This window comes from Neobacillus sp. PVCKKU3 (assembly GCF_058323225.1).
In genome coordinates this window covers 1-57671 of sequence record NZ_JBLVQN010000030.1, presented here as the reverse complement: position 1 = coordinate 57671, position 57671 = coordinate 1, and the positions used below count along the sequence as shown (strand labels likewise).

Annotated in this window: 52 protein-coding genes and 1 riboswitch (1 of these 53 running past the window's edge); of the genes, 9 read left to right on the top strand and 43 right to left on the bottom strand. The window is 42.1% G+C overall.

Annotated features, from left to right (window positions below):
- The 4 genes from ACNQGS_RS19285 to ACNQGS_RS19270 all read right to left on the bottom strand — a co-directional run.
- Positions 1 to 705: the 5' portion of an acyl-CoA dehydrogenase family protein gene (locus ACNQGS_RS19285; RefSeq protein WP_491488764.1), read on the bottom strand. 444 nt of this gene lie to the left of the window's left edge; 705 of the gene's 1149 nt are visible here — the first part of the coding sequence; its start codon is at positions 703 to 705; its stop codon lies off the left edge, out of view.
- A 12-nt stretch (positions 706 to 717) separates the two neighbouring features.
- Positions 718 to 1062: an AtuA-related protein gene (locus ACNQGS_RS19280; protein ID WP_491488763.1), complete on the bottom strand. Its 345-nt coding sequence runs from the start codon at positions 1060 to 1062 to the stop codon at positions 718 to 720.
- Between the two features lie 3 nt (positions 1063 to 1065).
- A complete protein-coding gene (locus ACNQGS_RS19275) occupies positions 1066 to 2430 on the bottom strand; it encodes an acyclic terpene utilization AtuA family protein (RefSeq protein ID WP_491488762.1) in 1365 nt (454 codons plus the stop codon).
- A gap of 350 nt (positions 2431 to 2780) precedes the next feature.
- Positions 2781 to 3566: an enoyl-CoA hydratase/isomerase family protein gene (locus tag ACNQGS_RS19270; RefSeq protein WP_491488761.1), complete on the bottom strand. Its 786-nt coding sequence runs from the start codon at positions 3564 to 3566 to the stop codon at positions 2781 to 2783.
- 234 nt (positions 3567 to 3800) lie between these two features.
- On the opposite strand from ACNQGS_RS19270, the gene ACNQGS_RS19265 reads away from it, so the two are divergent.
- Entirely contained in the window at positions 3801 to 5939 is a 2139-nt protein-coding gene (locus ACNQGS_RS19265; RefSeq protein WP_491488760.1) for a sigma 54-interacting transcriptional regulator, read from the top strand.
- A gap of 211 nt (positions 5940 to 6150) precedes the next feature.
- On the opposite strand, the gene ACNQGS_RS19260 is transcribed toward ACNQGS_RS19265, so the two are convergent.
- From ACNQGS_RS19260 to ACNQGS_RS19235, 6 genes are all read right to left on the bottom strand, one after another.
- Positions 6151 to 7719 (bottom strand): class I adenylate-forming enzyme family protein, encoded by a 1569-nt coding sequence (locus ACNQGS_RS19260; RefSeq protein WP_491488759.1) that lies wholly within the window; start codon positions 7717 to 7719, stop codon positions 6151 to 6153.
- A gap of 14 nt (positions 7720 to 7733) precedes the next feature.
- On the bottom strand, positions 7734 to 9293 hold the full coding sequence (locus ACNQGS_RS19255) for an AMP-binding protein (RefSeq protein ID WP_491488758.1): 1560 nt from the start codon (positions 9291 to 9293) through the stop codon (positions 7734 to 7736).
- Positions 9294 to 9644: 351 nt separating this feature from the next.
- Complete coding sequence (queE, locus tag ACNQGS_RS19250; RefSeq protein WP_491488757.1) at positions 9645 to 10373, bottom strand: 7-carboxy-7-deazaguanine synthase QueE; 729 nt, start codon at positions 10371 to 10373, stop codon at positions 9645 to 9647.
- Positions 10366 to 10848, bottom strand: a complete 483-nt coding sequence (gene queD / locus ACNQGS_RS19245; protein ID WP_491488756.1) for a 6-carboxytetrahydropterin synthase QueD — start codon at positions 10846 to 10848, stop codon at positions 10366 to 10368. The genes queE and queD overlap by 8 nt, the downstream gene beginning before the upstream one ends.
- A gap of 4 nt (positions 10849 to 10852) precedes the next feature.
- Positions 10853 to 11512 (bottom strand): 7-cyano-7-deazaguanine synthase QueC, encoded by a 660-nt coding sequence (gene queC / locus ACNQGS_RS19240; protein WP_491488755.1) that lies wholly within the window; start codon positions 11510 to 11512, stop codon positions 10853 to 10855.
- 52 nt (positions 11513 to 11564) lie between these two features.
- Positions 11565 to 11607: riboswitch (PreQ1 riboswitch) on the bottom strand.
- Positions 11608 to 11723: 116 nt separating this feature from the next.
- A complete protein-coding gene (locus ACNQGS_RS19235; protein WP_213119001.1) occupies positions 11724 to 12026 on the bottom strand; it encodes an MTH1187 family thiamine-binding protein in 303 nt (100 codons plus the stop codon).
- Positions 12027 to 12274: 248 nt separating this feature from the next.
- Between ACNQGS_RS19235 and ACNQGS_RS19230 the strand changes: the two genes are divergently transcribed.
- A complete protein-coding gene (locus tag ACNQGS_RS19230) occupies positions 12275 to 12589 on the top strand; it encodes a DUF3870 domain-containing protein (RefSeq protein WP_213119000.1) in 315 nt (104 codons plus the stop codon).
- A 51-nt stretch (positions 12590 to 12640) separates the two neighbouring features.
- Here the strand turns inward: ACNQGS_RS19230 and ACNQGS_RS19225 are convergent, their stop codons facing one another.
- The 4 genes from ACNQGS_RS19225 to ACNQGS_RS19210 form a co-directional block, all read right to left on the bottom strand.
- Positions 12641 to 13849: an acyl-CoA dehydrogenase family protein gene (locus ACNQGS_RS19225; RefSeq protein ID WP_491488784.1), complete on the bottom strand. Its 1209-nt coding sequence runs from the start codon at positions 13847 to 13849 to the stop codon at positions 12641 to 12643.
- A 54-nt stretch (positions 13850 to 13903) separates the two neighbouring features.
- Positions 13904 to 15091, bottom strand: coding sequence for a CaiB/BaiF CoA transferase family protein (locus tag ACNQGS_RS19220; RefSeq protein ID WP_491488754.1), 1188 nt, complete (start codon positions 15089 to 15091; stop codon positions 13904 to 13906).
- 230 nt (positions 15092 to 15321) lie between these two features.
- Positions 15322 to 15885 (bottom strand): DUF2062 domain-containing protein, encoded by a 564-nt coding sequence (locus tag ACNQGS_RS19215; RefSeq protein WP_213118997.1) that lies wholly within the window; start codon positions 15883 to 15885, stop codon positions 15322 to 15324.
- A gap of 266 nt (positions 15886 to 16151) precedes the next feature.
- On the bottom strand, positions 16152 to 17426 hold the full coding sequence (locus ACNQGS_RS19210) for an L-cysteine desulfidase family protein (protein ID WP_491488753.1): 1275 nt from the start codon (positions 17424 to 17426) through the stop codon (positions 16152 to 16154).
- Positions 17427 to 17621: 195 nt separating this feature from the next.
- Here ACNQGS_RS19210 and ACNQGS_RS19205 point away from each other — a divergent pair, with 195 nt between their 5' ends.
- Together ACNQGS_RS19205 and ACNQGS_RS19200 are read left to right on the top strand one after the other, a co-directional pair.
- Complete coding sequence (locus ACNQGS_RS19205) at positions 17622 to 17813, top strand: hypothetical protein (RefSeq protein ID WP_284035854.1); 192 nt, start codon at positions 17622 to 17624, stop codon at positions 17811 to 17813.
- Positions 17813 to 18007 (top strand): YwbE family protein, encoded by a 195-nt coding sequence (locus tag ACNQGS_RS19200; protein WP_491488752.1) that lies wholly within the window; start codon positions 17813 to 17815, stop codon positions 18005 to 18007. The genes ACNQGS_RS19205 and ACNQGS_RS19200 overlap by 1 nt, the downstream gene beginning before the upstream one ends.
- Positions 18008 to 18105: 98 nt before the next feature.
- On the opposite strand, the gene ACNQGS_RS19195 is transcribed toward ACNQGS_RS19200, so the two are convergent.
- On the bottom strand, positions 18106 to 18627 hold the full coding sequence (locus tag ACNQGS_RS19195; protein ID WP_491488751.1) for a methylated-DNA--[protein]-cysteine S-methyltransferase: 522 nt from the start codon (positions 18625 to 18627) through the stop codon (positions 18106 to 18108).
- A gap of 99 nt (positions 18628 to 18726) precedes the next feature.
- Between ACNQGS_RS19195 and ACNQGS_RS19190 the strand changes: the two genes are divergently transcribed.
- Positions 18727 to 19671 carry a DNA-3-methyladenine glycosylase family protein gene (locus ACNQGS_RS19190; RefSeq protein ID WP_491488750.1) on the top strand — a complete coding sequence of 315 codons (945 nt, stop codon included), beginning with the start codon at positions 18727 to 18729 and terminating at the stop codon, positions 19669 to 19671.
- Between the two features lie 233 nt (positions 19672 to 19904).
- Here the strand turns inward: ACNQGS_RS19190 and ACNQGS_RS19185 are convergent, their stop codons facing one another.
- The 10 genes from ACNQGS_RS19185 to ACNQGS_RS19140 form a co-directional block, all read right to left on the bottom strand.
- The gene (locus tag ACNQGS_RS19185; RefSeq protein ID WP_491488749.1) at positions 19905 to 20213 is read right to left on the bottom strand and encodes a YdhR family protein; all 309 of its coding nucleotides are present in this window, start codon (positions 20211 to 20213) and stop codon (positions 19905 to 19907) included.
- Between the two features lie 327 nt (positions 20214 to 20540).
- Complete coding sequence (locus tag ACNQGS_RS19180) at positions 20541 to 21380, bottom strand: acetoacetate decarboxylase family protein (RefSeq protein WP_491488748.1); 840 nt, start codon at positions 21378 to 21380, stop codon at positions 20541 to 20543.
- Between the two features lie 263 nt (positions 21381 to 21643).
- On the bottom strand, positions 21644 to 22999 hold the full coding sequence (locus ACNQGS_RS19175; RefSeq protein ID WP_491488747.1) for an MmgE/PrpD family protein: 1356 nt from the start codon (positions 22997 to 22999) through the stop codon (positions 21644 to 21646).
- A gap of 101 nt (positions 23000 to 23100) precedes the next feature.
- On the bottom strand, positions 23101 to 23406 hold the full coding sequence (locus ACNQGS_RS19170; protein ID WP_491488746.1) for a YdhR family protein: 306 nt from the start codon (positions 23404 to 23406) through the stop codon (positions 23101 to 23103).
- 18 nt (positions 23407 to 23424) lie between these two features.
- Positions 23425 to 24708: an amidohydrolase gene (locus ACNQGS_RS19165; protein ID WP_491488745.1), complete on the bottom strand. Its 1284-nt coding sequence runs from the start codon at positions 24706 to 24708 to the stop codon at positions 23425 to 23427.
- A gap of 24 nt (positions 24709 to 24732) precedes the next feature.
- Positions 24733 to 26754, bottom strand: coding sequence for a dipeptide ABC transporter ATP-binding protein (locus ACNQGS_RS19160; protein ID WP_491488744.1), 2022 nt, complete (start codon positions 26752 to 26754; stop codon positions 24733 to 24735).
- 12 nt (positions 26755 to 26766) lie between these two features.
- Positions 26767 to 27648 (bottom strand): ABC transporter permease, encoded by an 882-nt coding sequence (locus ACNQGS_RS19155; RefSeq protein WP_491488783.1) that lies wholly within the window; start codon positions 27646 to 27648, stop codon positions 26767 to 26769.
- A 42-nt stretch (positions 27649 to 27690) separates the two neighbouring features.
- On the bottom strand, positions 27691 to 28617 hold the full coding sequence (locus ACNQGS_RS19150; RefSeq protein ID WP_491488743.1) for an ABC transporter permease: 927 nt from the start codon (positions 28615 to 28617) through the stop codon (positions 27691 to 27693).
- Between the two features lie 23 nt (positions 28618 to 28640).
- Positions 28641 to 30275 (bottom strand): ABC transporter substrate-binding protein, encoded by a 1635-nt coding sequence (locus ACNQGS_RS19145; RefSeq protein WP_491488742.1) that lies wholly within the window; start codon positions 30273 to 30275, stop codon positions 28641 to 28643.
- A 59-nt stretch (positions 30276 to 30334) separates the two neighbouring features.
- Complete coding sequence (locus ACNQGS_RS19140; protein ID WP_491488741.1) at positions 30335 to 31558, bottom strand: MalY/PatB family protein; 1224 nt, start codon at positions 31556 to 31558, stop codon at positions 30335 to 30337.
- 172 nt (positions 31559 to 31730) lie between these two features.
- Between ACNQGS_RS19140 and ACNQGS_RS19135 the strand changes: the two genes are divergently transcribed.
- A complete protein-coding gene (locus ACNQGS_RS19135) occupies positions 31731 to 32636 on the top strand; it encodes a LysR family transcriptional regulator (protein WP_491488740.1) in 906 nt (301 codons plus the stop codon).
- A 54-nt stretch (positions 32637 to 32690) separates the two neighbouring features.
- Here ACNQGS_RS19135 and ACNQGS_RS19130 read toward each other — a convergent pair whose 3' ends face one another.
- Positions 32691 to 33473: a DUF169 domain-containing protein gene (locus tag ACNQGS_RS19130; RefSeq protein WP_491488739.1), complete on the bottom strand. Its 783-nt coding sequence runs from the start codon at positions 33471 to 33473 to the stop codon at positions 32691 to 32693.
- Positions 33474 to 33592: 119 nt separating this feature from the next.
- Positions 33593 to 34777 (bottom strand): MalY/PatB family protein, encoded by a 1185-nt coding sequence (locus tag ACNQGS_RS19125; RefSeq protein WP_491488738.1) that lies wholly within the window; start codon positions 34775 to 34777, stop codon positions 33593 to 33595.
- A 384-nt stretch (positions 34778 to 35161) separates the two neighbouring features.
- Between ACNQGS_RS19125 and guaC the strand changes: the two genes are divergently transcribed.
- Positions 35162 to 36145, top strand: a complete 984-nt coding sequence (gene guaC / locus ACNQGS_RS19120; protein WP_491488737.1) for a GMP reductase — start codon at positions 35162 to 35164, stop codon at positions 36143 to 36145.
- Between the two features lie 49 nt (positions 36146 to 36194).
- Here the strand turns inward: guaC and ACNQGS_RS19115 are convergent, their stop codons facing one another.
- The 3 genes from ACNQGS_RS19115 to ACNQGS_RS19105 are packed head-to-tail and all read right to left on the bottom strand — an operon-like array spanning position 36195 to position 39110.
- A complete protein-coding gene (locus tag ACNQGS_RS19115) occupies positions 36195 to 38000 on the bottom strand; it encodes a DHA2 family efflux MFS transporter permease subunit (protein WP_491488736.1) in 1806 nt (601 codons plus the stop codon).
- A gap of 8 nt (positions 38001 to 38008) precedes the next feature.
- A complete protein-coding gene (locus tag ACNQGS_RS19110; RefSeq protein WP_491488735.1) occupies positions 38009 to 38656 on the bottom strand; it encodes an HlyD family secretion protein in 648 nt (215 codons plus the stop codon).
- 19 nt (positions 38657 to 38675) lie between these two features.
- The gene (locus ACNQGS_RS19105) at positions 38676 to 39110 is read right to left on the bottom strand and encodes a MarR family winged helix-turn-helix transcriptional regulator (RefSeq protein ID WP_491488734.1); all 435 of its coding nucleotides are present in this window, start codon (positions 39108 to 39110) and stop codon (positions 38676 to 38678) included.
- Between the two features lie 234 nt (positions 39111 to 39344).
- Here ACNQGS_RS19105 and ACNQGS_RS19100 point away from each other — a divergent pair, with 234 nt between their 5' ends.
- Entirely contained in the window at positions 39345 to 40271 is a 927-nt protein-coding gene (locus tag ACNQGS_RS19100) for a LysR family transcriptional regulator (protein ID WP_491488733.1), read from the top strand.
- Positions 40272 to 40319: 48 nt separating this feature from the next.
- Here ACNQGS_RS19100 and ACNQGS_RS19095 read toward each other — a convergent pair whose 3' ends face one another.
- Entirely contained in the window at positions 40320 to 41771 is a 1452-nt protein-coding gene (locus ACNQGS_RS19095; protein ID WP_491488732.1) for an APC family permease, read from the bottom strand.
- 44 nt (positions 41772 to 41815) lie between these two features.
- Positions 41816 to 43186 (bottom strand): phenylacetate--CoA ligase family protein, encoded by a 1371-nt coding sequence (locus tag ACNQGS_RS19090; RefSeq protein ID WP_491488731.1) that lies wholly within the window; start codon positions 43184 to 43186, stop codon positions 41816 to 41818.
- 237 nt (positions 43187 to 43423) lie between these two features.
- On the opposite strand from ACNQGS_RS19090, the gene ACNQGS_RS19085 reads away from it, so the two are divergent.
- Positions 43424 to 44338: a LysR family transcriptional regulator gene (locus ACNQGS_RS19085; protein ID WP_491488730.1), complete on the top strand. Its 915-nt coding sequence runs from the start codon at positions 43424 to 43426 to the stop codon at positions 44336 to 44338.
- Between the two features lie 86 nt (positions 44339 to 44424).
- Here the strand turns inward: ACNQGS_RS19085 and ACNQGS_RS19080 are convergent, their stop codons facing one another.
- Genes ACNQGS_RS19080 through ACNQGS_RS19030 form a run of 11 tightly spaced genes read right to left on the bottom strand, consistent with a single transcriptional unit; the run spans position 44425 to position 57065 of the window.
- A complete protein-coding gene (locus tag ACNQGS_RS19080) occupies positions 44425 to 45318 on the bottom strand; it encodes an ABC transporter permease (RefSeq protein ID WP_491488729.1) in 894 nt (297 codons plus the stop codon).
- A 12-nt stretch (positions 45319 to 45330) separates the two neighbouring features.
- Positions 45331 to 46335, bottom strand: a complete 1005-nt coding sequence (locus ACNQGS_RS19075; RefSeq protein ID WP_491488728.1) for an ABC transporter permease — start codon at positions 46333 to 46335, stop codon at positions 45331 to 45333.
- Positions 46336 to 46358: 23 nt separating this feature from the next.
- Complete coding sequence (locus tag ACNQGS_RS19070) at positions 46359 to 47327, bottom strand: ABC transporter ATP-binding protein (protein ID WP_491488727.1); 969 nt, start codon at positions 47325 to 47327, stop codon at positions 46359 to 46361.
- A complete protein-coding gene (locus ACNQGS_RS19065; protein WP_217036087.1) occupies positions 47308 to 48300 on the bottom strand; it encodes an ABC transporter ATP-binding protein in 993 nt (330 codons plus the stop codon). The genes ACNQGS_RS19070 and ACNQGS_RS19065 overlap by 20 nt, the downstream gene beginning before the upstream one ends.
- Before the next feature lie 35 nt (positions 48301 to 48335).
- Positions 48336 to 49919, bottom strand: coding sequence for an ABC transporter substrate-binding protein (locus ACNQGS_RS19060; protein WP_491488782.1), 1584 nt, complete (start codon positions 49917 to 49919; stop codon positions 48336 to 48338).
- A 13-nt stretch (positions 49920 to 49932) separates the two neighbouring features.
- A complete protein-coding gene (locus ACNQGS_RS19055; RefSeq protein WP_491488726.1) occupies positions 49933 to 51393 on the bottom strand; it encodes an amidase in 1461 nt (486 codons plus the stop codon).
- A 21-nt stretch (positions 51394 to 51414) separates the two neighbouring features.
- The gene (locus ACNQGS_RS19050; RefSeq protein WP_491488725.1) at positions 51415 to 52656 is read right to left on the bottom strand and encodes a CaiB/BaiF CoA transferase family protein; all 1242 of its coding nucleotides are present in this window, start codon (positions 52654 to 52656) and stop codon (positions 51415 to 51417) included.
- Positions 52657 to 52677: 21 nt separating this feature from the next.
- A complete protein-coding gene (locus ACNQGS_RS19045; RefSeq protein WP_491488724.1) occupies positions 52678 to 54309 on the bottom strand; it encodes an ABC transporter substrate-binding protein in 1632 nt (543 codons plus the stop codon).
- Between the two features lie 49 nt (positions 54310 to 54358).
- The gene (locus ACNQGS_RS19040) at positions 54359 to 54688 is read right to left on the bottom strand and encodes a thioredoxin family protein (protein ID WP_491488723.1); all 330 of its coding nucleotides are present in this window, start codon (positions 54686 to 54688) and stop codon (positions 54359 to 54361) included.
- A gap of 12 nt (positions 54689 to 54700) precedes the next feature.
- Positions 54701 to 55678: an amidohydrolase family protein gene (locus ACNQGS_RS19035; protein ID WP_491488722.1), complete on the bottom strand. Its 978-nt coding sequence runs from the start codon at positions 55676 to 55678 to the stop codon at positions 54701 to 54703.
- Between the two features lie 22 nt (positions 55679 to 55700).
- Complete coding sequence (locus ACNQGS_RS19030) at positions 55701 to 57065, bottom strand: phenylacetate--CoA ligase family protein (protein ID WP_491488721.1); 1365 nt, start codon at positions 57063 to 57065, stop codon at positions 55701 to 55703.
- Between the last annotated feature and the right edge of the window lie 606 nt (positions 57066 to 57671).

The following is a 57671-nucleotide window of genomic DNA, read 5'->3' as shown; positions in this document are numbered from 1 at the left end:
AAAGCCCTTGCCCTCTTCTCCCAGCAGGTTTTCATGAGGAACACGAACATTATCGAAAATCAGCTCCGCTGTATCAGAAGAACGCATTCCGACCTTGTCGAGCTTTTTCCCGACAGAGAAACCAGGACGATTCGTCTCCACTAAGAACAACGTTATTCCCTTCGGACCCGGATCATCAGATGTTCTCGTAACGAGAGTGATGAAATCCGCCCGCGTCCCATTGGTAATGAAGGTTTTCGCCCCATTAATGACCCATTCGTCGCCTTCTCTTCTGGCCCGCGTTTGAATCCCAATGACATCCGAGCCGTTGTTCGGTTCGGTAATCCCGATGGCCGCAATCTTTTCCCCTCTCAGAGCCGGTTTGAGGAAGCGTTCATGCTGGTCCTTCGTTCCAAACTTATAAATCGGCGGCGTGGCCATATCAGTTTGGACAGCTATTGCCATCGGAACACCGCCGCAGCCACATTTGTTCAATTCCTCCGCTAGGACAATTCCGGAAAAATAATCTCCCCCTTGCCCGCCAACTTCCTCCGGATAATGCAGACCCAACAGCCCCAGTTCTCCCATTCTTGTAAAGACGGAGCGTGGAAATTCCCCCTGTTCCTCCCAGTCATCCACATACGGTGCAATCTCATTTTCTACAAATTTACGAATCATTCTTCGAAGCTGGTCATGTTCTTCCGTAAAATATGGTTCATATGGCATCACCTGTTCACCTCATTTTCTTAGTTCTGCTAATAATGAATCATCCACTTCTAATTCGAGCCGCATCATATTCGCACCAAAGCACTTGCCGAGATTATCCAGCCTTAATGAGGCGGAACCGCCGCCCTCTAATGCCTCCTTGCAAACAAAGTTAAGCGCAAGAATGTTTGGCAGTTCGTAGCGGGCCACTTCTCCCTCCACAAGTCCTATAAAATGCTCTTTCACCCGCTCAGTAGTTAGTTTTTCTAAAAAAATTTGATAGATGGCCGGGTTCGGGGCAAACACACCGATATTCACCATGTTTCCTTTATCCCCGGAACGAGTTTGTGAGATGTCTCTCAGCTTGACGATGGCCATTTTTTACACCTCCTGCAGTTCAACTTTCACAAGATTTTCAACCTCACTCCGTGGAATCAGTGTCGACCACATCCCGAGTAACGACCGTGGAGAAGAGTTGCCCGTAAAACCGCTCATCGATGGAGGACCATTCAAAGCCAGCGGCGGGAAGAGCCTGCTAAAACGGGCCGCTTCCTGTTTCGTCTTTGCTTTGACCGCCATCCGTAAATACACCTCATTTAATTCCTGCTCAGGTTCAAAAGCGAGAGGTCCACTTAAGGAGTTGTATCCAAGGAAATCTGTGCGAACTTCCTCATAGTTCCACCGGTACCTCTCCAGCTGCGTGCGAATGATTTCATCCACCTTTTTTGCTTTTTGTAATGCATCTGGCCAGGCAAACCCGACAACCACTTGCGCGGCATACCCGTTCTCATAGCCCATGACGACCTTTAATGTATCTGTCCGCGGTTTACCTCTCACCCCTGTCACCGCCACCTGATTCAGCCCGCTATTTTCTAAATGAACGCCGGTTAGATCGACAATAACGTCAGGGGTAATATAGGCCGACGGATCGTGAATCTCGTAAAGCATCTGTTCTTTTACCGTATCAACTGTGACTAGGCCACCTTGTTCTTCAACCTTACTAATGGTAAAGTCACCATTTTCCGATACTTCGGCAATCGGGTAGCCCATTCGGTCAAAGCCTTCGATATCCTGCCAATTGCCGCTGAAATTCCCTCCTGTTGATTGCGCCGAACACTCGAGCAAATGCCCCATAAAAATACCGCTGGCAAGCTTATCCCACTCGTCTTCTTTCCAATCATATTCATAGATTAACGGCGCTAAAAACTGAGCGGTATCCGTCGTCCGTCCAGTAACAACGATATCTGCGCCGGACCGTAAAGCTTCGACAATCGGCTTGGCACCGATATAGGCGTTGGCAAACTCCAGCCTGTCTTTAACTGCCTCGATCCTTTCACCTGTTTCAAGATGATTAAGGGAATATCCCTTTTCTATAAACTCCGGGATTCGGTCGAGTACATTGTCTCCGGTCACGACCGCGACTTTTAAACCGCTCATCCCCAATTCTCTAGCTACTCTTAAAATTTCCTGTTGAGCGCCAAGCGGGTTGATGCCGCCGCCATTCGTTAACAGCTTAATACCCTTTTCCTTTACAAATGGAAGCAGCGCCTTCATTTGCAGAGGCAAATCCTTGGTGAAGCCTGCCTGTTCATTTTTTCGTTTATCTTTAACCAGGATGGCCATCGTCAGCTCGGCCAGGGCGTCGAAACAAAGATATTGCACATTCCCTTTTGCTGCGGTGGAGACGGCGGCTTCGATGCTGTCCCCATAAAAGCCCTGGGCAGCGCCGATTCGTACCTTTTTCATGACAAATTCCTCCTTTCAGTAGTCGGTGATTAGCTTTTTTGATGTAAATTACATTGCATCAGAGAATTTCGTGGTTCTATCGGCGGATTTTACGGTGCTATCGGCGAATTTCACCTATCAATCAGCGAATCTCAGCAATTTATCGGCGAATTCTACGATTCTATCGGCGAATCCCTTCGTTCTCTTCCCGAATCTCACCATTCGATGCGATTCCCATCGTTCTATTGGCGAATTTCACGATTCTATTGGCGATTCGGACGCTTCTATTGGCGAATCACACCGTTCTATTGGCGAATTTATCCGTTCTATTGGCGAATCCCCCATTTCTTTTAGCGACTCAAAAATCCCCCCTATTTCCCCGCCCAATTCGGCCGTCTTTTTTCCAGAAAAGCTGATGCCCCTTCTTTTAAATCCTCACTCATAAACGATACAAGCCTAAGCGTCGTCAAATAATCAAACGACTTCAGCAAATCCATCTGCTCGGTTGTAAAAAAAGCATCCAAACTCAATTTGACAGCAAGCGGACTAAAACTCGCGACCTGCCTTGCCAGTTTCATCGTTTCCGCCTCAAGCTCATCCGGATTTACAACTCGATGAACAAGGTTTAATTCCTTCGCCTGCTCCGCCGAAAAAATCTCCGCAGTCAGCATCAGTTCCATCATCTTCCGGTCGCCGACAGCCCGCCGGACCCATGGCATAATCACGAACGGCACCAGCCCCAATCGCAGTTCGGTTAAACCAAGTTTGGCTTCGGTTGAAGCGATGGCAAGGTGACACATTGCGACTAACCCAGTTCCGCCCCCCAACGCCGGCCCATTGACGCTGGCAATCAACGGAGTGGTGACTTCAGCACCCAGCTTGAATAATTCCGTACTTTCGCGCCCTTCAAAATAAAGTTCCGGGGCTGTTTTCTCGAAATTCTTTTTAAAATCATTCAGGTTACCGCCAGCCGAAAACGCCGTACCGGCACCGGTAAGGATAATCGCGCGGATCTCCGGATTCTGGTCCGCCTCCCTAATCGCCAAAGTAAGCTCTCTTGTCGAGTCCTGTGTTAGCGGGTTTCTCATTTCCGGTAAATTCAACGTAATTTTGGCAACGTTTTCAATTTCTTCGTAGCGGATCGTTTCATAGGACATGTCGTTCACCTCTTAAATAGGAGTATCAATATGCATGTTGCAAAAAACGTGCCAACCTTTTTAAGCCAAACATCCCCTATTTCCCCAGCAAAAATAAACACCTTGTGCACAAAAGTGAACAGTTGTTCAAAGATGTGTACACTGTAGCGATTGTTTTATTTAAAAGTAAGCGCTATAATTATAAATGTGTGAAAAGTATTAATTTTCAGATTGATATGGAGGTGTCTCTTTCGATTGAAAGTTAGCAGCTTTACAACCGTCAATTTTGTGCAGTTATCCCTTGAAAGCACGATTCGCGACGCCATTTCTGCGTTTTTATCCCATCGGGTGGACATCGGCTGTGTTACCACCGAAGACAGGAAATTGCTTGGAATTCTACATAAAAATGCGATTTATCGGGCGTTGCTTGAAAGCACACCTCTAGATTCTTCCATTCGGCCACTCATCAAACAAAACGTTGTCACGATTCTAAAAGACCTGACTTTGCTTGATGCAAGAGAAATTATGATCAAAGGCAATGTCAGTCAGGCTGTCGTCCTCGACCAGTATCAAAATGTATTTGGGATCATGTCAAAGCTGGATTTGGTGTACTCAAACATGACCGCCTTGGAGGATACACTGAACCGCATGAAATCACTGGTTGAAAACCTGCAGGATGCGGTGATTTCCGTTGACTCCAATCTAAAAATCACAACTTTTAATCACACCGTTTTAGACCTGCTGCAATTAAACGGCAAAACGCTGCTGAATGCTCCCATTGACCTGTTTCTCCCCGATTTCCGAAAAGGGTTAATTGAGACCATGAAAACAGGTCAAATTCAACAGGCAAAACGTTTCAGTTTTAAAGACCTCACAGTAATCGCTTCCTTTATTCCTATCAGAGAACTTAACCGAATTACCGGCGCCATGGTGGTTTTGCGAGATGTCACCTCCTATGAAATCATTGCCGCTGAATTGGAAACGACCAATCAGCTTAAGAAGATTCTCGACAGCGCCCTTGAGCTTGCCTACGATGGGGTGGCTGTCACAGACAAGCACGGGTTGATCACGATGGCCAATCAAGGGTTTCTGGATCTGTTTTCCCTTGACCAGCAAGACCAGCTTCTAAGTACCCCTATTTCAAAAATAGCACCCCAGCTTCCTTCTGAACTCAGCTTGAAAATGGATAAAAAAATTGAGGGAAAACTCATAGAGATCAACAAACGAAAATGCATTATCGCGCAAATGCCCATCTACCAGGATGGCCAAAAGCTAGGCGCCATTTTTAAAATCATTTTTCGGCAGCTCGAAGCATGGCGAGACCTTCTTTTTCACATGGAAAAATTAGAAAGTGAGATTTCTTTTTACCGCGGAGAATTATCCCGTATTTCCAAAGATACGGACCCATTTGCTCACGTCATCTCACAAAATTCACAAATGGAAAAATTCAAGCAGGATGCGGTGATTGCGGCAAAATCTTTATCCAATGTGTTAATTACCGGAGAAAGCGGGACCGGCAAAGAGCTGATCGCCGAAGGGATTCACCGGGTATCAGGCTGCAAAGGCGCCTTTATTAAGGTGAATTGCGGGGCCATCCCTGAGGAATTGCTGGAATCTGAATTCTTTGGCTATGCGGATGGCGCGTTTACCGGAGCGAAAAAAGGAGGAAAGCCCGGCAAGTTCGAACTTGCTAATAATGGAACATTGTTTCTCGATGAAATCGGCGAAATGCCTGTCTCTCTGCAAGTAAAGCTTTTACGAGTCTTGCAAGAGCAAGAATTTGAAAGAATCGGCGCCACCAAAACCACAAAGGTAAATGTTAGGATTATTTCAGCCACTAACAAGGACTTGGGGGAGCTTGTAGAGCAGGGGAAATTCAGAGAAGATCTCTATTACCGGATTCATGTCATCCATTTACACATCCCGCCATTAAGAGAACGACTCGATGACATTCCATTATTGTGCCGCCATTTTATCAATAAAATTAATTTCAAAACGAAAAAGAACATTATCGGCGTCTCGCCGGAAGTAGCAAGCAGCTTGCAGCACTACCACTGGCCAGGGAATATCCGGCAATTGGAAAATGTCTTGGAAAGGGCCTTCCATTACAGTAGTTCGGAATGGATTGAAATCGAACATCTTCCACAAGAATTGAAATTACTGCCTCAAGAGCCGGTACTTTCTCCAAAATCAAAAACTAGCGAGTCCCAGTTTCCTATTGACCGGAAGCAATCCATCAGCCGGACGGAAAAGGAAGTAATCCTGCAAGCGTTAAAAAAATGCCGAGGAAACCGCACAAAAGCCGCGGAATTGCTAGGAATCAGCCGAACGACACTATATCAGAAAATGAAAAGGTATCAGATTATTGAAGAATTGGAGATTCGGTTTACCTAGAGGCTATTCTTTTATTAATTTCGTTGAACAAAACCTATTTTGTTACACCCCTATCAGCGAATTTTTCGCTTCTATTGGCGAATTCCGACATTCTATTGGCGAATTTTAAGGTTCTATTGGCGAATTTACGGGTTCTATCAGCGAATCGCTTTCTTGCCTCCACAAAATAGAAAACAACCACACAGGCACAGCCCCATGTGGTTGTTTTTCCTCACTGCAGCTGTTTCAAATATTGCTCCTTCAGCGCAGATTTTTGGATTTTGCCCGCTGGTGTCTGCGGGAGCTGGCTGACAAACACAACCTGCCTCGGCACCTTGTAATCGGCTAAATGCTGCTGACCAAATGATTTGACTTCTTCTTCGGTCATGGTCGCCCCCTCTTTTGGGATAATGTAATAACGACCCACTTCGCCAAGGAATGAATCAGGCACGCCAATTCCGGCAGCAAAACCTATTTTCGGATGAGACATCAGGATATTTTCCACCTCGACAGGATAGACATTATAGCCGCCCTGAATGTACATTTCCTTTTTTCGCCCTTTTAAAATCACATACCCCTCATGATCCAGATAGCCCATATCTCCGGTATAAAGCCAGCCATCCTCAGAAAATGCCAGCCTTGTTTCTTCTTCCAGTTCAAAATACCCCTTCGCCCGGCAGTTTCCCTTTACCGCTACTTCTCCGACTTCGCCGCTTGCAAGCTCCTTTTGTTCCGCATCGACAATCTTCAAGCGAAAATCGCCAATTGGAACGCCGATACTTTGCTGCACTTTTTCAAGAGAGTCCGTTAACCTAGTCATGATGCAGGCACCGGATGTTTCACTTAGGCCATATAAATTGATGATTTTGGCGTTTGGAAATTTCGTTTCGATCATTTCACATTGGGTAGGGTCGACGTTGGATCCGCCGGCGATGCAGACCTTAACGGAACTAAGGTCATATTGATTAATATGTTTATGGTTTAATAGCATGAGGTACATCGTCGGTACTCCTCCAAAAATGGTAGGTCTCACCTCATGAATAACCTGCAAGATCTTTTCTGGTATAAACTCAGGTACCAGAACAATACTGCCATAACTTACTAATAAGGCATGAACCGCACAGGTAATGCCTCCGACATGGTTTAACGGCAAACTCCCCACTGTGCAATCCTCCGCCCCAAGCGACAAATGGTCTGCCTGGGCTTTGCCTGACGCCAGGATACTGCGGTTGGTGATCATTGTCCCCTTTGGCTTTCCGGTGGTGCCGGATGTATAGATGACAACGGCTGTATCTTCTTCCAAGACCGCTTGCTTTGCGGCCTCAAGCCTTCCCCGGTCAAGCGGCCTAGCCAACAACTCTTCAAAAGATAGGCTTCCTTCGAACCCATAGCCTATGAAAATATATTTTTCCACTGTCGGAACCTTATCTTGAAACTTCTCGAAAAATTGGACAAAATTAAAGCCTTGATGGCAGGAAATAGAAACAATCCCCTTTGCTTTTGAATTGTTCAGCATATACTCCAGCTCAGAATCTCGGTAACGGACATTCAGGGCCACCACGCCGACACCGATTTTGGCTGCCGCGAAATACGTATACAGCCACTCCAGTTGGTTTAACGCCAAAATGGCAATTTTGTCGCCTCTTTCAAAACCCTCCTGGAGGAGGGCAGACGCCAATACATCGGTGATATCATCCAGTTCCTTATAACTAATCCGTTGGTCTTCATAAATTAAAAATGGCTGATCCGGGAACCGATCAACGGCATTCGCCAATACTTTATGAACAATCCAGTCCTGCAAAAACATCCCCCCTTTTAAACTACTGGGTTATTAGAATATAAATTTTTAAACTGCTCCCGCAACACATTCTTTTGGATTTTTCCGGTCGTTGTCTGGGGAAGCTCGGTTACTATTAACACCTCTTTTGGGACTTGGAAGGTCCCAAGATGTTCCTTGCAATGTTTAAGGATTTCCTCTTTCGTCGCTACCTCCCCAGGTTTTAACACAACAAATGCCGTGACAGCCTCAATCCAGCGTTCATGCGGCAGACCGACGGCAACCGCATTTAATACTTTGGGATAGGACAATAACGCTTGTTCTACCTGAATAGATGCTACATTCTCCCCACCAGTCTTGATCATGTCCTTCTTCCTGTCCACAAAAACTAGCAGCCCATCCTCATCAAAATACCCTAAGTCCCCGGTATGATGCCAGCCGAACTGCCGTGACCGCTTCGTTTCTTCCGGATTATTGAGATAGCCGGCCATAACATTCGGACCGCGGTGAACGATTTCACCTACTTCATTTTTTCCTAGCAGGTTTCCATCGTCATCCATTATCGCGATGTCCGTAATCAAAGATGCTGTCCCCCAATACGGACCTGATTTTCGCAGTTGGTCCTCAGGTTTAAACACACAGGTAGCCGGATACATTTCGGTTTGTCCCGACCCTAATGCAAACTCACAGCCTAGTTCACTGATTCCTTTTTCTAGCGTATTGCGGTCCATAGGGGCCATGGCGTAGAGGCAATAGCGCAGGCTTGATAGATTATATTTTTTAAAAGAAGGATGGTAGAGAAATGCCCGGTACATCATCGGCAGGCCAAACATCCAGGTGATCTTTTCCTTCTCGACTGTTTTCATAAAGGACTCCGGTTCGAAGCCTTGGATTACCACAACGGTTGCGCCTAAGTGGAAAAAGGACGAGACAAGCGTGTGCTGAGCACAATGGAACACCGGCATCATCATCGTCGCAATATCGTCCTTCGCCATCCCCGCTTCAATAATATTGGCCAGACTGGCAATAAACACAGCTTGATGGTTAATAAGGACTCCTTTTGGTGAGCCAGTCGTTCCACTTGTAAACATGATTTGGGCCAGGTCACGGTCCCCAATCTCCACTTCCGGTTCTTCTGTATGGTTAAAATTTAAGGCATGCTCAAATTTTTCAGCCTCAGTGGCAACATTTCCAATAATGAGCAATTCCGGACACATGCTTGAAAATTCTTCTTTTTTGTCTTGTAAAAATCCCTCGTCACAGATAAGGACTTTTGCGCGGACCTCTGCAAGAATATATGACTTTTCGTTAAAGGATACCCCCGGATTAATCGGAACCCAAACCAAACCCGCCTTTGCGATTCCAAAAATGGCAACCAGAAACTGCCAGCTGTTTCCGCAAATTGTGGCAACCGAATCTCCTTTTTCTAACCCGAGGTCCAAAAGGTAGTTCGCAAAGCGGTTGCAATCTTCATTAAACTCTTGATAGGAAATCCTTTTATCCCCTGAAATGATGGCCGTTTTGGCTGGATTTTTGGCTGCCGTCCTGCGCACAATATCGCCGATGGCCACTCGATTTAAGATGGTGATTTCACTCATAAGCTTCCCCCCGTTTTCTCAAATTACTCCTCAACCCTTGAAATCGCTTCCATTTTTGCTTACATTAAAAAATCCTCATTCCGATTAAAAAAGGTTTATTTTTTTATCCGATTGCCTTCCAATCTTACATGTTCAGAATCCTCCTTAACTATGGGTTTTAATACCTACCTTAAGAAATGCAAGAATCATACCAGTTATGTCAAATGGGGGATATACTTGCTGACGCCTTATATAAAAAGTTTCTCCTTAAACAAATGTTATAAAAAAAACACAGTTGTATAGTTTTATAAACAGTTTGATTGTGATGTAAAAAAAAAGCGATGCCGCCATGGACATCGCCTGTTTTTTCACCTAAACTCCTCTTTTATTTCCCCACAAAAAAGTATGCAATTGCGGAAGAACCTTCACATTATTCATTTCGGAGTCCTGCATGACCTTGTCTATCAGTCTTTCATATTTATTAATAAGATGCAGAAGCAGCTCCTGATTATCCATTGTTGACAGATGATCATTACCAACCTGTACAAAGAAGGGAACATCCGAATAACGGAAATGAACTGCTCTGGCATATTCATAATCAAGATCATCAAATACCACAATCTTTAAGCTGAATTGTTGCGCTAAATTATTTTGTGTAAGTTTCCTAATGATTTCATCTAAAATTTCAAAATCCGTCTCCATTTTCGAGCTTGGAGGCTTGGGGGAAATGGTTAATTCATCAATCTCATAAAACCACTCCTGCCACCTGCTCCCTTGGGTTTCGAGACCAATTTTTATTTGATTATCTTTTAGGATCTTAATGAATTCATCGAGATTTTTCAATAACGCAGGATTCCCGCCTGAGATCGTGACAAAGGAGAAATTCATGTCGCCGATTCGCTTCATCTCTTCCCAAATTTCCTCTGCTTCCATCATGCGAATATCATTTTTACCGGTGCCATCCCAGGTAAAGGCGGAGTCGCACCAGCTGCAGGAATAATCACAGCCAGCAGTTCTTACAAACATCGTTTTCTGGCCGATGACCATCCCTTCCCCTTGGATGGTAGGTCCGAAAATTTCCATTACGGGTATTTTACTCAACTTCCATCCACTCCCGTCTAGCTTCCGCATAGCTTTTCGGTGTCTCAAACAACCGGACAAATTCCACTCTTGCGCCACTATACTGATTCTTCCGCTCTTCTTTCGTAAGTGCCTCAGCCATCTTTTCATAAATCCAGACCACCATGTTTTCAGCCGTGGTATTCATTGGCGGTAAGGTTTCATTTAAATAGCGATGATCCAGATGAATTTCAATTTCATTTTTCCAAATGTCTTTAATGTCCCCAAAATCCATCATCAAACCGCGGTCATCAACGTAGCCGCTGATTCCAAAAATGACTTTATACGTATGGCCATGAAGGTTTTTGCATTTACCTTCATAGCAATGTAAATGATGGGCGGCATCAAAGGTAAATTCCTTGCTAACAAGGACGCGTTTGTGATGGTATTTCAATTGACTGCGGTTGATATCTTCATCTATTTTTTGGAGTTTATCGACAATCCGAAAGCCATACATTGCGTTACAACTCCTCTCGTGTGCTTAAATATTGATCAAGGCCGCGTTTTCTTAGTTTACAAGCCGGGCATTCACCGCAGCCATCGGCAATGATCCCGTTATAGCAGGTTAATGTTTTTTCCCTGACAAAATCCAGCGCCTTCAGTTCATCGGCCAGCTGCCAGGTTTCGGCCTTGTTTAGCCACATTAACGGAGTATGAATGACAAAATCTTTGTCCATTGACAAATTCAATGTGACATTTAAAGACTTGATAAACACATCGCGGCAATCCGGATAACCGCTGAAATCCGTTTCGCAAACACCGGTGATAATGTGCTTTGCCCCAACCTGGCTTGCCAGCACCCCCGCAAAAGAGATGAATAAAAGGTTCCGTCCCGGTACAAAAGTGGAAGGCAATTCACCATTTTCTCCTTCCTTCACCTCAATGTCTTTACGGGTCAAGGCGTTTGGTGCCAGTTGGTTTAACAATGACATATCTAAAATATGATGCTCTATTCCAAGTTCATGCGCGATATTTTGGGCGCACTCGATTTCAAGCTTGTGCCTTTGATTATAGTTAAACGTAACCGCCACTACTTCTTCAAATCGTTCTAATGCCCAAAATAAACAGGTGGTGCTGTCCTGTCCGCCGCTAAAAACTACAACTGCTTTATCTTTCTTCATCATAAATTCTCCTTTAAATAGAAAAACAGGACTACTAAAGAAAGCAGTCCTGTTTTCCTTAGTTTTTTAAAGAGGGTAGCTAGAACCTCTACCGCAGGGTGCGGATTTTTTATATGACTATTCGATTATAAACCATTTCTATCATTTTTCAATCTATCTATCGAGATTTTTTCGGTTTTGTACCCTTTTCAAAAAAACAACCACTCTGACTTTACAATTTTGTTTGTACTGACTGCAACTTCCGCTCCATTGAATGTTCCTTGTCACGGCGATCATCAATTCGTAGATTGGTGCAGACTCTTTGCAAACCTTTCTGGAATGGGACCTCGTGAATTTCTTGAACAATTTCTAAGAGTAATTTTAAATCCCCTTCAATCAGTGTGCTCATCGGGGTTAGTTGATACTTTACTCTGTCTTCATATCGCTGAAGAACTTTATGTATTTCCGCCACATACTCGCTGACGCTTGTAGTGCCTGTCCCAACCGGAATAACTGTTATATCAATGATAGCCATCGCTACATCCTCCTAATTCTTTATATAAAAAGAATATCATATGAAATGGTAAGGACAAAAATTCGCAGACTTAGTTAGCAAATTATCTTGTCATTTGAATCTGTTTAATATGGGCCTGTTTAACGTTAGAATCCGATTTTTTACAAAAAATAGACAATTTTCATAGTCAAATTTTGAAATAAATATTACGCTTATCAATTGAAGTGTTTTGTATTATTCTTAAGTTAAACCAACTAGGAGAGATTTGTATGAATACCTATTTTATAGCCGGTCACGCCAAGCTGCCAACCGGTATGGCTGCCAGAAGCATTTATGAAACGCTGACGATTACGGCTGAGATTGATAAGCATTATGGCGTGATTGTTGACGCCTCATGTACGCTGGCTACGGAGCATGGAAGGGATTATATTTCAAGGCTATTGAAAGGGTATAGTTTACGTCACGGGATTGATAAGCCACTCGAAGACTTAAAAAATGGCTATTTAGGAAAAGCCAATCACGCCCTGATTGCGGCATTAAAGGATTTATACAAGCAATATGAAACTATGAATTCCGTCCAATAAAAAGAGAAAGAGCGGATCGACAAAAACCAATCCGCTCCCCCAATAAAAAGCCTAAACTGTAACTTTGTCGCTCTCAAACGGCCACGCGGGAAGCATGTTGCTCAGCGCCTTATCCTCACGATACCCCAGCACATATTCCGCCTGCATAACCGTATGAATTTCTCGCGTACCTTCGTAAATGACCGGCGCCTTGGAGTTCCGCAAAAAGCGCTCCACAGGGTATTCGCTTGAATAACCGTACGCCCCGTGGATTTGCACTGCATCATCTGCCGCCTTATTGGCAAAATCACAGGCCTGCCATTTCGCCAGCGACGTTTCACGAGTATTGCGCACGCCTTTATTTTTCAGCTCACCGGCACGATACACAAGCAGGCGGCTCATCTGCAGGCCGGCTTCCATATTAGCAATCATTTGCTGAACTAGTTGGTGCTTGCCGATTTCCTTGCCAAACGTTTTCCGCAATTGACAATACTTCACGCTTTCTTCCAAGCTCGCCATGATCAAACCCACAGCCCCCGCGGCCACTGTAAAGCGTCCATTATCCAGCGCGGACATGGCAATTTTGAAGCCTTCCCCTTCCTGGCCAAGCAAGTTTTCTTTCGGAACGCGCACCTGATCGAAGAACAATTCCCCGGTATTCCCTGAGCGGATTCCGAGTTTCCCTTTTATCGCCTTAGAAGAAAAACCAGGCATCGTCCGCTCCACGATAAAGGCGGAAATTCCGTGGTGCTTCTTGTCTTTATCCGTATAGGCAAACACGATAAAATGGTCGGCCACATCACACAACGAAATCCATGTTTTCTGTCCGTTTAAAATATAGTAGTCACCGTCCTCCACAGCCGTTGTCCCAAGCGATGCCACGTCCGACCCCGCGCCAGGCTCCGTTAATCCAAACGCTCCGATCTTTTCGCCTTTGGCCTGCGGGACGAGATATTTCCGCTTTTGTGCTTCTGTTCCCCACTGCAACAAAGTCATGCTATTTAACCCGATGTGAACCGATACGGCAGTACGGAAAGCGGTGTCACCTCTTTCCAGTTCTTCACAAACAATGGCCAGCGAGTTATAATCCATGCCGCTGCCGCCGTACTCTTCCGGAATGCAAACCCCCATCAAATCCAATTCTTTTAAACGCTGCCAAATGACCGGATCGAAATAACCGCGTTCGTCCCACTCCCGCATGTTCGGATTGATTTCCTTATCAACAAAGCTTCTTACCATTTTTCTTAACATTTCCTGCTCTTCCGTGAATTCAAAATTCATCACACATTCTCCCCCTGCTTTTTAAAAATTCAACTTCGGCACTTGGCCAATTTTTTAAATAATGTTATCCGCCTTCAAACGGCTAATCTCCTCAAATGTAAATCCCACTTCCTTCAATATTTCGTCGGTATGCTCACCGGCCATCGGCGGATGACGTTCAACCCTTGTCTCCGTTCTAGAAAGTTTTATAGGCGAGCCAACGAGCTTCACCAACCCTGCCACTGGATGGTCTACTTGAACGACCATATTCCGGGCCGAGACCTGCGGGTCGTCAAAAACTTGATCAATTGTGTTGATAGGACCGCATGGAATATTGTTAGCAGAAAATAGCTCCATCCAGTCGCTGACCTTCTTTAACTGGAGTTGGCTATTTAAGATTTTCGTAAGCTCCTGACGATTTTCCACTCTTGCCTCATTGGTATGGAACTTCTCATCCACCGCCAGTTCGCATAGCCCAATTACCTCACAGAGCAATGCAAACTGCCGGTTATTTCCGACGGCAATGATCAATTCACCGTCAGCGGCGGAAAATGTGGAGTAAGGCACGACATTCGGATGGTCATTTCCAAGCCTCCGTGGCACCTTACCTGAAATCAAATAATTGCTGGCGACATTGGCAAGCGAGCTTACCGCCGTATCCATCAGGGACATATCGATTTTTTGACCACGGCCCGATTTTTCCCGCTCAAACAAAGCGGCTTCAATAGAAATTGCCGAATATAAACCGGTTAAAATATCGACCATGGCCACGCCAATTTTAAGCGGGCCGCTTTCTTCATTGCCCGTAATGCTCATTAGGCCGCTCATACCTTGGATGATATAGTCGTATCCGGGCAAATGGCTATATGGCCCTGTCTCCCCGAATCCGGTAATGGAGCAAAAAACGAGCCGGGGGTTTATTTTTTCCAAAGAATCGTACCCAAGCCCCCATTTTTCCATCGAGCCCGTTTTAAAATTGTGGATTAGGACATCCGCTTCCTTAGCTAACTTACGGATAATTTCTCGGCCCTCGTCTGACTTCAGGTTGACGGTGATACTGCGCTTGTTACGATTGGCACATAAATAATAAGCGCTCACCCCGTTTTGAAACGGCGGGCCCCAGAACCTGGTTTCATCACTGCCGCCCGGGGCTTCTACCTTGATGACATCGGCACCAAGGTCGGCTAAAATCATCGTACAATTTGGTCCTGCCAGAACCCTTGTTAAATCTAATACTTTTACACCTGCTAGTGCTCCACTCAAATAACCCACCACCTGTTAAAAAATCAAAAAAGCCAGCCCAAACACACTTTAAAAGTGGTATGGACTGGCTTGCGATCCATGTTAGCAGCCGGCTAAGGCTGGTTCTGGAAACTTATCAGTCGAATGTTATGTTTTGAATACATCTTCATTACCTTCCGCTGACAGGCTGGATAGGATGAAGTTGTTTTTATTTTACATGAATTTTCAGAATTATTCAAGTAAAAGTTTACTTAAATATAGTTTTTGTTGATGCTATTTAAGCGAATTTCATGTTTTTGCCGTCTTCTCTTTTTACGATTTGTAAGTTCCTTTTCGTAAAAATAATGAATGATAAAGTAGGAAATCACACCAAGTACAATCCCGAAAATCGACATTCCGATTAATGTATGGATACTGCCGTGGAGAAACCCAACCAACACTGTGAAATCACCGTGCATTAGTTTTTGAAAAGAAAAAGGATTGTGGTGTCCGATTCTAACCTTTATTGGAAAAAATAATTTCCCCAGCTTACCGGCAAATGGAAGCAGGATTACTGGAAGTAATGTTAATTTTCCGATGACGTTTCCAATTATCGAAGCTGGAAGCGAGCCTTTTGCTATTCGGACAGCTGGAATAAACAATATATATATTAATGAAGCCGTTGATATGACCAACATTTCTAAACCGAAACCAATCGCGAATCCCAAGGCAACCTTTTTGGCTCCTCCTGGAGAACGAAGCAGTTTCATGAAGTTTAGTTTAAATGCACGTCCAAGACGTTGAAACATATTATACCTTCGTTGTTTTGTATTCATGCTTTTGACCCCCGGTTGAACGAATTCCGTCTAAAATTAGTATTTCCTGTCAATATGAATTCCATAGATAGTTAAAACATAAAGAGGTCTTATTAACGTTTACAATTATAGTATATTACAATTTCGTGTATAAAACTAGATAAAAATACTATGGTTTGCACGATTCGCGTTTTGTCGAAATTGCTCCGGAAGCTTGTTATTCCGGCATTTTCCAGCAACAAAAAAGCCGGCCAAATACCGCCGACTTTTCTGCCAATTTCTTGTAATTACTTTTCCAGCATTAATTTTAAAATAAGTTCATCTGTCTGTCTAGTTCCTTCATTTCCAAGCTTGCAAAAGCTTTCAATACTTTTTTCGACATCATCGTGGATAAAGCCGTCGGTTGATTGAATCTCTTGATGGTTCAAGGCTAAAAGTGCTGATTGGACGGCAACATTGGAACAGGTTGAGACTTTCATCGCACAGCCTGCCTTTGCCCCGTCACAAATCATTCCGGAAACATTGCCAATCGTATTTTGAATCGCAGCTTTCACTTGGTGCAGACCTCCATCCAGCAAATATACAATTGCACCACTCGCTCCCATCCCAGCGGCAGTGACACCGCATAAGGCAGAAAGACGGCCAAATTTAGATTTGATATGGATGGTGATCAAATGGCTAAGGGCAACGGCCCGAATCATTTTTTCTTCGGAAACCTGAAGCTTATCTGCCGCGGCAACAACCGGAAGGGTAACGGCAATGCCTTGATTGCCGCTTCCGGTATTGGCCATTACTGGCATTGTGGAACCTGCCATTCTCGCATCCGAGCCGGCTGCGGCCAGCGACATCGCAGCCGTGGCCAAATCATCGGATAAAATGCCTTTTTTGACATTTTGTATTATCGTCTTACCGACATTCAGCCCATAATTTCCAGAAAGCCCTTCTAATCCAATCATGCGATTTAATTCAATGCTTTTTCTGACAAGCGAAAGATCCTTAAGATCTGCCGTTAATACCCACTCATATATCTCATCAATGGTTAGCGCTTCCAGGTCGTCTTCCTCTGTCTGCAGTCCGATATTTTCACACCCGCCCATGTAAACAGCTTTTCCGTCCACTTCTATTAAGGTGATATTACTATGATTATCAGAAATAACGACCTTTGAGTTGTGCTGATCTGTTTCTATCATCACTTCAATATAGAGTCTTTTTGGTGAATCTGACTGGCCGGCTGTTACCTTGCCATCTTCTATTAATTTTAACGCAGCCTGTTCATCTTCTCCCGTGAGTCCGTCCAATACTTCCAAGTTTTTATTCGGGTCGCCGGCAGCGGCGCCAAGTGCGGCAGCGAATTCTAGCCCTTTCGCTGACATGCCTGGAATCCCAACTGATTTCGCGTTTTTAATGATATTTCCGCTCGCTTCAACACGAATGGCATGAATTTGTCCTTGCGCATGGCTCTTTGCAGTCGCAGCAGCCAAGGCAATCGCCACTGGTTCAGTACAACCAAGGGCCACAACTAACTCTTTTTCTAAAACGGCTAAAATTTTGTGCTTCTTCATGTTGTTCCTCCTGCTCAGATAAGATACTAGTATCTTATCATAATTGCTGAGTTGTTTTTTAGGATGTTTTATCCAAACAATTCACACCTTCAATTAAAAACAATTATCCGACAAGACCGATGATATGTACTTTCTTTCCAAGCAAAAATAGATTATACTCAATTAACCAACATTTTAATAAAGGAGAAAGATTCGATGTCTGAGAACCACCAACCGGAAACAGAAAAAAAGAAAGTTAGCCTGCAGGAATTGGCCAAACAGCAGCTTCAAAACAAAAAAAACCAAGCTGCGGCTAAAGGAAAAGAGAATGGCAGCTTGCAAACGCAAAAAATGAAAAGCCAGCAAACCAAGAAACCAAGCAATACCCGAAGAAAAATGGGCTCTTAATGAACGGGCAAAATCGGAAGGACATTTTGCCAGGGATTGCCGTTGATATTGTTTTAAAAAAGGACCAAAGAACCGGTAAGCTTACCAGGGGTATCGTCCAGGATATTCTCACCAAATCACCCAGCCATCCCCACGGCATTAAGGTCAGACTGACGGATGGGCAAATTGGACGAGTCCAAGAAATTCACACCTAAACTTTCTCGCAAAAAAGCACACAATAACCTGTGTGCTTTTTTCCTTGGCCCTAATTACTTACCAACAAACTTCCCTGTGTTGACCTTCATTGTTCGGATTAACAATGTCGTTCGAGATCAAGCAGCTGCATCTTCATCTCCAGTCCGCCTCGGTAGCCGGTCAACGAACCATTTTTTCCAACAACACGGTGACATGGTACGGTAATTAACACTGGATTAGCACCAATGGCGGCCCCCACTGCTCGAACAGCTGCTGGTTTATTTATTTGATTTGCGATGTCAGAATAGGATTTGGTCTGTCCGAACGGAATCTCACAAAGGGCATTCCAAACAGCGACTTGGAACTCAGTCCCATGAAAATCATTCGGGACTGTGAAATTCGTTCGCTTCCCTTCAAAATATTCTATTAGTTCGGCAGCATATGGCTTTAGCTTCTCCCTATCTTCCACCATCGGACTGCCAGGAAACCGTTTTTCTGCCCAAACAGCCAATTCTTCAAATGGCTTGTTCTGAGAGCCGACATAACAAATTCCCTTCTCTGTCGCAGCAATATAGAAATTCCAAGTAGAATGATTAAATAATGACCAATAGATGGGCGGTTTATTAATTTGTGGTGTCATTTTGTTTCCTCCGATTCATGTAATTAGCGGAAATAAGCGGGTGAATCTATTCGTGAAAAGATATTTTTATGATAATACATTATACTAGAAAACGGGGGTATGAAATTGACAGATATTCAAAAGGCAAATGACTGCTGGCATGAAGCTAATGGGAGCATCATCATGAAGCTGCCGGAAGACTTTAATCTAAAGGCGAATCTTGGCTATTTGGAGCGAAACAAGAATGAATGTATGTTTGAAGTCGAAAACGGTATCATTACGAGGGCGATTTCCATTAGAGAAACACAAGCTTTAGTACAAATTCATGTAAATGATCGGAATCAGATGATCATTCAGTTTTTAAAAGACACTAGACCTGGTAATCTAGCGGAATGCGCTGCAATAGTCTCGTACATACATGAATGGTTTGATCTGGGTCGTGATTTGAAGTCATTTTATGAAATGGCCAAAACAGACATACTGCTTAAAAACCCTGTTCAAGAATTCTACGGACTACGCGTAATCGGCGTTCCCGATTTATTTGAAGCGCTCTGCTGGGGAGTTTTAGGGCAGCAGATTAATCTAGCATTCGCCTATACATTAAAAAGACAATTTGTTGAAAAATTTGGCGATTCAATCGAGTGGAATGGCAAGAACTATTGGTTGTTTCCATCCCATGAGCAAATCGCCCAGCTAACACCTGCAGATCTGGCCGATATTAAAATGACCTTGAAAAAAAGTGAATATATTATTGGCATTGCCCGATTAATGGCGAGCGGAGAATTATCTAAGGAAAAATTATTGAAAATGGAAAATCTTAAAGAGGTTGAGAAAAGCCTAATCAAGATTCGCGGGATAGGTCCATGGACAGCGAATTACGTCATGATGCGCTGCTTACGATTTACCTCGGCGTACCCGATTGATGATGTCGGCTTGCATAACGCCATCAAGCATTTAACTGGTTCAGAAAAAAAGCCTACAAAGGAAGAACTAATAAAGCTATCTCAAAGGTGGGCAAATTGGCAAGCCTATGCGACGTTTTATTTATGGCGGGTCCTCTATTAATGCGCATTGTAGGCAACCTATCTTATTGGAATATAGTCAAACAAGAGCCAGGCACTCTCCAATTACACAGACGAAAAAAGCACGCAAGTTCCGTAAACCTGTGTGCTTTAAGACGCTCTATATAGTAATTTCATAAGTTTTGCCCAGCCAAATCTTTTGATCAATCATTATGTATCCGCCCCTTGGTCAAAATACTGAGGGGCAGCTTGTAAGCATATCTTTATTTACATAAATTATTTTTCTACTGGATATAATGTAAAGTTGCAATCTAAAATTTCATAACGAAGCGTGTCACCTGTCTCAAATCGCTCCGCAATCGTCGTATAAATTGGACCATTCAAGTACTCTTCAACGGCCTCCTGGCTTTCAAATATATAAATACCCCCGCCTTCTCCCGTTTCAGGGTTCCTTACGTATAATTTTTGAAGCAGTCCCTTTTCCTTTAAATCACGAAACTTAGGCAAGCTCGCTTCCGACATTTTGGCAAGCTCCTCGAGAGACTTTGCGCTTTTCATTGTCACTTTTAGTATTTTTAAACCCATTCTTATTCCTCCTCTTTTTTGGTATTACTATACGTTGAAAAATTTAAGCTAAGTATTCCTGGCGGAAATTGCATATTCATTTCACCCCCTTATACAGGTCTGAAAATTCGTAATATACAATTAACTTATTCCAAGAATACATGTAAACTAGTATAATGTAAAATATAGAATTTTAATGGTAACATTAAATTAAACTATATATGGTGTTTTTCATCGGGCTTTAACTATTTGCTGATAAGATGTTAGAGTCAGTGAAGAGGGAGACTTCTTTGGCTTTGTTAGGACTCTTACAGACTAAGTACATCCCGCTAATCTCTGTATTTATATTTATTCCATTATGCGATCGTAGCCATAGAATGCATAAGGTAGATATGCCTCAACATCAACTGGATACCTGTCCTCCGGCGAACGTTTTAAAGCAATGCTATCATATGTCATTATTGCGCCTAATGTATGGACAACCGGTAAAGAGTACCAGGGATCGTGTTTGGATTCCTTAAAAATCACCTCACCTGTACCAATTTCCGGTTTGATGCCACTTTCTATTTTGCTTTTCCATAAAGTATTAAGAATTGGCTGAGGTGCATCCTTGATGTCTTTCAAATGAGTCCAGGTTGAGGCTGGCCATAGATAATTGTAGATTATCGTAGCACCCGGATGCTTTTCTGGATCCGGAGGCGTCATTAACTCGCTAATCGCTTCCATTAGGGAAGGATCATTTGGCACACCATTTAATTCTGCTTTAACAGTAAAATACTGTATGTCGTGGCGTTCTGCGCTTCCTTCAAAAATGGACCCTTCTCGTCTCTTTTTAAGAATGCCGCATTTTTTCGGATATCCCCCAACTTCACGACCGAGTATTGTAGCCATATCCACATCCAAAGTCATAGCCGCCACGAAAAATCCTCGTAAACCCGTCTTTTCATGAACTGCCGAAACGTACAGAGCAGTCTCCTGATACGGTTCTCCGAAGTTGATTTTTGTAAAATTATTGTATCCAGCCATTACAATAGGTCGCTTATAAGGTAATAGTCCTGGAGGGAGAACCTCCTTTATTGCCTTTGGAGTAGTTTCGTAAAATACTGTTAATATTTCGGATGAAAGAAACTTTGACGAACCTCCATTAAGGGTTTCACATACTTCATCTCTTGATCGCTTAAAACTCATTTAAAGATCTCCTATATTTCATATATTTTTGTGTTAATATTTAATTTAATCATAAAAATAATCAAAATATTCTGTTATTTCGTGATACTTTTAAAGCTATTGCATAAAGTGTAGATAGAAAAAGGATTCGAAAACGACATCAATTATAAAAAGGCATTAAGAAATTATAGTCTCTAGAAAGAGTCTAAGTAATTTTCTGGAAATAGTGTCAAAGCCCCAATTTCTTTCCAGAATCTGTCTGGCACTCTATTTACTTTATAAATCTATCCTCGTAACATTTCTTTAATCCAGGAACTCATATGATTTTCTTGATCTAGGAATCTCACAGAACTTATTATATTCTCAATCTTGTCAGCTTTGAATCTTAAGAGTGCATTAACTCTGAACTTGTCTTCTATTTCAGACCAAGTCATCGGATTTTGAGCCTGCCCCTTAGGTACTTCAATCTCCTTCATATAGACTTGACCATTACTTATCACTTCAAGTTTTACCGTAAACGGTGCTAATCCTGCGTCTTGAGTTACAGTTACTTTTTCAGTTATGCTATGAATGTGCATTGAACCAATATAGTTATAGCAATCCCATGTGACATTGTTGAATAATAGGGCAGCAGCTACTTGATAGTAGACGCTAAATTGGCTGTCTATTAAGTTATCAGGTTGGGCTTTTTCTGGATGCCCCGCCAGTTGATAGGTTAAGGCAGAAACCGTGGCGTTGATCTTTTCAATATTATCCGGTGTAATTTCAAATTCTTTTTTCATTTGTAAAATTCCATCAATCGCTCCATGTGTATATAAGCAGGCAGGGTATGGTTTAATGGCTGTATTTATGGTCATCCATTGTTTCCCAAGCCCTGTGATTAACAACTCTTGATTTGGTTCATCACTGTACGCATTTAACAGGCCGAATTTTCCCTCTAATGGTCTTGACGCTCCCAAGACCCCTTCTTCTGCGAACACTAAGCAAAGATTAGCATGGTAAGCTGCAAGGCCTGGATGCAACCGTTTATTCCATGAGCTATTTTCTAAGGATTGTAATGTACCAGCAGCCATGCTTAAACCTAATCCGAAGGCATTTTGCAATACTTCCTTTTTTACTTTAGCTATTCGGCTAACAGCCGCTATCGCACCAAACAGACCGGCCACCGCAGTAGGATGAAACCCTTTATCAAAGGAAGATTTTCCAATGGCTGCTCCAACCCTTACCTGCGTTTCATAACCAGCAATAATGCCTGCGAGGAAATCTTCTCCCTTCGCATTTCTCTGTTCAGCCGCCGCTAGGGCAGCTGAAATAATCGGTGCCCCAGGATTGCCCCCAGCAATTGCACTCAAATCATCATACTCGGCTGTATGGGCTAAAGTACCATTCAACATCGCAGCGTACGAATGGGGCAGGCTGAAACTGCTTCCAATAACAGTCCCATCTCCTGACCCCGCTTCGCGCTTAATGGCACTGATAATAGGATTAGTGGAATCTACTTCGTATGCAACCATTGCGACACCGATGTAATCCAAGACACTCTGTTTAATCCTGTCAATAACATCTCCAGGTATTTCCTCTAATTTCAAGTTAACAATGAAATCTACTAGTGTTTCGGTGGGAGTTTCTAACGTTTTCATTCCTACCACTCCTTTAAACTTACATTTACTATTCAAAATGAAGTCTAGTCCCCTACATCGTAATAAGGTAAAGGAATAGACTTAAAATCTATCGATTTTTTTTATTCTTCAGGATACAGCTTAAAACTTACATCAAGGATTTCATATCGAAGGGAATCGCCGGCTTCAAATCGGCCTGAAACCGCAGAAAAAATCGGACCATTCAAGTACGCCTCAACTGCCTCCTGACTTTCAAACAAATAAACCCCTCCGCGTTCCCCTGTTTCCAGATTGCTCACATAATATTTTTGTAGGAGCCCGTGCTCCTTTAATGCGCGAAACTTCGGAAGGCTTGCTTCTGACATTTGGGCAAGTTCCTCTGCCGATTTTGGACTTTTGAATGTTACTTTTAAGATTTTTCGACTCATTTTTTCTACCTCCTCAGATTACCCTCTTAACATACTAAATAGCTCTTTTACGGTTTTTTGTTCAGGAATAAAGTTAATGACTTTATCACTATTGAGAAAATCTAATGCATATTGAACCGTGGCAGCAACACCTAATTTTAAAGTGTCTTCATCGATATCAAAGTGTGGGTTGTGATGCTCTGCACCAGTCCCTTTTTCCTCGTTTTGAATTCCTAGAAAAGCAAACACACCAGGAAAGTATTTTTGATATAAACCAAAGGATTCTGAGGCCATCCACGCAGGATAATAATAGAGCGACTGGCTGCCAATCGATTTAGTTACTGCCTCCGACGCGATGGCAGCGCAGTCTTCCTGGTTGTAAACAATGGTATTCATCGGTTTTGTGTTCGATAAATATTCATAAGTACATTCGTGTAATGCACAGGCATTTTCTAGGATTCTTTCAAATTCTTGTTTGGCTTTAAGTCCTTGTTCATAATGTAAATAGCGAAAACTTCCTCTAAATTCTAAAGAATCCGGGATAATATTTCCTGCATATCCAGCATTGATCATCCCAATGGCAAATGTGATTGGTTTAAATGGGTCTAATTTATTGATCCGCATCTGTTTTACTTTAGAGTAAACATCGTGAAAACAATCGATAGGTGAATTGACTTCATCCGGTCTAGAGGCGTGGCCGCCCCTCCCTTTTATAACGATTCTAAAAGGGAAAGCACTTGCCATCCTGGGACCAGGGTCAACTGATATTTTTCCAGCCGGGATATCTGATTTTAGGTGGATTCCCCAGACTCCATGCGAACCGATTTCAGTTATCCTTTGCAACAGAGGATAAATTCCCCCGCCAATTTCCTCGCCTTGTTCAAAGGCAAGAATCACACTTCCTGTTAATCTATCTTTATTTTCTGATAAAATTTTTGCCGCACCAAGCAGCATGGCCGTATGACCATCATGGCCACAGGTATGTGCTGCATTACTATTTTTCGAGATGACAGTTTTGCATTGCTTTAAATTTGTTTCTTCCTCTTTCATTGGCAGCGCATCCAAATCAGCGCGTAAAATGATGGATTTCCCCTCTTGCTCACCTCTAATAATGCCAATTACTCCACCATTTGGAACCAATTCATATCCTATACCCATTTTTTCCAATTCATTTATTACAACTTTAATGGTGCGCTCCTCTTCCATACTGATCTCAGGGTGAGAATGTAAATCTCTTCTTATTCCAATAACATAATCCTCAATACGTTTAGCAGATTTAAAGAAATCCATTGATCCTTTATTAGCAGATTCATAAGTTTTCATAAAATTACTACTCCTCGTTTTATGCTAGGCAGGGTCGTGGCACGCGACCCAATGACCTTTGTCGATTTCACGAAACAGCGGCTGTTCTTCTCTGCACCTTGCTGTTGCTGCCGGGCATCGAGTATGAAAACGACAGCCTGATGGCGGGTTTGCCGGAGATGGAATTTCCCCTTTTATCGAAATGAATTCCCGCCGTCTAGTTGGATCGACGACTGGAATGGAACTTAAAAGCCCCTTCGTATAGTGGTGAGCAGGTTTATTGAAAAGCTCTTCACTATCAGCAATTTCAACTAAATTCCCTAGATACATGACCCCGATTCGATCCGAAATATAGCGGACAATATTTAAGCCATGAGCGATAAATAGGTACGTTAATCCCAAATCCCTTTGCAATTCTTGCATTAAATTAACGATTTGAGCTTGAACGGAAACATCTAATGCAGAAACCGCCTCGTCAGCCAACACAAATTTCGGGTTAAGGGCTATGGCCCTGGCAATTGCAATCCGTTGCCGCTGCCCTCCGGAGAACTCATGTGGATAACGCTCAAAGCTATTTTTATTTAATCCGACCAATTCCAGTAATTCTTCTACTCTTCTACGCTGTTCTATCTGATTTAATGATTCATGAACTCGTAATGGCTCACTAATAATATTGCCAACCTTCCAGCGTGGATTAACCGAACCATAAGGATCTTGATAAATCATTTGCATATTCTTTCGGGAATCCTGCATTTCTTTTCCGCTTAGCTTCGAAAGATCGGTCCCTTCAAAAAGCACTTTACCGGATGTAGCCTTTTCGAGCTGCAGCAAGACACGCCCCAGCGTTGATTTTCCACTTCCGGATTCACCTACAAGGCCGAATGTCTCTCCTTTTTTTATGGAAAAAGAAACATTATCAACCGCCCGAATATATTTTTGGGATCGGTTAAATAGACTTGTACCCACTGAATAATATTTGCTCAGTCCTTGTACCTCAAATAAATTTTCAGTTCGTTCTCTCATTCCTTCCCGCAAGGAAGTCAGTTGACCGGAACCATTTGTGGAAGGTTGACCTTGCAGCCAGCTGCTTTCCTTCACCAACTCTTCGGAGTACCAACATGCCGTTCTTCTGCCGCTTACTTCTCTTAATGGCGGTGCCTCATTCCTGCATCGTTCCGTTGCAAATGCACAGCGCGGGTGAAAGATACAGCCAGTTGGCAGATTGGCTAAATGTGGTATCGATCCTTCTATTGAAAAAAGCTTTTCATTCCTGTCGTTATCCAATGCCGGTATGGATTGAAGCAATCCTCGGGTGTATGGATGGTACGGCAGTTCAAAGAGGTGTCTAACGTCTGCTTCCTCCACAATGCTTCCGGCGTACATGACGATAATCCTATCAGCTACCTCGGCAGCAATTCCCATATCATGAGTGATCAAGAGAATCGACATGCCAAATTCTTCTTTCAGCTCTTCCAAAAGCTGCAAGATTTGTGCTTGAATCGTAACATCCAAAGCCGTTGTCGGCTCATCCGCGATTAATAATTCAGGTCCGCAAGCAAGTGCCATGGCAATCATCGCCCGCTGAAGCATCCCGCCAGACATTTCATTTGGATATTGCTTCATCCTTAATTCTGGCTCGGGTATACCGACTCTGCGCAATAAATAGATTCCATGTGCCCATGCCTCACGCTTACTTGTCCGTTTATGCTCCAAAATTGTTTCAGTAATTTGGCTTCCAATTGTAAAAACAGGGTCAAATGCAGCCATCGGCTCCTGAAAAACCATAGCTATTTTTTTCCCTCGGATTGATCGCAGCTTTTTTTGAGATAACTGTGCCAGATCATCTCCACCAAACATGATGTTACCATTTGAGATTTTCCCATTTTCATAGTCAATCAATCTCATAATGGCTTTTGAGTAAACTGTTTTCCCACTGCCAGATTCTCCGACAATACAAACAGTTTCCCCAACTTTCAACTGCAATGTTACATCATGTAAAGCAGTCAGGAGCCCATTTTTAGTGGTAAAATCAACTCGTAATTGCTGTACGTCCAGCAGCTGGTTCATCGTACTCCTCCTCTACCTGCTCCTGTTTGTTTTAGGATCTAATTTATCACGTAGTTTATCGCCAATAACATTAACTGATAGTACGAAAAAAGAAATTGCAAGTCCTGGAAAAGTTGAGATCCACCAACCAACAGATAAATATCCTCTCCCCTGAGAGAGCAATGACCCCCAATCCGGGACTTCTTTAATGACACCAAGACCTAAAAAGCTTAATCCTGCACCGACTAGCATGGATGTACCAATACCAATGATGGCCATGACAAAGATCGGCGACCAGGAATTAGGAAGAATATGCCAAATGAATATTCGCCAATTAGAGGTCCCAATCGAATGAGAGGCAGAAACATATTGACGCTTCTTAATACTCATCACCTGGCCTCTCATGATTCTTGCATACCCCGGTACTGCAGAAATGGCAACGGCCAGCACAATATTCGTTAGGCTAGGTCCTAATGCTGCTGCTATAGCAATCGCTAGTAAAATACCTGGGATTGTCATTAATATATCAATGAACCGCATAAAGACCGTATCAACCACTCCGCCAATATAACCCGACACTGCCCCAATCGTTCCTCCGATACAAACACCTACAAGAACGGAAGCAAACCCTATTAGCAAGGAATCGCGGCTTCCGTAAATAACCAGACTTAAAACATCTCTACCGAAATAATCCGTGCCAAACCAATGCTTCGCATTTGGAGCACTCAAAATCTGATCTGATTGCATCAATGTTGGGGAATATGGAGCAATCCACTGTGGAAACAAAGCAAATGCAATGATAAGTATTACCACTATTCCTGATATATAGATAAATAGATTTGAAAATGATAGGAATGGTTTCCATTTACTATTCCTTAATACTGGCATTTTCATGGCTGGGCTTGTTTCGGTCATCTCCTTCATCTCCTGCCCCCTCCTTTAACAAAAGTAATAGAATTACAGCGAACGCCGAACACGTGGATCAATGACCGAATAAGAAAGATCAACCAATAGATTCACTGTCACATAAACAATTGCTGAGATGAACACTGCTCCCTGAATGACAGGAATATCCTTTGCTAAAATTGCATCTGCAATAACCCTTCCTAGCCCCTGCCGTGAAAAGACTGTTTCGATGACAACCGTCCCTGCCATAAGGTCGCCGATATATATGCCAATAATAGTGATAGCGGGAATCAGGGCATTTCGGAAAGCATGACGATACATGATTAATTTTTCTGATAATCCCTTGGCCCTCAATGTGACTATAAATTGTTCATTAATGACATCGACCATACTGCTGCGGACCATTCGGATAATTAGACCTGCCCCAATCAGCCCTAAGGAAATAGATGGCAATATGAGTGTCTTGAAACTATCTGATCCCATCGCTGGCAGCCAGCCAAGATTTAATGAAAAAATCATGATTAAGAGAATTCCGGTCCAAAAGGTTGGCATGGAAATTCCGAACAATGCGACAATTTTTGCAACGAAATCAATCCAGTGATTTTGATAAATGGCTGATAACACCCCAAGCGCTACCCCAATGACAACAGCGAAGATAGCACTTGTGATAGTTAAGAGAAGAGTCGAAGGGAGATGCTGTAAGATTTTTGGCAAAACCGGCTCATTTGAAATAAACGAGGTTCCAAAATCCCCCATCAACACTCCTGTAAAATAATGTACAAATTGCATATAGAATGGTTGATCTAACCCCAATTGCTTACGAAGGTTCTCAATCATCTCCGGTGTGGCGGTTGTCGGATCAACCATTGACATCACTGGATCCCCTGGCAGCAAGTACATAATGCAGAATACGAGAACCAATGAACCAAAAATGGAAATCAATGAGATCCAAAGCCTTCCTAGAATCTTCCCAAACACTCCTCGTCATCTCCCTCCGTACGTTATTTTGAAATGGTCACATCATTAAACATTGGGTAGGTCATAAAATCAAATTTTAATCCAGCTACTTTCGAAGAAGCTGCAACTGTATAAGGATAAACATAGACAGGAATAGATATTGTTGTATCGATGATTCTGGTTTGAATTTTCTTATACATATCCGTACGTTTTGACTGGTCATGTTCAACTGAAGCTTCTTCAATTAATTGATCAAGTTCTTTATCATCCGATTTCCCCGGGAGGAAAATCCCATTAGTATTAGCAGGGGAATGATAGTATGAATTTATTGACATTGGATCTGAAGCTACTGAGCTTATCCCATAAACATCATAATTTTTACTTCCTAATACACCATAAATATCCGTAATTACTTCGATGTTGACAGCAACTCCAATTGCTTTTAACTGATTTTGTATCATGGCGGCAATATCGTGCCTTTTTTCTCGATTAGGGGCAGAAACAACATATTGAATGGTTAACTTTTTCCCATCCTTTTCACGGATTCCGTCAGATCCCTTTTTATATCCAAGCTCATCCAATAATTTACTAGCTTTAGCGGTGTCAGGCTTCCAGCTCTCGACTAAAGATTTATCATACCCTAGCATACCTGGAGTAAGCGGTGACCATGACCTTTCATACGTTCCTAAGTAGAGAGTTTTAACAATGGCATCTAAATCAATTGCCAGTTTAATCGCTTCACGAGCCTTTTCATCCTTCCAAGGTTCCCTTAACTGATTAAAAAATAGTGTATATGGTAATCCAGGTGTTTCCATTTGTTCCACTTTTAAATTTGGCTGCTTTTTAATGGTTAACATATTTTGCGGCGGAATGCTTTCAACAGCTAGAACCTGGCCGCTTTCCACACTGCCAATCCTTGTTGCTTCTTCCGGAATAATTTTGAAAGTCAGCTTATCAATATATGCTGGACCTTTATTGTCAAAAGAATTGGGTCCCCAGTGGTATTCACTATTTTTTTCAAGTCGAATTTCTTGATTTTCTGCCCAGCTGACAAATTTAAACGGTCCGCTGCCAACCGGATTTTTGCCGAATTGGTCGCCATACTTTTCAACTGCAGCAGGGGAAACCATGCCTAAAAATGGTTGAGCTAAATTGCTTAGTAATGCAGGAAATGACTGTTTAAGATTTACTCTGACTGTATACTCATCAATTACCTCAGACGTTTCATATGGTCCAATTAATTTGGCTGCGTTAAGAGACGCAGTTTTGGGATCGATAATTCGGTCAAAATTAAATTTAACTGCTTCAGCGTTAAAAGGGGTTCCATCATGAAACTTGACATCTTTCCGCAGTTTAAATGTATAGCTTTTACCATCATCAGAAACGGTCCACTCAGTAGCAAGCCAAGGCTTTATCGATGCATCAGGTAATTGAATAACAAGACTATCAAATATACTTCTCATGATGCGAGCAGAGTTATCTTTCGGTGTAACATGGGGGTCAAATGGATCTGGTGAGGTTGCGATTGCATAAGTCATTTCCCCGCCTTTAACAGATTCAGTGTTTTTTGCCGTTTTTTCCTTATCGCCAGTACTGCTAGTGTTACTTGAACAGCCAGCCACAATAATCATTAATATTGTGATTAGTCCCAAGAATCTCGTCCACTTTACCTTTTTCAAATTCTTCAGCCCCTTTGCAATTTTCAGATTATTCACTTGAAAAAATCATGAAGCGAAATTTAATGAAGATCATCAAATTCCCTAGCGATTCTTTCAAGTGCTTCCTTTATAATCGGTTTTGGTGATGGCAGACAAATCCTTTGAAACGGTAATCCTTCAGCTCCAAACCTTATGCCATCTTCTAGCAAAACATTGGCTTTATTATAAATTCGGTCATGTACTTCTTGAGGTGATAAACCATAGCCGCTGAAATCCAGCCACATCATATATGTCCCTTCAGGTATTCTTGTTTTCACTTTCGGCATCCGTTCTAAAAGGAATTCTATCACATAAATCATTGTTTCATCTATATACGCTATCAACTGCTCCAGCCAATCCTCGCCATCATTGTAAACTGAAATCAGTGCTGAAATGGTAAATGGAGAAGGTAATTGTATCCCCATCTTTTCTTTAAATAAATTTCTCACTTCTGCATTAGGTATTACAACGTTGGTACAATGCAGCCCAGCTACATTAAATGTTTTGTTGATCGCTGTACACGTGATAATATGCTGTGTATTATCAACAGCTTTTACAATTGGAGTGAAGGTTTGATTCCTTCTTATTAAATCTCCATGGATTTCATCTGCAACAATTAATACATTATGTTTTTCACAAATATCCGCTAGTTTTTCAAGTTCTTCTTTACTAAAAATTCTGCCAACAGGATTATGAGGACTGCATAAAATGAACATTTTTGTCTTTTCCTCTTTTGCTTTTTCCTCAAAATCATCAAAATCGATTGTATAGTATCCATTACCGTCATTTTTAAGAGCATTATTCCTAACAATTCTTCCATTACTTTCTACGACTTTTGTAAAAGGCGGATATACCGGCCTTTGAATAATGATTCCATCACCAGGACTTGTAAACGCATTCACTGCTGTATGTAAAGCATGAATCGTACCTGGACTATAGACGATTTCTTCTTTGGCAATATTCCAGTCATATTTCTTTTTAAACCATTGCTGTATGGCTTGGTAGTACTCTTTCGGGAAAGTTGAATAGCCAAATATTTTATGATCTACTGTTTTATGCAAAGCGTCAATAACTGGTTGCGGAACAGGAAAATCCATGTCTGCAGTGAATAATGGGAGCGTATGTTGGTCATATCTTTCAGTTAGACCCTTTAGTTTAATTGCCTCACCACCGTCCCATTTCGCAGAATAAGTTCCTCTCCGATTAACTATTTCGTCAAAATTATAGTGTAATTTTTTGCTTGTCTGGATGTTAATTTGATTCAAATTGTTCAACCTCCAATCGGGTTCAATAGATTTATTCGATAATGTAATTTTTAAAAAAGTTTGAACTTTCATAATTTACTATCGATTATTTTCATACTAAATGTTATTTGTTATAATGTAAAATATAGATTATTAATGTTAATATTAATTATAACTATGTGTGGTGATTCTAATGCGAATAGAACAATTTGAGTATATTAACGATTTGTCGAAAACTAGCTCTATTACCATTTCAGCAGAACGATTTAACATATCCCAGCCAAGCATGAGTTTGGCCGTTGCTGCTCTAGAAAATGAATTAGGGATAAAAATCTTCAAACGCTCAAGAACTGGAACCCATCCAACCGAGGCAGGAAAGGAAATTATTGTAAAAGTTCAGGAAATCCTAAGAAATATTGAAGAATTAAAAGAAATGGGGAGTATTCAACAGGCGCTGGTTACTGGGCGTTTATCAATCAGTGCCACTCCAGCTATTTGGATGGCCTTATTACCTAAAACATTAACCTCATTTGCCCAAAAATATCCAGGGGTAGAATTCTCTGTTTCCGAGGAACCTACTTCCGTTATTAGGGAAAAAGTAATTGACAGAAAGTTGGATTTAGGAATTATTGTTCATTTCACAGATTATGTAGAGCAAAATAAATCTTTGTCCTTAAAGACCCTATTACACAGCAAAATGATGGCATGCGTTGGTCAGCATTCACCTCTTGCCAATAAGAATCGTGTATCATTCAAGGAATTATTTAAATATCCGCTTGTCAGCGATTCTCCTCCCTTCAGAGAATGGTTAACACAATTCGGAAACCCAAATTTTTTATTTAAATCCGGTAGTATGGAGGTTGCAAAAAATATTATTGCGGAAGGTTTTGCCGTCGGTTTTTTCCCTCATATCAATTTAAAAGGAGATTTATTTGTCCAATCCGGTAAACTCGTCCCTCTTGAAATAATAGATTCAGAAATGGAGGATTTAGCATTTAGCTTAATTCAGTTAAAAAATCATAAATCAATAGCAAGTCAAGAGTTTATCAAAGAGCTCAAAAACCAGCTTACTCTTTTTCAACATATATGGCTTACATAATAAACAAAGCAGTACTATCAATGGTGATAGCACTGCTTTGTTTATTTCTTCAAGTTATTTCCTCTTCCCATACGTCACTTCAAGTCCCGCTTGCACATCCATTTGAATCCCATACTGTGGAATCGGATAGCGCATTCCGTTTTTGCTTAAAGCCTCTAATCCATCTAAAGCCTTTAACAAATCTTCTGGTGGTAAAGCCATTAACAATTCATCGTCCAACACCCCGCCAAACCTGCGTTCGGCAAAACAAGGAATGGACAGGCTTGGTTTTCTTGTTGCAAGGGCTCGACCCCATGAATCTGCACAGGAAGATTCCCCAACAACACTCCATTCAAATTTTTCAAAGTTTCTCCACTGCAGTCCGTTAATAAAAAGAATCATTTGCCCAGGGGTGCCATAAATGAGACAGATGTCGGGGTCAGGCAGCCGATTGGAAACAAGCGGAGCAACGGCCATCGCCTCATATTTCCCATGAGGTACAACCGTCATTTCCCGCTGGTGTTTCGCTGAATCCTGCTGGTTTTCAAACCAAACGCCCGCCATTTGCTCTCCTGATAGCCACTCTTCATTTCGCGGATGTAATCCCAAGACCACCTGGCATTGTGCACCGACTAGATCTTCGGCAGTGATACCTACCGTCCAGCCCAATCTTGATGCTTGGGCAACAATTTGGTCGGTTGTGTGGATGCTTTTTGGCCGTCGTATCTTTGGAATGGCTTCCATATCCTCTTTCTTTTCAAACATTTTCATGCCAATTGGAATGGTTTTAATTTTGAGGTATTGATTTAGCCTATCAACAATAGCTTGCCAATCGTACGCCTTCTTAACATTCTCCATCTTAAAACCCCATTTCTCTTTTATATGAATCCATCTATTTATCATTCTATGCAATTTTCCGAATAAAAAAGACATTCTAGTGTTATTCATCTCAGAAACCAATTACAACATTTAAAGTTTTACCGCATCCCCCTTCCATCTTTTACTGCCTTTTCCAGTCTTTTAAGCCCCTCTTCTAAAATGGATCTCGGACAGCCGATATTCATTCGAATAAATCCTTCCCCTCCGGGTCCATAGGTGTAGCCTTGATTAAAAGCAACATTTGCGTGCTTTAACATGAATTGTTGAAGACCATCTTTATCTAAACCAAGTTCCTGACAGTCAAGCCATACAAGATAGCTTGCCTCAGGTTTAATCACTTTAATTTCCTTGATATTGTTTTCCATGTATTCGCTCAGGAAATTGAGGTTTTTTTCAATATATTCAACCACTTGTTCCAGCCATTCACCGCCAAAACGATAAGCGCTTTCAGTCGCGACAATCCCAAATGTATTCGTATGTCTTAGCGACAGCCGATTCATCGTCGCATTAAATTCATCTCTCAGCTTTTCATTGGGGATAATGATATTTGATGTCTGCAAGCCTGCCAAATTAAAGGTTTTGCTGGGGGCAGTACAGACAATGGTATGCTCAGCAAATTCTTCAGAAATGGAGGCAAAGACTGTATGTGCTTTTCCTTTAAAAACCAAGTCGCAATGGATTTCATCGGAAACTATGAGAATATTGTTCTCGATACAAATCTTCCCTAGTTCAGTAAGTTCTTCTTTTGTCCAAACACGTCCTGATGGGTTGTGAGGATTACAAAGAATCAGCATTTTGACGTTTTCATCGATTCTATTTCGCAGGTCTTCAAGGTCCATCGAGTAGTCACCGTTTTCATATTTTAGCTGATTATACACAACTTGACGGTTATTATTTACAACGGCATTGGTAAACGGATAATAAACCGGAGGCTGGATCACAATTTTGTCTCCAGGATTCGTAAAGGTTTGGACAAGATAATTTAATGCCGGTACCACACCTGGACTGTAGCATATCCATTCTTTTTGTACACTCCAGCTGTACCTTTCCTGCATCCAATCAATAATCGCACGATAATAGTTGTCTGGACGTGTGGTGTAGCCAAAGATCCCATGCTCAGCCTTTTTGATGATGGCTTCAATCACTGGTGCAGGTGATTGAAAATCCATGTCCGCCACCCACATGGGCAGCAAATTCTTTTCCCCAAATAAATTTTCTGTTTCATCCCATTTTGCAGAAGCGGTATTATGCCTATTAATTTCGATGTCAAAATTGTACTTCAACTTTGATTTCCTCCCTGATCAGTTTTGCAAACTCAAAACCTTAGTCATAAGAAAAACTATTAGCCTTGATATGTTTTCTGAATTAATTGAATGTTTTGTTTTATTTAACCATATAAATTGTTCCTATGTAAAATATTAATTCTTATAGAAGTTTTCAATTTGTCTATAGTTACACATTTAATACTAGAGTCTGGCCCAAACCTCCTTTTAAAAATTGTCTGGATTACTGCCTCAGAATGAAACTTGGCCCATTGTGTTACATTAATTTGGACAAAATAATAATGAAAATGTTTTGACATTTGAATGAAAATGCTGTAAATTATCAAATGTACGAACAATAAAAACATAACCTCAATGGAATATTCGTGTTTAGGAGTGTAATTCATGGATACAGTATTTGATTACGAAGATATTCAATTAATTCCCGCAAAATCAATCGTAAAAAGCCGTTCTGAGTGTGACACAAGCATCGAATTTGGCGGTCATAAATTTAAATTACCAGTAGTACCAGCAAACATGCAGACAATCATCGATGAAAAAATTGCTATTTTCTTAGCCGAAAACGGTTACTTCTATATCATGCACCGTTTCCAGCCGGAAACACGCATTGATTTTGTGAAAGACATGCAAGCACGCGGTCTGATTGCATCCATCAGCGTGGGCGTGAAAGAAGGAGAATATGAATTTGTCCAGCAGCTTGCCGATAAAAACTTGACACCTGAGTTTATTACCATCGATATCGCACATGGGCATTCCAATGCTGTAATTGATATGATTAAGCATATTAAAAAACTAATTCCTGGCAGTTTTGTCATCGCCGGTAACGTTGGGACACCAGAAGCGGTAAGAGAATTGGAGCATGCAGGTGCAGATGCAACAAAGGTCGGGATTGGACCTGGTAAAGTATGCATTACAAAAATTAAGACCGGATTTGGTACAGGCGGCTGGCAGTTAGCTGCATTAAGATGGTGTGCGAAAGCCGCTAGTAAGCCGATTATCGCAGACGGCGGCATCCGCACTCACGGTGATATCGCTAAATCTGTCCGTTTCGGAGCATCCATGGTGATGATTGGTTCGTTATTTGCGGGTCACGAAGAATCTCCTGGTGAAACATTCGAGAAAGATGGAAAGTGCTATAAGGAATATTTCGGTTCTGCTTCTGAATTTCAAAAAGGCGAACGAAAAAATGTTGAAGGCAAAAAAATGTACGTAGAACATAAAGGGAAATTAATCGATACATTAGTTGAGATGGAGCAAGACCTGCAATCCTCGATCTCTTATGCGGGCGGAAATAAGCTGAAGGATATCCGTACTGTTGACTATGTTGTCGTGAAGAATTCTATTTTTAATGGAGATAAAGTTTATTAAAGTTCAAATGCCTGCCAATCCGGCAGGCATTTTTTGTTTGCTATAAATACTATTTTTCAACTTCAGGTCTTGCCCTTTTTATAAAGAATGCCAATAATAAAGCAACTGCAGCAATTCCAGTAGCAACGACAAAAGCGTCGTTAATGCCGCTGATCGTGGCTTCCTTCATGGCTTCACCATAGATAGAATAGGTTGCCAGCATTTTCCCTTGTTGAACAGGGATTCCAGCCGCCGCCGCAAGTCCCTGACCAAGACCAGATAATTTAGCAGCTAGATATGGATTTGCACTCGTTATCACATTGGCGAAATTCGCAGAATGAAATTCACTTCTCGTCGTCATCACAGTAACAAGAAAGGCAGTACCAAGACTACCGGCAACGGTTCTCGCCGTATTTGAAGCGGATGTTCCATGACCCGCCAGCTTTAATGGCAATTGATTCATCCCCTCTGTTTGAACCGTCATCGCTAAGAAAGACATTCCAAACATTCGCATGACATAAAGCAGCATAATATAGCCATACGATGTAGACATCGTTAATTTCGTAAACTGCCATGTTGTGACGACCGTAATAATCAGACCGAAAACGGCCAGCCAACGGGCACCCATTTTATCAAATAGCCTGCCGGAAATCGGCATCATCACCGCCATGACAATGGCTCCAGGCAGCATTAACAAACCTGAATCCAGAGCGGTAAAGCCGCGAATATTTTGCAGATAGATTGGCAGTAAGATCATCGCGGCAAACATCGCCATGTTAATGATCATCCCGATGATTGTGGTTAAAGCAAAGATATCATATTTGAAGACGCGCAATTCCAGCATTGGCTGGTCGGTTGTTAATTCCCGCCAGATAAAGGCGATTAAACCAATCACGCCAATTGTTAAGGAAACCACCACCTGCGCACTGTCCCAGCCATTATTCCCTGCTTCACTGCAGCCGTATAGCAAGAACCCTAAACCAAGCGTCGATAGAATAAATCCGGGAGTATCAAATTTTGGTTTTGTTATTTCGATAACATCCACCATCCAAACAGACGCCAGGATTATGGACAAAATGCCAAACGGAATGACAATATCAAATAATACACGCCAATCATAATGACCTATCAGCCATCCTGACAAGGTCGGACCGATTGCTGGGGCAAAAAGCATAGCGACACCCATAAGCCCCATCGCCGCACCACGCTGATTTGGAGGGTATATGGTCAGAAATACAGTCATCAAGAGCGGCATAATGATACCGGCACCTGCAGCCTGGACAATCCTTCCCAACATTAAAAGCGAGAAGGTTGGTGAGATCGAGCAGATAACGGATCCCAGGGTAAAGGATATGACGGCAAAAATAAATAATTTCCTTGTTCCCAGCCTTGCTGTTAAAAAAGCGGTGATGGGAATAATGATCCCGTTCGTTAACATATACCCTGTAGAAAGCCATTGAACTGTGCTTGCAGAAATGGCTAAATCATTCATAATATGTGGAATCGCCACATTCAATAAGGTTTGATTCAGAATCGCCATAAATGCACCGAGCATCATGGCTGCAACCACTTTGCCACGTTTCCCTTCAAATTGCTCCGCCTTTGAGGAAGTGGCTGCTGGCTTTCTTGCTGGTTGTTCTTTTTCTTTCGTCTTTTCAATCGCTTCAGTTAGATACTTTTGTTCAGATTGTTCTTCTTCTTTTGACTGCTTTTCAACTTCCTTCATTGAAGCAGTGTGATCTTCTTGTTCAGGCTGGTCAGCCCTTGCAGCCTGCAATTCCTGTTTTTTAGATTTATTTTGTTTTTTCAACATTACATTAACAAATATTAAAAGAAGGACCGATATAAGAATATAACCTGCGATATATATGGTCATGTCATCACCTACTTATGAATTCGCACTGTCACATTCATACCAGGAACTATTCTTTCTCCGTAATGATCAAGCGAAATTTTTACAGGTACAACTTGTGTTTCTTTTGTGTAATTTCCTGAAGCATTATTTTTTGGTAAAAGCGAGAAAGTTCCAGCGGTCGCTAAGCCGATTTCTTGAACCTTTCCGCTCAAGGTGATATTTGGAAATGCATCCACATAAATATCGACATTCTGGCCAACTTTCACATCATTCAAATTGGTTTCTTTGACATTGGCTGTTACCCATAGATGGTCAAGATCATAGCTAACGGCAAGCGGTGTTCCTGCTGCAACCATTGTATTTTCCACAGCATTTGTTTGGACAATGGTGCCATTAGCAGGTGCTTTAATGTCCACATCGACTGCCCCTTTGTCACTTACCATTTGAACTGTGCCAATCGTGTCATCCTTCGCGAATGAATCGCCTGTCTTCCCTTCCCACTTAGTCAATTTTCCGGTCGCCGGAGCAGCAACACTTACCTGCTGGCCGGCAATTTGGGCGTTGTCGGTGGATAAATAATTGACAGATTGATTAAAGTAGTAATAACCTGCAAAACCCCCGCCTACTAAAATAATCAGTAAGATGACATTTAATAAAATCATGCGTTTCGCGTTCATAAATGATAAGTCCTCCTCATTATTCGCTTAAGATATCTTGGATTTGCTTGTGGATGCGTAATAAATGCTGGATATCCTCTTCCGGCAATTGTTTAATCTTGTTCAGCTTTTGGACAAGTTCAGATTCATTTAAAATCGCCTGCTCCAATTTATCTTCGCCTTTTTCCGTCAGATGAATCGTAATGGCGCGGCGGTCATGAGGCGGATTACGGCGTTCGATATAACCGCTTTGCACGAGCCGGTCCACTACCCCGCTGACGGTACTATTCGTTAATTTTAGGATTTCTGCTAGTTCCACTAATCCCAGATTTGGACGCTGGGAAATTTTATACAAAGCCTTCAGCTGAACAACGGTTAATCCGTTCTTATCAGCATCTTTTTTCGAAACTTTAAAAAGAAGCTTGCTTATATCTGAAAATGAATTCAGAATCTCACTGTTATAGGCAGTCTTCATGTCCCCTCCTCCTTTTTAGGTATTATTTACTATACAAATATTTCGTATACGAAATAATTTGTGTTACCTATAATCGCACATATTCCTTTTTCCTGTCAATTGGTTTATCTATCCATTAATAAAAATTTAATATTTATAAACTAGCTCCAGTTACAATATTTAAAGGAATCTTCCTTTCGACGTTGAATTTCTTATTAACACATTCTAAGAACTAACACATAAGGGGGAACAAGATTGCAAATTGAACAATTAGAATTTATCGTTTCAGTTGCAAAATACCAATCCTTTTCGAAGACGGCTGAGAAACTTCATATCTCCCAATCGGCCATCAGCCAATCCGTCAAGAAGCTGGAAGACGAGATCGGCATCGAATTATTCCACCGGGTCCGGACAGGTGTCATTCCTACTGAAAAAGGGAAACAAATCATTGAATATGCCCAAGTTGTATTGGATAAATTCAGCCTGTTAAAAGATAAAATTTCCGACTTAAGATTCACGGAAAAAAGAGAACTAAAAATCGGCATTGTTACAGGGTTGTATCTCCCTTTCCTGCCAACCCTCCTGTCAGAACTAAAAAGTGAATTTCCAGAACTGATCATCAGTTTCACAGAAAAAAGCTCAATGGAAATTGCTGAATCGATCATCAACAAAGAGTTGGATATTGGGGTTATTCCCATCTATGAAAACACCTTAAAAAAGGAAGAAAAAATAGATTTTGAAGTTTTAATGGAAATCAAAATGCTGGTATATATGAGTAACGACTCACCGTTAGCCCAGCTTCCCTATGTCACACCAGAACATTTAGCAAATCAAACCTTTGTCGCCTTTAACGGAGAATTTACGAATTGGTACTATGAGAATTACATAAAACGAAATGGAAAAATAGAGGTCTTATTTACATCCAACAATAATGAAACAATCCGGGAAGCCATTAGAAAGGGGATTGCCATAACCATCGACACTGGAATGGAACTCATTAATAACCCTTTTGTTAAGAGTGGTGAAATTGTATCTCTACCTTTAGTAGAACCTTTAACAGTCAAAACCCATTTTGGATTTGCCAGGCTAAAGAATAAGACCAGTTTAACGCAGGAAAGGGTATTTACGAGGTTATTTACAGACCATTTAAATGCAATATATAAGGAAAGACAGACTGTCTAACTCCAAAAAAAGTCGGTGTTCTAGCAGAAATGAACACCGACTTTTATCTTATTCTCCATTCTCAAATAATAGTCTTTCCCGCTCTTCTCTGCTGATGTTGCTTCGATGGACATTTTTAAAATAAAAAGCAAGTATCGTCAAAATGATGATGGATAAAACAATCAACTCAGGAACCGTCAAACCTCCCAAAGGGTTTAAAGGTGTGTATAAGAAAAGGAAGAAAACAAGAGAAAGAATGGCTAACCATCCTACCGCCCCGCCGTATGCGACTCGATAAGGGCGGTTTAAATTCGGCTGTTTTTTCCTTAGCACCATAAAGGTGATGACGACCAATAACCAAGAACAAACCATCATAAAGCCAGAAACATTTACAATATTCATAAATATTTTTTGACTGGTCCCGAGGAACGCCCCTAAACTGCTTAAAATGAATAAGAACATGACGGCTTTGGCCGGTGTCTTATTGATCCTATGCAACTCTGAAAAGCCCTTTGAAATATATTTGGCCCTGCCGAGCGCAAACAATACCCTGCTTCCAGCTAGATAAGCGGCATTCCATGATGTTAACATCCCAATCAAAGCTGCAATCGCCACAAATATTTTGGCGGTTTGCGATCCATGAAACAGCTGGACCAATGATTCGAGAACGACAATTTGGGCGGTCTGGCGCATTTCCAAATTGGCTGAAAAGCCTGTCCCGATAATGATCAGAATATAGAATACAGCACTTGCCCAAACTGTAATGACGACCAGTCTGCCAATCATTTTTGGTTTTACATTGGTTTCTTCGGCTGCCTGGGCAACCACGTTAAATCCTGCTAAGAATCCCGGTACCATTAATAAGGTCAGGGAAATTCCTGATAAAGAGGATACCAATGGCTTGGCGTTGTCTATATCTCCTAGGCTGACACCGACGATGACATAAAAGACGGCTGCCAGCAGCATAACGGCAACTGTAATAGTTTGAAAAAATTTTGAGAATTCAACGCCTTTCATATTTAGATAGGCAAAGAAAAAGTTAAACAAAATGGAAATAATTACATAGGACGCATAAATTGTTTCTCCGCCAACACTGTATAATGCTCCTATTTTGGGCAATGGGAATCCGAGTGCACTAAGAATAATCGGCAGCATGATGGTCTCAACCACAATTAATGTAAGTAGCCCATATCCCACGCAGGCCCCCGCGAAAAAAGCCCAACGGTCACCTAACCCTTTAAATGTGTAAACGATGTCCCCGCCTGCCCTCGGCATCGCTGAAGCAAGCTCGGCATAGGCAAGCCCGACAAAGGAGCAAAGAATACCGCCAACCAAGAAGGCAATGACCCCTCCCATACTGCCCGGAACGGATGTCCAAACCCCGGCATACATAACCCACGTCCAACCAACCGCTGCCCCTACACCAATTGTTAACAAATCCCATTTTGATAATGACTTTTTTAACTGTGCATTTTGCTTCGAACCGGAGGTTACGAGTTCCTTTTTTTTCACTGCTTGCATGTATTCATCTCCCTACCGATAACTGCATCATTATGGCTAACACACTAGTAATTCTTCTCGAACAGCGGTGTTTTTGTCAGCGCTTTTTCCAGCGTTCCTGCTTCACACCAAATAATTTCAGGGGTGAGTCTCGCCTCTGTATGAAGGGCGTTTTTGATTCTTTCTTCAAGCCCAAGCAAATCTCGCTGGTTCAATTGATATCCGTATTCTACTTTCAACTTCAGTGGAGGCACAACCCGCGGCGGCGGATTATCAAGAACAATGCGGATTTCCCCCGTTACATATGGGATGAAATTAGCGATGACCTTTTTAATTGCGGAAGGATAGACATTGGCTCCCTTGATAATCAACATATCATCAGAGCGGCCTAATACCTTTACCCGTTTCCCTTTAAATCCGCAGCCCGGACACTCGTGCGTAAAGACCTGGATCACATCGCCTGTCGCAAAGCGAATTCTTGGCGATGCTTTTAGGTTAAATTCTGTTCCAATGATTTCACCGATTACCCCATCCTTGATTTCAATCGGGCGTTTCGTCTCCGGATCCACTAAATCAATCGGGAAAAGGCCTAAATCAGGGGCTACACAGTGGATACCGTAGTATTCATCAGAGTCACATGAGAACCCAAATTCCCCTAAGTAATCATAAACGCGGCATCCGTAAGCGGTTTCAATCCTCTTTTTCACCTCTGGTATTCCGATGCCCATCTCACCTACTGTAAATAATGCCTTTAAGCCCAGTTCACCGACTGTTTTTCCAATTAACCCAGGTGCTTTTTCAATTAAATGCTCGGCTAATGATGGCGTCATCATGGCAGCTTTAGGCTTGGTCATATCTGCATACTTTAAAATCATGCTGCTTCCGGCGCGGACATCAACATCGATCGGCAGCACCCCATGTGAACGAATCCCCCATAAAATGGATGATGTCGCATAAATTCCTAATGCATGGCTAAAGAGCAGCCTGTCACCGGAAAACACATCACCATATGCCAACATGTGAGCTATGTACCGATTTAAGAAATTCAAATCTTCCTTTGTAAACGTATAAGTGAAAGTAGGTTCACCTGATGTTCCACTTGTCGTCCCGGTAAATTCAATTTCATCCGGTGAACAGCATAAGTGCGTTCCGAAAGGATGGCCCCATTTTTCCCTTGCTTCTTTTTGATTCGCCCGTTCGAGTGCCTTATCCATAAACACTGGCAGCTTTCGGAAATCAGCAATGCTTCTGATGTCCTCAGGAACGACACCAATTTCATTAAATTTTCTGCGATAAAACTCGGAATTTCGGTAAACATAGCGGATTTGCTTTTGCAATAGGTGTTCTTGGTGCAATAAAATTTCTTCTTCCGTCATTGTGTTAAACATAGGATTTGTATACTTTACCTGCTTCGTTAAACTTTCAGTTAACTGCATAGCGTTTCCTCCTTTTGCTTTATTGGAATAATTTTCAAATTAACTTTCAATACACTTTTGACTATTTAGAATATTCTATATACAGTTTAAATCCTAATTTATCCCTAGTAAAATATTGATTTTTAATTCATGTATAAGTATTGCTTATACCTAAAAAGAAGGATTTTCCGTTTGTACAGCCAATAATAGTAATAGGCAAAATTATTGAGTTAATAATATCCAAGGTGGTGACATAGTTTGCAAATCGAGCAGTTGGAATACATTGTCTCGGTCATGGAATTACGGTCTTTTTCAAAAGCTGGCCAAGCACTTCATATTTCCCAGTCTGCCATCAGCCAGTCCATCACAAAACTGGAGAATGAATTAGGGGTTAAACTATTTAAGAGGCAGCATAATGGGGTGAAACCAACAGAAGCAGGAAAACAATTAGTTACCATTGCTATGGACGTCCTACAAAATTTAAATAGATTGCAAGTGGAAGCTGAGAAATACAAAATAGCTGCAAAGAGCCGGTTAACAATCGGAATTGTGTCCGGGCTGCATTTGCCGATTCTGCCAAAGCTGCTTGCTGACATCAAACAGGAATTTCCCCAGCAGGAAATCGCTCTAGTTGAAAAAAGTTCTCTGCACATCACGGAATCTATCATCAAAAAGGAAATAGATTTAGGGATTCTTGTGATCTATGAGGATACATTAAAATATAGAAACAGTATCACGTTCACAAAGTTGTCTCCCATTCATTTTTTTGTATTAGTCGACCCGTCCTCTCCTTTGGTTCATTTTGCATTTTTAGAACCTAAAGATATAACGGACCAAACATTTGTTATGTTTAATGGCGAGTATATGAACTGGTTTTTTAAAATTTTCAATCAGCAGCACGGGCCGCTTAAATTGTTATTTACTACTAACAATAACGAGAACATTTCCGAGGCAGTCCGGAACGGGCTGGCAATCGCAATAGAAACAGAGTCAGAGGCTCGGACCAATCCCTTTGTCAAAAGCGGAGAGATTTTAGCGATTCCTTTAATCGAGGATGTAAATAAAAATAGTTTCCTAGGGATGGCCACATTAAAGAATAAAGCTTTTTCTATAGAAAACCAAAAAACGATGAAATATTTTGAACGGGAGATATCCGGTTTATACAATAATTAAACGACTTTTATCCCTTCTAAACTTTAAGGAATTAGAAAATCCCAAAACAGAAGAGCATTCTTCTATTTTGAGATTTCAATAAATGATTATTTCATTTTCGGGTCTAAGGCGTCCCGAAGCCCGTCACCAAACATATTAAAACCAAGGACAACAAGCATGATGGCGAAGCCCGGGAACAACAAGGTCCAAGGAGCATTCGTGATAAATTGTCTGGAATCGGCCAGCATCTTTCCCCATTCTGGTTCGCCTGGCTGAGCCCCCAGTCCCAAAAAGCCTAACGCTGCTGCTTCTAAAATGGCAGTGGCAATGCCTAATGTGCCTTGTACAATGATTGGCGTAATCGAGTTAGGAAGTACATGCTGAAACAGCAGACGTCTATCGGACATGCCAGTAATTTTTGCGGCAGCGATGTATTCTTCTTCCTTTACACTTAACACCCGCGACCTAATCAATCGGCCGTACGTAGGAATATTAATAATCGCGATGGCCACCAGCGCATTAAAGAGACTCGGGCCTAAGATCGCGACAATCGCAATGGCAAGTAGAATACTAGGAAACGCCAGCATGATATCAAAAAATCGTGAAATGATGGTATCTAGCCACTTCCCGTAATAACCGGCAATCAAGCCGAGTAAAGAGCCCACGATGATCGAACCAATGACAGAAAAGAAGCCGATCCATAATGAAATTCTTGCGCCATAAATAATCCGCGTATAAATGTCCCTGCCCTGGTCATCCGTGCCAAACCAATGGTCTGCATTGGGAGATATCAAGGTTTTCTGCGGATTAAATCCATCGTAGGGCTGCGACGTAAGAACAGGGGCCAATATGCCCATCAAGATAAAGACGACGACAATTCCTAACCCAATCATGGCGGGACGCTGCTTTTTCAGCTTTTTCCAAGCTTCCAGCCACAATGATTTTTTAGTAGATTTATTGAAGGTAGGTTTATTAGCTACCGGTTGTAAGACTGTTTTCAAATTCCTCCCTCCTTAACGGTAATTAATTCGCGGATCTAAAAGTGAATAGAGGATATCGACGATTAAATTGACAAACACAAATATGGTGGCAATGATTAAAATTCCTGTTTGGATGACAGGGTAATCGCGAGAACCAATCGCATCATAAATGTAGCGGCCCACACCCGGCCAGCCGAAAATGGTTTCCGTCAGAACGGCGCCACCTAACAATAATCCTGTCAGCATGCCGATGATTGTTAAAATTGGTGCAAAAGCATTTTTTAAAGCATGTTTATAAAGCACCCAGAATCCCGACAGTCCTTTGGCACGTGCGGTCCGGACATAATCCAGCTCCAACACTTCAAGCATGCTTGACCTGGTAATCCTTGCAATAACCGCCATTGGAATGGTTCCCAAAGCAATACTCGGTAAAATTAAATGCTTAAATACATCCCAAAACCCTGCCCAATTTCCTTGTATCAACGTATCAAATAAAAGGAGGCCTGTAATCGCTTCAACCGGTTCTCTTGCATTCATTCGTCCGGTTGAGGGCAGCCAGCTTAGTTTCTCAGCAAAAATCCACTGTTCCATAAGGCCTAGCCAGAAGACCGGTATCGATACTCCCATTAAAGCGATTAACATCGCCGTATAATCAAACCAGGATGCTCTCCTCCAGGCCGCGATAATTCCGGCATTTACCCCGATGATGATCGCAATCAGCATACTCATGATCATTAATTCAATGGTTGCCGTTAAATACGGCATGATTTCTTCTTGGATCGGCTTTTTTGTTTTTAATGAAGTGCCAAAATCTCCCGTCACAATATCCGAAACATAGGAGAAATATTGAGTGGTAAGAGGTTTGTTCAATCCCATTTCCTCTCTCAGGTCCTTGACGGCATCCGGTGTCGCCTGATCGCCAAGTATAACGGTCGCTGGGTCCCCCGGGATGGCGTGGATGATAGAAAAAACAATGATCGACATTCCAATCAAAACTGGAAATAATTGCAATATACGGCGGGTAAAATAGTTAGACAAGCTTCCCTGCACCTCCTTTGCCGTTATTTATAATGATGGCAGGCAACATAGTGTCCATCACCTGCGTATCGTAATTCTGGCGTAACAGTTTCGCACTCAGCCATTTTGACAAAGCAGCGTGGATGAAACGGACATCCCTTCGGCGGATTGATTGGATTTGGCAAATCACCTTTGAGTACAATCCGCTCCCGTTTCTTTTCATGGTTGATGCTTGGTGCGGCTGAAAATAATGCTTGTGTATAGGGATGCAGGGGATTTTCGTATATGCTTTTCTTGCTGCACTGTTCCACCATTTTCCCTAAATACATCACGCCAATTCTGTCGCTAATATGCTTCACAACACTTAAATCATGGGAAATAAATAAATATGTTAAGCCGAAATCGCGTTGCAATTGTCTTAATAAATTCAGTACCTGCGATTGGATTGAAACGTCCAGGGCCGAGACGGCTTCATCAGCAATGATTAGTTTCGGATTCAAAGAAAGCGCCTTAGCAATCCCGATCCGCTGCCTTTGTCCCCCGGAAAATTCATGCGGGTATCTAGAAGCATGGTAGGCACTTAACCCGACTACCTCCAATAGCTCATGTACCCTTCTTTTTCGCTGTTCTGGACTAAAATCCGTATTGACAATCATTGGTTCTTCAATTAAATCACCAGCGGTTTTTCGAGGATTGAGTGATGCGTATGGGTCCTGAAATATCAACTGAATATCTCGGTAAACCGGTCTCATTTCCTTATGAGGAAGTTTAGAAATCTCTTTTCCTTGAAACAAAATTTCCCCGTCCGTCGAATTAATTAACCGCAAAATCGCTTTACCGGTCGTCGATTTGCCGCAGCCCGATTCCCCCACCAAACCAAATGTTTCATTTTCGAAGATATGAAAATTCACCCCATCGATAGCCTTTACAACATTCGTGTTCCTTCCGAAAAAGCCGCTTTTGATAGGGAAATGTACTTTTAAATCCTTAACTTCAAGTAACGGTGACGGCATGTTTAACCTCCTTTGCCAAAAAACAGCGGGATTTTTGGCCTGGATCAATCTCATAAAGTTCAGGCTCTGCATTTAAACATTCTTCCATCGCAAATTTACATCGAGAGGCAAATTTACACCCCTCCGGCATTTCCGACGGAATGGGGACATTTCCCGGGATGGTTTCGAGCCACTCGACCTCTTCTTCGAGGGTCGGGATGGATTCGATTAATCCTTTTGTATAAGGATGAGACGGTGAAGAAAATATGGTTTTTACATCTGCTTCTTCGACAACCCTGCCCGCATACATGACAATGACCCGGTCACATACTTCTGAAACGACGCCAAGGTCATGGGTAATCATCATGATGGAGGTATTGCTTTTCTTCTTCATTTGTTGAATCAATTCCAAAATTTGCGCTTGAATCGTCACATCGAGTGCCGTTGTCGGTTCGTCCGCAATAATCAGTCTAGGATTGCAGGCAAGGGCCATCGCAATCATGACGCGTTGCCGCATCCCGCCGGATAACCGATGAGGATAGTCCTTCACAATCTTCTCAGCCCGGGGAATGCCAACTTGAGTTAGCAGCTCAATGCTTCTTTCTTCCGCTTCTTTTCTATTTAATTTCATATGGAGTCTAAGGGCTTCTCCAATTTGATTGCCAATTGTGTAGCTGGGGTTTAGGCTTGTCATCGGTTCTTGGAAGATCATCGCAATTTCATTGCCGCGAATCTTGCGCATCTTCTTATCAGTCAATTTGGTGAGCTCAACATCTTCAAATCGGATGCTGCCTTCGACAATTTTGCCTTTTCTGGGTGGCAGTAATTGCATGATGGAGAGGGCGGTAACACTTTTTCCTGAACCCGACTCTCCCACTATGCCAAGCGTTTCGCCCTCGTTAACGGTGAAACTGACACCGTCAACGGAGCGAACCACGCCATTATCTGTAAAAAAGTGCGTTTTCAAGTTTTGAACAGAAAGCAACGGCTCCATTCTTTCCCTCCTGTTATGAATAGATTGTAAGTTTATTACTTTTCTATATAAACCTCAGCTAAACTTTCATAACCAATCGCATGAGGAACATATCCCTTTACGTACCCAGCACCAGCCAGCGGTGTTTCCACATATGCAAGCGGAATGGTTGGGGCATCTTCATATACGAGATCCTGAACCTCTTTATATAACTTTGTACGCTCTTCTTTATCAATCGTTGTCTGTGCGGTTCTTAGTAATTGATCCACTTTTTCATTCTTATAAGCGGAGCGGTTTTGAACCGACTCAGAACTTAACATGGTAAACAGAAAGTTGTCAGGGTCGCCATTTTCACTAATCCGGCCGATTCCGGCAAAGGCATATTCACCTTTTACTAATTTTGATAAATAAGTGGCCCATTCATAGTTGACAATTTTTACTGTAATCCCCACCTTCGCCAAGTCGGACTTAATCGCTTCCGCTACCTTTGTAGGTTGTGGGAAATAGGACCTATCGGTTGACATAATCGAAAATTCTGTTTCAAATCCACTAGCAAAGCCTGCTTCTGCAAGCAGCGCTTTCGCCTTTTCCGGATTATACTCATAGCCCTTTACATCATCGTTATATCCCCAAATAAATGGAGGAATCATATTTTTTGCAGGCTTGGCTACCGGGCCGTAGAAAGTATCGATGATTCCTTTCTTATTGATGGCATAGTTAATCGCTTGCCGGACTTTAACATTATCAAAAGGTGATTTTGCCAGATTAAACGTTAAATAGCCAAGGCTTCCTGCTGGGCGTTTAAAGATCTGCAGGCTGTCATTTTTTTCTATTGAAGATAAATCGCTTTGGTTGATTCCGTCCATTAAATCAATTTCGCCATTCTTTAATGCCGTCAATCTAGAGGAATTATCAGGAATTACTTTAAACATTAATTTATCAAGCTTAGGGAGACCGGCAACCCAGTACTTATCATTTTTTTCAAGCGTGACGGAGTCATTGGGCTTCCATTCTACAAATTTGAAGGGACCTGTTCCGACAGGATGGTCTTTAATATTATCCCCGTACTCCTTTAATGCAGCAGGACTAATGATGCCAAAAGTGGTGATTCCCAGGTTCGGCAAAAATGTAGCATTCGGCGCAGTCAAGATAAATTCGACGGTATGTTCATCCGGCGCTTTGACTTCTTGTATGACTCCTTTGAAGGTTCTGTTAAAAATAGAGAAATCACCTTTGTGCTGCGGATGAGAATCGTCCATCATCCGTTGAAAGTTATAAACAACCGCCTCTGCGTTAAAATCAGTTCCATCATGAAATTTCACATTTTCCTGTAATTTAAAGATCCAAACCTTTCCATCATCGCTAACGGTCCATTCCTTGGCTAATTTTGGAACAACTTCTGTTCCGTCCTTTTTATAATCAATCAGCGTTTCAAAAATATTTTTAGATATTCTAGAAGACTCAGCATCAATTAAATTATGAGGATCCAGAGTAACCGTGTCCGTTGCCCTGCCGTAAATTAATGTGCCTCCAGAAGTATCTCCTTTTTCTTTGCTCTTATTAGCCGTTGATTTATTTCCGCTACACCCGGCGATCACCAAGACAGCCAAAATCGTGAAGACCATGAATATTTTTTTCATTTTTTTCACTCTCTTATCCCTCCACCATTTTGTGCTGTAACTGATTTAAATTGGGTCTTCTATCTTTCCATGGCTGAGCTTCTTCAAGCTGGCCAGCTAACTGGAATAATGTAGCCTCATCTGCAAACCTTGCGGCAAATTGCATTCCAATCGGCAGTCCTTCCCTGCTCCAGCCTAGCGGCAGACTGATGGCCGGTTGTCCTGTGGTGTTGAACAGATTGGTAAATGGAGAGTAGGCCATCATTCTTTCAATCCATTTCTCCGCATCAAGACTGGGATCATTTGCATTGAGTTTGCCAATTGGCCAAGGCAACTGTGCAATTGCCGGCGTAAGTAGTAGGTCAAATTCCGTAAAGAATTGGCCGACTGTCCTTGATACAGAATTATTAATCTCAAATGCTTCCAATAAATCATAGGCTGTCATATTTTGGCCGTACTGGTATATAGCCCAGTTAGAGGCTTCAAGGTTTTTGGTCGAAGGAATTCGATTTAAACCTGCTTTAATTTTTTCCATGCTATGGCCCAGATTGGCTGACCAAATTCGCAGCGTAGCTAGAAGCTGCTGTTCCGGATTAATCACTGGTGAAGCTTCTACAAGCTCGTGCCCTAGGTCTTCACATAATTGAATCGTTTTATATAAGGCCTGCTTGCATTCTTCGTCGACTGGCGCATGGTTCCAAGGTTTATCAGTCCATGCAATCCGAAACTTTTTTGTCCTCTTCTTCATTTCATTTAGATAAAGAAAATCTGGTTTCTCCATCCAGTTTCGGGCACCAGGATCTGCTCCCCCTATCGAATCCAGCAATGCAGCAGCATCCCTTACTGTGCGGGTCACGGCAAATTCATTTCCCATTCCATTTAAAATCTCTGGTCGATGAGGACCATTTGGGATTCGGCCCCTGGTTGGCTTTAAACCGACTAATCCATTCACTGCGGCAGGCTGCCGGATGGAACCTGCCCCATCATTAGCATGGGCGATAGGGACAATTCCTGCCGCGACAGCTGCACAAGCTCCTCCGCTCGAACCCCCTGAACTTAAATTTGGATCCCATGGATTTCGAGTTGGTCCGTATAATACCGATTCTGTGGAAAAATTAAACGCAAATTCTGGAGTCGTTGAGGTTCCTACGGTGACAAGACCCGCCTTGCGAAACCTTGCCATCAAATTGGTGTCTTGTGGAGTGCTCATTCCTTGACCAAACCTGCTTCCAAGCTGGACTGGAATCCCTTTTGCTTGCGCACTAGATTCTTTAATAAGAAATGGCACACCAGTGAACGGTCCATCTGGAAGACCTGCTTCGATTTCTTGGTTCGATTCCTTTGGAAGGACACTTACGACAGCATTGATTACGGGGTTTAGTTTCTCAATCCCCTCAAATGCTGCTTGCACCAATTCCTTGGAGGAGACCTCCCCTGCTTTTACCAAGGACGCCAAATCGGTTGCATCAAATTTCGAGTATTCATTAAAATTCATAGAACTTGTCACCTCATTTTTTTAATGCGCAGAGTTCATTATTTGGGAATCAAAAATAATCCCTTTTTCGCTTAGCCGTTTGATTTCTATATCGTCAAGACCAAGTATGGATTGTAAAATTTGGTGGTTGTGTTCTCCTAACTGCGGTTCAATTGGTGTATCCCCGTTTTTTAGGCCGATTTCTTTCTCGAAGAATTTTATCGGCAGGTTCGGCAGCTTCACTTTCCCGAGTACTGGATGCTTCACATCGATGACCATATTTCTTCCTATTAAATGAGGGTCATTTATTAAGTCCTTTCCGTTTTTGACTTCTCCGGCAGGGATATGCAAATCAGCTAAAAATCTAAGCACTTGATCGGCCGTTCTATTTTTTGCCCAATCAGCAAAAATTTCGTTTAAGTAATCCAGGCTGGCTGCTCGTTTCTCCATGGAAGGAATGTCGTCCCCCTCGAATTCCTTGACAATGTCTTCTCGTCCGATCCCTTGATAGACCTTTGTAAAACGATCATTTCCGGAAGCACAAACAATTACCCATTGATTATCGCTTGTTTTAAAGGCTTCCCATGGAGCCCCGAGTGGGTCTTTGTTTCCGCGGGCCATTAATGGCTCACCTGTCATGCTGGTTCGAATTACCGTCTCTTCGAGGACAGAGAATACACTGTCCATCATACTGACTTCAAGTCGCTGGCCCTTTCCCGTCTTATTCCTTTCGATGATGGCACTTAAAATCCCGACCGTTAAATAAATACCAGACAATGAATCTGCCACTGCAGGCCCCGTCTTTAAAGGCTTTCCTCCCTCTAGGCCGTTTTGGCTCATCAACCCGCCCATTGCTTGGGCGATCCCGTCAATGCACGGAAGATGTGAATACGGCCCATCACTGCCAAATCCATTTAATGAAGCATAGATGATTTTGGGATTCACTTCTTTAACGGCTTCATAGCCAATCCCAAGTTTGTCGACGGTTCCGGCTACGAAATTTTCCACAATGACATCAAATTCTTTAGCTAACTCTAGAAATATCTTCTTTCCTTCGTCACTCTTCATATTGAGGGAAATTGATTTTTTCCCTCGATTAAGCATGTAGAAGTAACCGCTTACACTATCTTTAAAAGGAGGGATCGACCTAGAGCGGTCACCAGCTCCAGGTCTTTCTACCTTAACCACTTCGGCCCCTAAATCCTGCAGCATCAGCGTTGCATATGGGGCAGAAAATACCCAGCTAAGGTCCAATACTTTAATCCCGTCTAATGGTTTTGTCATCTCTTCATCGGCTCTCTTTCGTTATTTCTCAATCGTGACTTGATACATATTTTCTGCTCCTGTTGGATGAGGGAAGTATCCCTTCACGTAACTAGCCGTAACAACAGGCTCCTTTACTTCTACAAGCGGTACGGACGGAGCATCTTCATGGACAAGTTCCTGAACCTTTTTGTAAATCTTAGCTCGTTCGTTTTGGTCCATCACAGATTTTGCCTGCATCAAGAGATCGCTCACTTCATCATTCTGATAGAAGGTATGGTTTTGGGCTGCGCCCTTAACGGCATTATTTTTGCTCAGCATCGAATATAAGAAATTATCCGGATCACCATTGTCGCCAACCCAGCCAATCATTCCAATCATATGTTCACCCTTTCGAAGCTGGTCAATATACGCGGCCCATTCAAGGGAAACAACCTTTACTTTAATCCCTGCTTTTTCAAGACTTGTTTTCATCGCCTCGACCATTTTTACAGGTTGCTGCATGTAAATACGGGAATTGGATGTGACGGAAAACTGCAGCTCGAAGCCATTTGGATAGCCTGCTTCCGCTAACAGCTGCTTTGCTTTATCCACATCGTATTCGTAATCCTTCACATCATTGTTATAAGCCCAGCTTTCAGAAGGCAGCATGTTCTTAACTGGGGATGCTAGGCCATAATAAAAGGCATCGGCAATTCCCTTCTTGTCGATCGCGTAGTTAATCGCTTGACGAACCTTTGGATTATTAAGCGGCTCTTTCGTATTATTGATCGACAGGTAGCCAACATTTAACGGCGGACGAAGGGTAATTTGGAGGTTTTTATCCTCTTTTACCGAACTTAAATCTGATGGATTCAAACTAACCATGATATCGATTTCGCCATTCTTTAAAGCTGTTAATCTTGCAGAGTTATCAGGAATTACCTTATAAATCAATTTATCCAGCTTCGGCAAACCCTTTTTCCAATAGTTCTCGTTTTTCACAAGGGTAACTGAATCATTTCTTGTCCAAGATTCAAATTTAAACGGTCCTGTGCCGACTGGATTTTCATTGATTTTAGCACCATATTTTTTAATCGCTTCCGGGCTGATGATGCCAAACGCATGCATCCCAAGATTCGCTAAGAAGTTTGCCTGCGGTTTTGCCAGTGTAAATTGAACTGTGTTTTGATCAATAGCCTTCACTTCTTCAATCACACTTCCATCGCCTTTAAAGCCGTTAAACATACCGCGGTATACCGAGAATGTTCCATCAAACCGCGCAGGATTAGTTTTATCCATCATTCTTTCAAAGTTAAAGACAACTGCTTCAGCATTAAAATCTGTCCCATCTTGGAACTTAACACCCTCCTGCAATTTAAACGTCCAAACTTTCCCATCATCAGAAGTAGTCCATTCCTTCGCTAATGCCGGCACCACATCCGTTGTTTTTTGATCGTACTCAACCAAGGTTTCATAGACGTTTTTCGTTACCCGCCATGTTTCGATTTCATTGGCGTTCTGAGGATCCATGGAATAGCTATCTGCCCCTCTGCCAAAAATCAATACTTGTTCTTCCTGTTTTTTGCTGTTATTGGTTCCTTCTTTTTTCTTAGATGTTGTGCTGCTACAAGCTGAAACCAAAAGGGAAAGTATCAAAACAAAGGTTACTAATCCTAATTTTCTTTTTCTCATTTTCTTGCCCCCAATAGATAAAGTAGGTTACAGCAAAACAGCTTCCAGCTTACAATTTCGCTTTGGCACCTTCTAGGAATTCTTCAATTTGTTCCTTCGTTTTTGAATCGTTGCCAATGAATTCCGCAAGTGTCCGCCCACTTTTGTAAGCTACTAAACTCGGAATCCCCATAACCCCAGCTTCAGCGCAAATGTCTTTTCGAGCATCTGAGTCAACTTTATAAAAAGAAAACTCTTCACGATTGTTTTCAATAATCTCATCGATAAACGTATCAATGAACCGGCAATCCGGGCACCAGTCTGCTGAAAACAGCATGACAGCCGCTTTTTCTCCATTTTTTAGCTCCTCATACTGTTCTAGATTTTTAATGTTTTCCATATCCATTCTCCTTTACATGTTTTTATTTAAAACGGGTGCTTTCAAGCCTAAATTGAATACCTTATTGGCGTTTTTCCAATAGAATTTCTCTCTGACAGAGTCCTTTAGTGGCCAGGCTTCGATTTCACTAATGACATCTTTGATTGGCATACCGAGTGTCAGCCAATCACTGCCGAAAACAATTTTGTCCTGAATTAAGGAGTTTGCATAATACATGAACATGTCCCACCCTGTATTTGACTCAGCAATGTATTTCGGCCTAAATGCGGAGGTATCAACATAAAGATTTTCATATTTTAATAACATTGCGATTAAATCTGGCACCCATGGCCAGCCACCGTGCCCGGCAATGATTTTTAAATTTTTGAAATCCATCAGCGGCGCTTCAAGATTGGACGGATGATCAAGAAAAACAGAAGTTTGCCGGTAATAATTAATCGAACAGTGAATCCATATCGGGATATTCAGTTCATCACAAAGGGCGTATAACGGATAATATTTCCGGTCATCAGCCTTTACCCCATGCTCATATGGAGGTATCACAACCGCCTTATACCCTTGTTCGGTTAAGGCTTTGCGGACTGTTTTCAAACTTTCAGTTCCCTTATGAGGGTTGAAGCCGGCAAAGCCAATAAAACGACCAGGATGTTTCTTTAATATTTCTGCCACATAGTCATGGTCGGCTGGCGGCTCGGACCCGTCTCGTCCGTAATCCATATTGTGAATGGCATGGTAAACCACCCCTGACTCACTAAGCATGTTAAGAAATTTGTCCATTGAGAATTCTTCTTCAAGCTTGGCATAGACGTCCCGCATGACGGCGTCAACAGATTGCTGCTGGGCTTTTTGGAAAAATTCCTCTTTTGACATCCCTGCAAGCTGCGCCCACTTTTTCCCGAACAACAAGCGGTATTCGGTATTATTGGGGTCGATTTCCTTAGGCTCTTCAAAAATAAATTCAGGCAGTGTATTTGAACAATCAATAAACAATTTCTAGTTACCTCCTAGTTCTCTAGTAATTTTTTTCAAAAAGCGGTGTTTTGGTTAACGATTTCTCCAGTGTTCCAGGTTCACACCAAATGATTTCCGGCGTCAGCCTTGCCTCCGTATGAAGGGCATTCTTAATCCTTGCTTCTAATTCAGGTAATTTTGTTCTGACAAATGCCGAGTTATACTCGAGTTTGATTTGCAGCGGCGGTACCACCCTTGGCGGCGGATTGTTCAGAACAATTCTTAGTTCTCCTGTAATATCCGGAACAAACGTAGAAATGACTTTTTTAATCGCCGAAGGATAGACATTTGCTCCTTTCACGATGAGCATATCATCGGCACGGCCTACGAACTTGATTCTTCTCCCTTTAAACCCGCAGCCCGGACATTCACTGGTGAACACCTGAATCACGTCTCCAGTTGCATAACGCACTCTTGGAAGCCCTTTCAAATTTAACTCTGTTGTCACCCGTTCACCAATCACTCCGTCATAGATCTCTAGTGGCTGCTTTGTTTCCGGATCGACTAAATCATTCGGGAACAAGTTTAAATCTGGTGCTACACAGTGGATGCCATGATATTCATCAGAATCGCAGGAAAAACCTAGTTCTCCTAAATAATCATAGATTCGGCATCCATATGCCTCTTCAATTCTTTTCTTCACCTCAGGTACGCCCACGCCAATTTCTCCGACTGTAAAAATCGCCTGTAGGCCAAGGTCTCGTACATTCCATCCTTGCTCTTCCGCCCGACTAATTAAATGCTCAGCCAAAGACGGGGTCATCATGGCACCAGATGGCTTTGTCATCATCGCATATTGCAAGATCGTCTTGCTCCCTGCTCTTACGTCCACGTCAATCGGCAATACCCCCTGAGAACGGACCCCAAATAAAATGGAAGAAGTTGCGTAAATACCTAAAGAGTGACTGAATAACAATCTCTCACCAGCATGGATGCCTCCATATTCGAGCATGTGCCGGATATAGCGGTTTAAAAACTCAATGTCTTTCTCAGTGAAGCTATAAGTAAAGGTTGGAACTCCAGATGTTCCGCTTGTGGTACCGGTAAAGACAATGTCATCCGGTGAACTGCATAAATGCATCCCAAACGGGTGGCCGAACCGCTCCATGGATTCCTGCTGGCTGATTCTTTCGGAAGCCTTATTCATGAAAAGCGGCAGATTCTGATAGTCTGAAAATGTACGAATATCTTCTGGTGAAGCACCGGCCTCGATGAATTTTCTTCGATAATATTCCGAATTTCGGTACACATATTTTAATTGCTTCCTAAGTAAATCCTCTTGATACGTCTTTATTTCTTCTTCTGTCATATTGTTAAAAATAGGATTTGTGTACGTTACCTCACTTGCTTTCACTTTTGTGAGCATCATTTCACTCCCCTGCCATATTGTGTCAAATTTGGTACGCATTTTTTGTATTTTCAAATCATTCTGTATATTTTGATTATAATGGGATAATAGACTGGTGAGAAATATGAGTATTTAATAGGGGGTATAAGCAGCGCTTATAAGGGGGGGACAATCAAAATAAAAAGTAAAGCATTTATGAAAAAAAGTGGCGACGATCTCTAACGGGTTCCGCTTCCTGTCGCAAAACCCGAAAATGCAATCGAAAATGTAGCCCAATTTTGACTGCAATTTGTTTCTGTTTTTGCAATTCATAATAAAATGGCTCAGTTCACTACACTGAGCCATTTTAAGTTGCCTGAATACTACTCGATAAAAAGATGCTAATACCCTCATCTGGGTCCGTGAGGGTCCGCTCTTATCGGTTGGGGGGCAGGTCAAGCACCGAGTTTGATAAATAAGCGGAGAAATTTCTCTTATTTAGGAAATAGCACCGAAAATAGCCTAAATAGACGGAAAGATTCCGACTAATGAATCAAAAAACGTGAAAATGGGTAATTTTTCTTTGCTTACTCGGAAAACCTCCGCTTATATCCCCCGAACCCAGCTCTATTCTACTGTTTAACC

Bases quoted from the DNA above. Each gene is read 5' to 3' on its own strand.
- ACNQGS_RS19050 (WP_491488725.1), bottom strand. From the start codon at position 52,656: ATGACAAAACCATTAGACGGGATTAAAGTATTGGACCTTAGCTGGGTA.
- ACNQGS_RS19180 (WP_491488748.1), bottom strand. From the start codon at position 21,380: ATGAGTTTTAAGCGATCAAGAGATGAAGTATGTGAAACCCTTAATGGA.
- ACNQGS_RS19090 (WP_491488731.1), bottom strand. From the start codon at position 43,186: ATGCAGTTAACTGAAAGTTTAACGAAGCAGGTAAAGTATACAAATCCT.
- ACNQGS_RS19060 (WP_491488782.1), bottom strand. From the start codon at position 49,919: ATGAAAAAAATATTCATGGTCTTCACGATTTTGGCTGTCTTGGTGATC.
- queD (WP_491488756.1), bottom strand. From the start codon at position 10,848: ATGTATGGCTTTCGGATTGTCGATAAACTCCAAAAAATAGATGAAGAT.
- ACNQGS_RS19270 (WP_491488761.1), bottom strand. From the start codon at position 3,566: ATGTCCTATGAAACGATCCGCTACGAAGAAATTGAAAACGTTGCCAAA.
- ACNQGS_RS19185 (WP_491488749.1), bottom strand. From the start codon at position 20,213: ATGGGTTTAAAAATACTAAAAGTGACAATGAAAAGCGCAAAGTCTCTC.
- ACNQGS_RS19225 (WP_491488784.1), bottom strand. From the start codon at position 13,849: ATGAATTTTGAATTCACGGAAGAGCAGGAAATGTTAAGAAAAATGGTA.
- ACNQGS_RS19215 (WP_213118997.1), bottom strand. From the start codon at position 15,885: ATGAATACAAAACAACGAAGGTATAATATGTTTCAACGTCTTGGACGT.
- ACNQGS_RS19195 (WP_491488751.1), bottom strand. From the start codon at position 18,627: ATGACACCACAAATTAATAAACCGCCCATCTATTGGTCATTATTTAAT.
- ACNQGS_RS19205 (WP_284035854.1), top strand. From the start codon at position 17,622: ATGTCTGAGAACCACCAACCGGAAACAGAAAAAAAGAAAGTTAGCCTG.
- ACNQGS_RS19040 (WP_491488723.1), bottom strand. From the start codon at position 54,688: ATGGAAAACATTAAAAATCTAGAACAGTATGAGGAGCTAAAAAATGGA.
- ACNQGS_RS19235 (WP_213119001.1), bottom strand. From the start codon at position 12,026: ATGGCTATCATTGATATAACAGTTATTCCGGTTGGGACAGGCACTACA.
- ACNQGS_RS19095 (WP_491488732.1), bottom strand. From the start codon at position 41,771: ATGCAAGCAGTGAAAAAAAAGGAACTCGTAACCTCCGGTTCGAAGCAA.
- ACNQGS_RS19045 (WP_491488724.1), bottom strand. From the start codon at position 54,309: ATGAGAAAAAGAAAATTAGGATTAGTAACCTTTGTTTTGATACTTTCC.
- ACNQGS_RS19105 (WP_491488734.1), bottom strand. From the start codon at position 39,110: ATGAAGACTGCCTATAACAGTGAGATTCTGAATTCATTTTCAGATATA.
- ACNQGS_RS19175 (WP_491488747.1), bottom strand. From the start codon at position 22,999: ATGAAAACGTTAGAAACTCCCACCGAAACACTAGTAGATTTCATTGTT.
- ACNQGS_RS19110 (WP_491488735.1), bottom strand. From the start codon at position 38,656: ATGAACGCGAAACGCATGATTTTATTAAATGTCATCTTACTGATTATT.
- ACNQGS_RS19070 (WP_491488727.1), bottom strand. From the start codon at position 47,327: ATGCCGTCACCGTTACTTGAAGTTAAGGATTTAAAAGTACATTTCCCT.
- ACNQGS_RS19170 (WP_491488746.1), bottom strand. From the start codon at position 23,406: ATGAGTCGAAAAATCTTAAAAGTAACATTCAAAAGTCCAAAATCGGCA.
- ACNQGS_RS19230 (WP_213119000.1), top strand. From the start codon at position 12,275: ATGAATACCTATTTTATAGCCGGTCACGCCAAGCTGCCAACCGGTATG.
- ACNQGS_RS19255 (WP_491488758.1), bottom strand. From the start codon at position 9,293: ATGAGTGAAATCACCATCTTAAATCGAGTGGCCATCGGCGATATTGTG.
- ACNQGS_RS19200 (WP_491488752.1), top strand. From the start codon at position 17,813: ATGAACGGGCAAAATCGGAAGGACATTTTGCCAGGGATTGCCGTTGAT.
- ACNQGS_RS19165 (WP_491488745.1), bottom strand. From the start codon at position 24,708: ATGAAAACTTATGAATCTGCTAATAAAGGATCAATGGATTTCTTTAAA.
- ACNQGS_RS19130 (WP_491488739.1), bottom strand. From the start codon at position 33,473: ATGGAGAATGTTAAGAAGGCGTACGATTGGCAAGCTATTGTTGATAGG.
- ACNQGS_RS19055 (WP_491488726.1), bottom strand. From the start codon at position 51,393: ATGAATTTTAATGAATACTCGAAATTTGATGCAACCGATTTGGCGTCC.
- ACNQGS_RS19190 (WP_491488750.1), top strand. From the start codon at position 18,727: ATGAAATTGACAGATATTCAAAAGGCAAATGACTGCTGGCATGAAGCT.
- ACNQGS_RS19135 (WP_491488740.1), top strand. From the start codon at position 31,731: ATGCGAATAGAACAATTTGAGTATATTAACGATTTGTCGAAAACTAGC.
- ACNQGS_RS19160 (WP_491488744.1), bottom strand. From the start codon at position 26,754: ATGAACCAGCTGCTGGACGTACAGCAATTACGAGTTGATTTTACCACT.
- ACNQGS_RS19275 (WP_491488762.1), bottom strand. From the start codon at position 2,430: ATGAAAAAGGTACGAATCGGCGCTGCCCAGGGCTTTTATGGGGACAGC.
- ACNQGS_RS19030 (WP_491488721.1), bottom strand. From the start codon at position 57,065: ATGCTCACAAAAGTGAAAGCAAGTGAGGTAACGTACACAAATCCTATT.
- ACNQGS_RS19115 (WP_491488736.1), bottom strand. From the start codon at position 38,000: ATGACCATATATATCGCAGGTTATATTCTTATATCGGTCCTTCTTTTA.
- ACNQGS_RS19065 (WP_217036087.1), bottom strand. From the start codon at position 48,300: ATGGAGCCGTTGCTTTCTGTTCAAAACTTGAAAACGCACTTTTTTACA.
- ACNQGS_RS19280 (WP_491488763.1), bottom strand. From the start codon at position 1,062: ATGGCCATCGTCAAGCTGAGAGACATCTCACAAACTCGTTCCGGGGAT.
- ACNQGS_RS19210 (WP_491488753.1), bottom strand. From the start codon at position 17,426: ATGAAGAAGCACAAAATTTTAGCCGTTTTAGAAAAAGAGTTAGTTGTG.
- guaC (WP_491488737.1), top strand. From the start codon at position 35,162: ATGGATACAGTATTTGATTACGAAGATATTCAATTAATTCCCGCAAAA.
- ACNQGS_RS19155 (WP_491488783.1), bottom strand. From the start codon at position 27,648: ATGACCGAAACAAGCCCAGCCATGAAAATGCCAGTATTAAGGAATAGT.
- queC (WP_491488755.1), bottom strand. From the start codon at position 11,512: ATGAAGAAAGATAAAGCAGTTGTAGTTTTTAGCGGCGGACAGGACAGC.